At 68.7% G+C, this 54,799-nt stretch carries 55 protein-coding genes and 2 tRNA genes (1 of these 57 cut by a window edge); 23 read left to right on the plus strand and 34 right to left on the minus strand.

Annotated elements, in window-relative coordinates; all coding sequences use genetic code 11:
* The 3 genes from thrS to ACESMY_RS06485 all read left to right on the plus strand — a co-directional run.
* Positions 1–1,282 (plus strand): threonine--tRNA ligase (thrS, locus tag ACESMY_RS06475; protein ID WP_372783413.1); only part of this gene is annotated, 1,282 nt, incomplete at its 5' end.
* Positions 1,279–2,217: a glycosyltransferase family 2 protein gene (locus ACESMY_RS06480; RefSeq protein WP_372783415.1), complete on the plus strand. Its 939-nt coding sequence runs from the start codon at positions 1,279–1,281 to the stop codon at positions 2,215–2,217. The genes thrS and ACESMY_RS06480, both read left to right, overlap by 4 nt.
* 22 nt (positions 2,218–2,239) lie before the next feature.
* The gene (locus ACESMY_RS06485) at positions 2,240–3,064 is read left to right on the plus strand and encodes a class I SAM-dependent methyltransferase (RefSeq protein ID WP_372783417.1); all 825 of its coding nucleotides are present in this window, start codon (positions 2,240–2,242) and stop codon (positions 3,062–3,064) included.
* On the opposite strand, the gene ACESMY_RS06490 is transcribed toward ACESMY_RS06485, so the two are convergent.
* Positions 3,061–3,966, minus strand: a complete 906-nt coding sequence (locus ACESMY_RS06490) for a hydroxymethylglutaryl-CoA lyase (protein ID WP_372783419.1) — start codon at positions 3,964–3,966, stop codon at positions 3,061–3,063. The genes ACESMY_RS06485 and ACESMY_RS06490 overlap by 4 nt on opposite strands.
* On the minus strand, positions 3,963–5,645 hold the full coding sequence (locus tag ACESMY_RS06495; protein WP_372784047.1) for an ArnT family glycosyltransferase: 1,683 nt from the start codon (positions 5,643–5,645) through the stop codon (positions 3,963–3,965). The genes ACESMY_RS06490 and ACESMY_RS06495 overlap by 4 nt, the downstream gene beginning before the upstream one ends.
* Positions 5,646–5,701: 56 nt before the next feature.
* Here ACESMY_RS06495 and ACESMY_RS06500 point away from each other — a divergent pair, with 56 nt between their 5' ends.
* Positions 5,702–6,442, plus strand: coding sequence for a glycosyltransferase (locus ACESMY_RS06500; protein WP_372783421.1), 741 nt, complete (start codon positions 5,702–5,704; stop codon positions 6,440–6,442).
* A gap of 134 nt (positions 6,443–6,576) precedes the next feature.
* A complete protein-coding gene (locus ACESMY_RS06505; RefSeq protein WP_372783423.1) occupies positions 6,577–6,891 on the plus strand; it encodes a DNA-binding protein in 315 nt (104 codons plus the stop codon).
* Here ACESMY_RS06505 and ACESMY_RS06510 read toward each other — a convergent pair.
* Both ACESMY_RS06510 and phaR read right to left on the minus strand, forming a co-directional pair.
* Positions 6,888–7,217, minus strand: coding sequence for a hypothetical protein (locus ACESMY_RS06510; protein WP_372783425.1), 330 nt, complete (start codon positions 7,215–7,217; stop codon positions 6,888–6,890). The genes ACESMY_RS06505 and ACESMY_RS06510 overlap by 4 nt on opposite strands.
* Before the next feature lie 46 nt (positions 7,218–7,263).
* Entirely contained in the window at positions 7,264–7,884 is a 621-nt protein-coding gene (gene phaR, locus ACESMY_RS06515) for a polyhydroxyalkanoate synthesis repressor PhaR (RefSeq protein ID WP_372783427.1), read from the minus strand.
* A 186-nt stretch (positions 7,885–8,070) separates the two neighbouring features.
* On the opposite strand from phaR, the gene ACESMY_RS06520 reads away from it, so the two are divergent.
* From ACESMY_RS06520 to ACESMY_RS06530, 3 genes are read left to right on the plus strand one after another with little or no spacing between them, the layout of a single operon-like run.
* A complete protein-coding gene (locus ACESMY_RS06520) occupies positions 8,071–9,246 on the plus strand; it encodes an acetyl-CoA C-acetyltransferase (protein WP_372783429.1) in 1,176 nt (391 codons plus the stop codon).
* Positions 9,247–9,301: 55 nt separating this feature from the next.
* Positions 9,302–10,027, plus strand: coding sequence for an acetoacetyl-CoA reductase (gene phbB / locus ACESMY_RS06525; RefSeq protein WP_372783431.1), 726 nt, complete (start codon positions 9,302–9,304; stop codon positions 10,025–10,027).
* Between the two features lie 58 nt (positions 10,028–10,085).
* Positions 10,086–10,883: a DUF4908 domain-containing protein gene (locus tag ACESMY_RS06530; protein WP_372783433.1), complete on the plus strand. Its 798-nt coding sequence runs from the start codon at positions 10,086–10,088 to the stop codon at positions 10,881–10,883.
* A 10-nt stretch (positions 10,884–10,893) separates the two neighbouring features.
* On the opposite strand, the gene gloB is transcribed toward ACESMY_RS06530, so the two are convergent.
* The gene (gene gloB / locus ACESMY_RS06535) at positions 10,894–11,655 is read right to left on the minus strand and encodes a hydroxyacylglutathione hydrolase (RefSeq protein ID WP_372783435.1); all 762 of its coding nucleotides are present in this window, start codon (positions 11,653–11,655) and stop codon (positions 10,894–10,896) included.
* 85 nt (positions 11,656–11,740) lie between these two features.
* Here gloB and ACESMY_RS06540 point away from each other — a divergent pair, with 85 nt between their 5' ends.
* Both ACESMY_RS06540 and ACESMY_RS06545 read left to right on the plus strand, forming a co-directional pair.
* Positions 11,741–12,553: a class I SAM-dependent methyltransferase gene (locus ACESMY_RS06540; protein ID WP_372783437.1), complete on the plus strand. Its 813-nt coding sequence runs from the start codon at positions 11,741–11,743 to the stop codon at positions 12,551–12,553.
* Positions 12,550–12,894 carry a P-II family nitrogen regulator gene (locus ACESMY_RS06545; RefSeq protein ID WP_372783439.1) on the plus strand — a complete coding sequence of 115 codons (345 nt, stop codon included), beginning with the start codon at positions 12,550–12,552 and terminating at the stop codon, positions 12,892–12,894. The genes ACESMY_RS06540 and ACESMY_RS06545 overlap by 4 nt, the downstream gene beginning before the upstream one ends.
* On the opposite strand, the gene metW is transcribed toward ACESMY_RS06545, so the two are convergent.
* Positions 12,891–13,595 carry a methionine biosynthesis protein MetW gene (metW, locus tag ACESMY_RS06550; RefSeq protein WP_372783441.1) on the minus strand — a complete coding sequence of 235 codons (705 nt, stop codon included), beginning with the start codon at positions 13,593–13,595 and terminating at the stop codon, positions 12,891–12,893. The genes ACESMY_RS06545 and metW overlap by 4 nt on opposite strands.
* Positions 13,595–14,749, minus strand: coding sequence for a homoserine O-acetyltransferase (locus ACESMY_RS06555; protein WP_372783443.1), 1,155 nt, complete (start codon positions 14,747–14,749; stop codon positions 13,595–13,597). Before ACESMY_RS06555 ends, metW begins: the two co-directional genes overlap by 1 nt.
* A 104-nt stretch (positions 14,750–14,853) precedes the next feature.
* Between ACESMY_RS06555 and ACESMY_RS06560 the strand changes: the two genes are divergently transcribed.
* The 4 genes from ACESMY_RS06560 to ACESMY_RS06575 all read left to right on the plus strand — a co-directional run bounded on the left by ACESMY_RS06560 (position 14,854) and on the right by ACESMY_RS06575 (position 18,307).
* The gene (locus ACESMY_RS06560; protein WP_372783445.1) at positions 14,854–15,351 is read left to right on the plus strand and encodes a histidine phosphatase family protein; all 498 of its coding nucleotides are present in this window, start codon (positions 14,854–14,856) and stop codon (positions 15,349–15,351) included.
* A complete protein-coding gene (locus ACESMY_RS06565) occupies positions 15,348–15,689 on the plus strand; it encodes a DUF952 domain-containing protein (protein WP_372783449.1) in 342 nt (113 codons plus the stop codon). The genes ACESMY_RS06560 and ACESMY_RS06565 overlap by 4 nt, the downstream gene beginning before the upstream one ends.
* On the plus strand, positions 15,686–16,729 hold the full coding sequence (locus ACESMY_RS06570; RefSeq protein ID WP_372783451.1) for a quinone-dependent dihydroorotate dehydrogenase: 1,044 nt from the start codon (positions 15,686–15,688) through the stop codon (positions 16,727–16,729). Before ACESMY_RS06565 ends, ACESMY_RS06570 begins: the two co-directional genes overlap by 4 nt.
* 78 nt (positions 16,730–16,807) lie before the next feature.
* Positions 16,808–18,307, plus strand: coding sequence for a sensor histidine kinase (locus ACESMY_RS06575; protein WP_372783453.1), 1,500 nt, complete (start codon positions 16,808–16,810; stop codon positions 18,305–18,307).
* Between the two features lie 56 nt (positions 18,308–18,363).
* On the opposite strand, the gene ACESMY_RS06580 is transcribed toward ACESMY_RS06575, so the two are convergent.
* Together ACESMY_RS06580 and ggt are read right to left on the minus strand one after the other, a co-directional pair.
* Positions 18,364–18,534, minus strand: coding sequence for a hypothetical protein (locus ACESMY_RS06580; RefSeq protein WP_372783455.1), 171 nt, complete (start codon positions 18,532–18,534; stop codon positions 18,364–18,366).
* Positions 18,535–18,637: 103 nt separating this feature from the next.
* On the minus strand, positions 18,638–20,353 hold the full coding sequence (ggt, locus tag ACESMY_RS06585) for a gamma-glutamyltransferase (protein WP_372783457.1): 1,716 nt from the start codon (positions 20,351–20,353) through the stop codon (positions 18,638–18,640).
* 83 nt (positions 20,354–20,436) lie between these two features.
* Here ggt and ACESMY_RS06590 point away from each other — a divergent pair, with 83 nt between their 5' ends.
* From ACESMY_RS06590 to ACESMY_RS06610, 5 genes are all read left to right on the plus strand, one after another.
* On the plus strand, positions 20,437–21,468 hold the full coding sequence (locus ACESMY_RS06590; protein WP_372783459.1) for a P1 family peptidase: 1,032 nt from the start codon (positions 20,437–20,439) through the stop codon (positions 21,466–21,468).
* A 75-nt stretch (positions 21,469–21,543) separates the two neighbouring features.
* Positions 21,544–23,787 (plus strand): hypothetical protein, encoded by a 2,244-nt coding sequence (locus ACESMY_RS06595; RefSeq protein WP_372783461.1) that lies wholly within the window; start codon positions 21,544–21,546, stop codon positions 23,785–23,787.
* 100 nt (positions 23,788–23,887) lie between these two features.
* Positions 23,888–24,670, plus strand: coding sequence for a class I SAM-dependent methyltransferase (locus tag ACESMY_RS06600; protein ID WP_372783463.1), 783 nt, complete (start codon positions 23,888–23,890; stop codon positions 24,668–24,670).
* A 74-nt stretch (positions 24,671–24,744) separates the two neighbouring features.
* Positions 24,745–24,821: transfer RNA gene (locus ACESMY_RS06605), tRNA-Arg, on the plus strand.
* Between the two features lie 86 nt (positions 24,822–24,907).
* The gene (locus tag ACESMY_RS06610) at positions 24,908–25,648 is read left to right on the plus strand and encodes a TIGR02391 family protein (protein WP_372783465.1); all 741 of its coding nucleotides are present in this window, start codon (positions 24,908–24,910) and stop codon (positions 25,646–25,648) included.
* Here the strand turns inward: ACESMY_RS06610 and ACESMY_RS06615 are convergent.
* The 13 genes from ACESMY_RS06615 to ACESMY_RS06675 form a co-directional block, all read right to left on the minus strand.
* Positions 25,641–26,324 carry a hypothetical protein gene (locus tag ACESMY_RS06615; RefSeq protein WP_372783467.1) on the minus strand — a complete coding sequence of 228 codons (684 nt, stop codon included), beginning with the start codon at positions 26,322–26,324 and terminating at the stop codon, positions 25,641–25,643. The genes ACESMY_RS06610 and ACESMY_RS06615 overlap by 8 nt on opposite strands.
* A gap of 61 nt (positions 26,325–26,385) precedes the next feature.
* On the minus strand, positions 26,386–27,102 hold the full coding sequence (locus ACESMY_RS06620) for a hypothetical protein (RefSeq protein ID WP_372783469.1): 717 nt from the start codon (positions 27,100–27,102) through the stop codon (positions 26,386–26,388).
* 495 nt (positions 27,103–27,597) lie between these two features.
* Positions 27,598–27,918, minus strand: a complete 321-nt coding sequence (locus tag ACESMY_RS06625; RefSeq protein ID WP_372783471.1) for a hypothetical protein — start codon at positions 27,916–27,918, stop codon at positions 27,598–27,600.
* Complete coding sequence (locus ACESMY_RS06630; protein ID WP_372783473.1) at positions 27,918–28,211, minus strand: hypothetical protein; 294 nt, start codon at positions 28,209–28,211, stop codon at positions 27,918–27,920. The genes ACESMY_RS06625 and ACESMY_RS06630 overlap by 1 nt, the downstream gene beginning before the upstream one ends.
* Positions 28,195–28,530 (minus strand): hypothetical protein, encoded by a 336-nt coding sequence (locus ACESMY_RS06635; RefSeq protein ID WP_372783475.1) that lies wholly within the window; start codon positions 28,528–28,530, stop codon positions 28,195–28,197. Before ACESMY_RS06635 ends, ACESMY_RS06630 begins: the two co-directional genes overlap by 17 nt.
* Positions 28,518–30,029 (minus strand): hypothetical protein, encoded by a 1,512-nt coding sequence (locus ACESMY_RS06640; protein ID WP_372783477.1) that lies wholly within the window; start codon positions 30,027–30,029, stop codon positions 28,518–28,520. Before ACESMY_RS06640 ends, ACESMY_RS06635 begins: the two co-directional genes overlap by 13 nt.
* Positions 30,026–30,424: a hypothetical protein gene (locus ACESMY_RS06645; protein ID WP_372783479.1), complete on the minus strand. Its 399-nt coding sequence runs from the start codon at positions 30,422–30,424 to the stop codon at positions 30,026–30,028. Before ACESMY_RS06645 ends, ACESMY_RS06640 begins: the two co-directional genes overlap by 4 nt.
* Before the next feature lie 183 nt (positions 30,425–30,607).
* Positions 30,608–31,183 (minus strand): hypothetical protein, encoded by a 576-nt coding sequence (locus ACESMY_RS06650; RefSeq protein WP_372783481.1) that lies wholly within the window; start codon positions 31,181–31,183, stop codon positions 30,608–30,610.
* Entirely contained in the window at positions 31,183–31,863 is a 681-nt protein-coding gene (locus ACESMY_RS06655; RefSeq protein ID WP_372783483.1) for a hypothetical protein, read from the minus strand. The genes ACESMY_RS06650 and ACESMY_RS06655 overlap by 1 nt, the downstream gene beginning before the upstream one ends.
* A 68-nt stretch (positions 31,864–31,931) precedes the next feature.
* Positions 31,932–32,264 (minus strand): hypothetical protein, encoded by a 333-nt coding sequence (locus ACESMY_RS06660; RefSeq protein ID WP_372783485.1) that lies wholly within the window; start codon positions 32,262–32,264, stop codon positions 31,932–31,934.
* A 12-nt stretch (positions 32,265–32,276) separates the two neighbouring features.
* On the minus strand, positions 32,277–32,480 hold the full coding sequence (locus ACESMY_RS06665; protein WP_372783487.1) for a helix-turn-helix transcriptional regulator: 204 nt from the start codon (positions 32,478–32,480) through the stop codon (positions 32,277–32,279).
* A gap of 46 nt (positions 32,481–32,526) precedes the next feature.
* A complete protein-coding gene (locus tag ACESMY_RS06670) occupies positions 32,527–33,186 on the minus strand; it encodes a hypothetical protein (protein ID WP_372783489.1) in 660 nt (219 codons plus the stop codon).
* Between the two features lie 8 nt (positions 33,187–33,194).
* Complete coding sequence (locus ACESMY_RS06675; RefSeq protein WP_372783491.1) at positions 33,195–34,649, minus strand: tyrosine-type recombinase/integrase; 1,455 nt, start codon at positions 34,647–34,649, stop codon at positions 33,195–33,197.
* Positions 34,650–34,804: 155 nt separating this feature from the next.
* Between ACESMY_RS06675 and ACESMY_RS06680 the strand changes: the two genes are divergently transcribed.
* Positions 34,805–34,877 (plus strand) — tRNA-Arg (locus ACESMY_RS06680).
* A gap of 255 nt (positions 34,878–35,132) precedes the next feature.
* Here the strand turns inward: ACESMY_RS06680 and ACESMY_RS06685 are convergent.
* From ACESMY_RS06685 to ACESMY_RS06725, 9 genes are all read right to left on the minus strand, one after another.
* Positions 35,133–35,447 carry a hypothetical protein gene (locus tag ACESMY_RS06685; protein ID WP_372783493.1) on the minus strand — a complete coding sequence of 105 codons (315 nt, stop codon included), beginning with the start codon at positions 35,445–35,447 and terminating at the stop codon, positions 35,133–35,135.
* Between the two features lie 125 nt (positions 35,448–35,572).
* On the minus strand, positions 35,573–36,172 hold the full coding sequence (locus ACESMY_RS06690; RefSeq protein WP_372783495.1) for a heme-copper oxidase subunit III: 600 nt from the start codon (positions 36,170–36,172) through the stop codon (positions 35,573–35,575).
* Positions 36,165–38,093, minus strand: a complete 1,929-nt coding sequence (gene ctaD, locus ACESMY_RS06695) for a cytochrome c oxidase subunit I (RefSeq protein WP_372783497.1) — start codon at positions 38,091–38,093, stop codon at positions 36,165–36,167. The genes ACESMY_RS06690 and ctaD overlap by 8 nt, the downstream gene beginning before the upstream one ends.
* A gap of 12 nt (positions 38,094–38,105) precedes the next feature.
* Entirely contained in the window at positions 38,106–39,068 is a 963-nt protein-coding gene (gene coxB, locus ACESMY_RS06700; RefSeq protein ID WP_372783499.1) for a cytochrome c oxidase subunit II, read from the minus strand.
* Positions 39,065–39,634: a cytochrome c gene (locus ACESMY_RS06705; RefSeq protein ID WP_372783500.1), complete on the minus strand. Its 570-nt coding sequence runs from the start codon at positions 39,632–39,634 to the stop codon at positions 39,065–39,067. The genes coxB and ACESMY_RS06705 overlap by 4 nt, the downstream gene beginning before the upstream one ends.
* A 10-nt stretch (positions 39,635–39,644) precedes the next feature.
* A complete protein-coding gene (locus tag ACESMY_RS06710) occupies positions 39,645–41,513 on the minus strand; it encodes a PQQ-dependent dehydrogenase, methanol/ethanol family (protein WP_372783502.1) in 1,869 nt (622 codons plus the stop codon).
* Positions 41,514–41,523: 10 nt separating this feature from the next.
* Complete coding sequence (locus ACESMY_RS06715) at positions 41,524–42,351, minus strand: cytochrome c oxidase assembly protein (RefSeq protein WP_372783504.1); 828 nt, start codon at positions 42,349–42,351, stop codon at positions 41,524–41,526.
* Between the two features lie 182 nt (positions 42,352–42,533).
* Complete coding sequence (locus tag ACESMY_RS06720; protein ID WP_372783505.1) at positions 42,534–43,868, minus strand: carbohydrate porin; 1,335 nt, start codon at positions 43,866–43,868, stop codon at positions 42,534–42,536.
* A gap of 242 nt (positions 43,869–44,110) precedes the next feature.
* Positions 44,111–44,539 (minus strand): MarR family winged helix-turn-helix transcriptional regulator, encoded by a 429-nt coding sequence (locus ACESMY_RS06725; protein WP_372783506.1) that lies wholly within the window; start codon positions 44,537–44,539, stop codon positions 44,111–44,113.
* An 813-nt stretch (positions 44,540–45,352) separates the two neighbouring features.
* Between ACESMY_RS06725 and ACESMY_RS06730 the strand changes: the two genes are divergently transcribed.
* Positions 45,353–46,627, plus strand: a complete 1,275-nt coding sequence (locus tag ACESMY_RS06730) for an MFS transporter (protein WP_372783508.1) — start codon at positions 45,353–45,355, stop codon at positions 46,625–46,627.
* Between the two features lie 9 nt (positions 46,628–46,636).
* On the opposite strand, the gene rhaI is transcribed toward ACESMY_RS06730, so the two are convergent.
* Both rhaI and ACESMY_RS06740 read right to left on the minus strand, forming a co-directional pair.
* Positions 46,637–47,929 carry an L-rhamnose catabolism isomerase gene (rhaI, locus tag ACESMY_RS06735; protein WP_372783510.1) on the minus strand — a complete coding sequence of 431 codons (1,293 nt, stop codon included), beginning with the start codon at positions 47,927–47,929 and terminating at the stop codon, positions 46,637–46,639.
* A gap of 54 nt (positions 47,930–47,983) precedes the next feature.
* Positions 47,984–50,101 (minus strand): bifunctional rhamnulose-1-phosphate aldolase/short-chain dehydrogenase, encoded by a 2,118-nt coding sequence (locus ACESMY_RS06740; RefSeq protein WP_372783512.1) that lies wholly within the window; start codon positions 50,099–50,101, stop codon positions 47,984–47,986.
* A 100-nt stretch (positions 50,102–50,201) separates the two neighbouring features.
* Between ACESMY_RS06740 and ACESMY_RS06745 the strand changes: the two genes are divergently transcribed.
* A complete protein-coding gene (locus ACESMY_RS06745; protein WP_372783514.1) occupies positions 50,202–51,635 on the plus strand; it encodes an FGGY-family carbohydrate kinase in 1,434 nt (477 codons plus the stop codon).
* A gap of 65 nt (positions 51,636–51,700) precedes the next feature.
* A complete protein-coding gene (locus ACESMY_RS06750; RefSeq protein WP_372783516.1) occupies positions 51,701–52,489 on the plus strand; it encodes a DeoR/GlpR family DNA-binding transcription regulator in 789 nt (262 codons plus the stop codon).
* Positions 52,490–52,494: 5 nt separating this feature from the next.
* Here ACESMY_RS06750 and ACESMY_RS06755 read toward each other — a convergent pair whose 3' ends face one another.
* On the minus strand, positions 52,495–54,799 hold the 3' portion of the coding sequence (locus tag ACESMY_RS06755; protein ID WP_372783518.1) for a glycosyl hydrolase. Its footprint extends 1,082 nt past the window's final position; 2,305 of the gene's 3,387 nt are visible here — the last part of the coding sequence; its start codon lies beyond the right edge, outside the window — the gene reads right to left on this strand; it ends in the stop codon at positions 52,495–52,497.

Genomic DNA, 54,799 nt, shown 5'->3' on the forward strand with positions numbered 1-54,799 from the left:
CCACCGCCTGGAGGAGGCCGAGAAGCGCGACCACCGCAAGATCGGCCGGGCCATGAACCTCTTCCACCTGCAGGAAGAGGCCAAGGGGATGATCTTCTGGCACCCCAACGGCTGGACGCTCTACCGCACGGTCGAGGCCTATATGCGCCGCCGCCTGGACGCCGACGGCTACGTCGAGGTCAAGGCGCCGCAGATCATGGACCGCGAGCTGTGGGAAAAGTCCGGCCACTGGCAGAAGTTCGGCCAGAGCATGTTCACCTGCGAGACCACGGAAGGCGAAGTCCTGGCCGTGAAGCCGATGAACTGCCCGGGCCACGTGCAGATCTTCAACTACGGCCAGAAGAGCTACCGCGACCTGCCGCTCCGGATGGCCGAGTTCGGCGCCTGCCACCGCTACGAGCCCTCGGGCGCACTGCACGGCATCTTCCGCCTGCGGGCCTTCACCCAGGACGACGCGCACATCTTCTGCCGCGAGGACCAGATCGAGGAAGAGTCGACGAAGTTCGTCCACCTGCTGGAGAGCGTCTATCGCGACTGCGGACTGACGCTGGATTCGGTGAAGCTGGCTCTCAGACCGGACCTCAGGTTCGGCACGGACGAGGTCTGGGACATCGCCGAGCAGAAGCTGGAGCGCGCGGCGATCGCCGCCGGCTGCCAGGTGGAGATGTTGCCGGGGGAGGGCGCCTTCTATGGCCCGAAGCTGGAGTTCCACCTGAAGGACGCCATCGGCCGCACCTGGCAGTGCGGGACGCTGCAGCTCGACTATGTGCTGCCCGAACGCCTCGACGCCGAGTACGTCGCCGAGGATGGCTCCAAGCAGCGCCCGGTGATGCTGCACCGGGCGATCTGCGGCTCGATGGAGCGCTTCCTGGGCGTAATGATCGAAAACTTCGCGGGCGCGTTCCCACTCTGGTTAGCTCCTGTTCAGGTTGTCGTCGCCACGATCACTTCGGACGCGGACGACTATGCGCGTCGGGTTGTGGCGGAGCTGAAGGCCAAGGGGCTGCGGGTGGACCTCGATCTGCGGAACGAAAAGATCAACTACAAGGTGCGCGAGCACAGCCTGGCCAAGGTCCCGGTGCTGGCCGTCGTGGGCCGGCGCGAGGCCGAGCTCGGCCAGGTCGCGCTGCGGCGCTTCGGGTCCGACGGACAGGAGATTCTGGAGCTCTCGGCAGCGGCGAACGCACTTGCCTTACAGGCGACTCCGCCTGATGTTGCGCGTGATGCAGGGGGAATTGAATCGCCGCCCCTGCGCACGGTCGGCGCCATGGAGGCTGGATGAACGGCATCGCCGCACCGATCGTCGCCGTTGAATCCGCTCCCAATCCGGATTTCCTCGGCGCTCGGCGCACAGTTTCCGTGGTCATGGTCGTCTACATGACCGGCGCCGCGCTCGATGAGAGCGTGGACCGGGTGCTGAAGGACGAACTGATCGACGAGTTCGTGATCGTCGACAACGGCTCGTCCGGCGCCGACGCCGCGGGCCTGCGCGCGCTCGCCGAGCGCGACCCGCGGGTGGTTCTGTTGAGCGGCCACGGCAACATCGGCTTCGCGCGCGGCGCCAACCTGGGCGCGCGCAAGGCCACCGGCGACGTCCTGGTGTTCCTCAATCCCGACGCCTTCCTGCAGCCGCGCTGCATCGCCGAGCTGGTGCGCGAGATCGAGGGCCGGCCCGTGCCCTGCATCGTCGGCGGCCGGGTGCTGAACGCCGACCTCACCGAACAGCGCGGCGCGCGGCGCGGCGACATCACGCTGGTGGCCGCGCTCCTGTCGCTCAGCCGTCTGGCCGAGAAGGTGCCGGCCTGGAAGCATCACGACGTCCACTGGGAGGGCCAGCCGACGCCCGATCAGGTCGCCGCCGTGCCGACCATCTCAGGGGCCTGCTTCTGCATGCGCCGCGAGGATTTCGACTGCGTGCAGGGCTTCGACGAGAAGTACTTCCTGCACGTCGAGGACGTCGACCTCTGCTGGCGGGTGCGCCAGATGGGCGGCCGGGTGCTGTTTCATCCCAAGGCCGAGGTGATCCACCTGGGCCACACCAGCCTGACCAGCCCGCTGCGCGTCGAATTCCACAAGGGCGTCGGCCTGGCGCGCTACTTCCGCAAGCGGGCGGTGGGCGTCACCCAACAGCTGATCGCCTGGATCCTGTCGCCGGTGGTGGTGGGCGCAGCGGTGGTGCGGCCGATGATGTGGCGGCTGCGAGGCCGCGCCGGCTAGGCCAGGGGCGCGGGAGAGACCGATGGCTCCGCGCTTTCTTCGAAGGATCGCCGGCTATGCGCCGCCCGGCCTGCGCCGCGCGGCGGCCGGGGCGCTGCTCGACCTGCAGAGCCTGCCGGCGCGCCTGGCCGACCCCGCGCGGCGGGCCGAGCCCTGGGCCTTCATCCACAATGTCGGCGACGGCGACTTCATCGCGGTGGGCGCGCAGCTGCTGCGCAACCTGCGCGACCACGCGGGCCTGAAGCCCTCCGACCGGGTGCTCGACATCGGCTGCGGCAATGGCCGGGTGGCCGAGCAGCTCGCGCCCTTCCTGAGCGACGGCGGCGGCTACGTGGGGTTCGATATCTCGCGTTCGGGCATCCAGGCCTGCCGGCGGCGGTTCGCGGACGCGCCGCACCTGCGCTTCGAGCACCTCGACGTCTGGAACGGCGAATACAACGCCGCCGGCAAGGTCGCCGAGCTCGACACGGTGTTTCCGGCGGCGGACGGATCCATCGACGTGGCCTTCGCCACCTCGGTCTTCACCCACATGCGGATGGCGGGGCTTCGCCGTTACCTCGCCGAGAGCGCGCGGGTGCTGAGGCCGGGCGGACGACTGGCCTTCACCGCCTTCGCCCTGGAGCCGGGCCGCGACCGCTCCGAGGTGTTCGAGTTCCAGCCGTTCGAGGAAGCCTCGGCGGTGATCGACCAGCGCTATCCCGAGCGCGCCATCGGCCATCGCCGCGATGTCCTGGAGGCGGCGGTCGCGCAGGCCGGGCTGAAGGTCGTGGCCCTGTTGCGCGGCGCGTGGCATCCGCCCGCGGAATATGACGGCGGCCAGGACCTGTTCGTCGTGGTGAAGCCCTAGGCGGGCATCGGGAAAACGCCCGCTCGGCTGACCGAGGCCGCCGGCGGCTTGCCGAGGATGCCGGCCATCCACTTGGCCGTGGAAATCAGGCCCGGCAGGTCGTAGCCGGTCTCGATGCCGGCGCGCTCCAGCATATAGACCAGGTCTTCGGTGCCGATGTTGCCGGTGGCGTCCGGCGCGAAGGGGCAGCCGCCCAGGCCGCCGCAGCTGGCGTCGAGCACATGCACGCCCGCCTCGACCGAGGCATAGGCGTTGGCGAGGCCGGTGTTGCGGGTGTCGTGGAAGTGCATGCGCAGGCGCTGGTCGGGCGCCGCCTTGCGGGTCGCCTCGACACGCTTGCGGACCAGCCACGGATCGGCGACTCCGATGGTGTCGGCGAGCGCGATCTCCGCCACGCCGGCCTCGGCGGCGGCGCGCACGATACGCAGGACCTGTTCCTCGGAGACCTCGCCGTCGAAGGGGCAGCCGAAGGCGACCGAGACGGTCACCGTGATCGGCGGACCGCCCTCGGCCTTCTGGCGCGCGGCGATGGCCTGCATGGCGATGGTCTGTTCCTCGGCCGAGGCGCCCTGGTTGCGGATGCCGAAGCCGTCGGTGGCGCAGACCACGACGTTGGCCTCGTCGCAAGCTGCGGCGACGCAGCGGTCCCAGCCGCGTTCGTTCAGCACCAGGCCGATGCGCGAGCGCCCGGGCTGATGCGGCAGGGCGGCGGAGATCTCCTCGGCGCCGGCCATCTGCGGCACGCGCTTGGGATTGACGAAGGAGACGGTCTCCATCCGGCGCGCGCCCGCGGCCTCCAGGCGGTGGATGAACTCGAGCTTCTGGTCGACCTCGAGCAGGGCCTTTTCGTTCTGCAGGCCGTCGCGGGGGCCGACCTCGACGATTTCGATGGTGCGGCTCATGGGGCTGCTCCGGGCTTCGGCGCGGCCGCCGCCTCATAGATGCGCAGGGTCATTGTCTTGCCGTCCGAATAGTCGAGGCCCTTCACCGTGGCCACCAGATGGGCCTGCGCACGATAGAGCGAAAGGGCCTTGCGGAAATCGGCCTCCTCGCGCTGTTCGACGACCGCCGGGCGGTGTTCGGAGATCGCCTGGGCCGCGTCCTCGGGCCCGGCGAGCTCGGTGGGCGTGCCGAGCGCGAAGACCAGGCTGGGCTCGGCGTAGCCGGCCACGGTGACCGGGGCGTCGGCGATCCCTTGCTCGGGCAGCAGCTTGGCCTTCTCCATCGCCCGCTCCGTCCGCGCCGACAGCCACAGCGGCGTCAGGCGCGGCGCGAGGCCCGCCGCCAGCGCCGCGTGGCCGGCGAGGCCCAGGGCCAGCGCCCCGGCCACCGCGGCCTGCGGCGTGCGGCGGACCAGCAGGTAGCCGCCGAGGAGGCCCGCGCCGGCCAGCAGCAGGGCCGTGAGGATCGCCGCCGGGAGGTCGGAGCCGTCGCCGTAGAGCTTGACCAGGTAGAAGGTCGCCGCGGCCAGCACCACGCCGAAGAACCCGCCGAGCACCGCGCCGGCCCAGCGGGGCCTGGGGCCGATCGCCTGGGTGAGGGCCGCGGCCGCCAGCCAGGCGATCGCGCCATAGGTGGGCAGGGTGTAGTGGACGAGCTTGGTCGGCAGGGCCTCGAAGACGATCCAGGACGGGAGCAGCCAGCAGAGCGCGAACCGCACCCCGGGCTCGCGCCAGCGGTGGACGGCGGCGACCACGGCGGCCGGCAGCAGCAGCGTCATCGGGAAGATCAGCAGCGGCGCCAGCAGGGTGTGGTAGCCGGGCGGCGCGCCATGCGTTTCCTGGCCGCCGGCCAGCTTGGGCGCGAGGTCGCCGGAGAGCGCGGCGCTCCAGAACCCGCCATCGGTGGCGACGGTGACCGCGCCCGCCCAGGGTCCGACGATGGCGGCCAGGATGATCAGGCCCCAGATCCAGTTGAGGCGGGCGAGCCAGGCGGGCCTTCGGTCGACGGCGATCAGGGCGATGATCGTCAGCGCCGCGACCATCGGCGCGATCGGGCCCTTCACCAGGATTCCGAGCGATAGGCCGAGCCAGAACAGGAGCCAGGCGCGCCGGCCCGCGGGCGGTCCGTCGCGCGCCTCGGCGTAGAGGCGGGCGAGCGCGGCCAGGGCCAGCGTCGTGCAGCCGCAGAGCATGGCGTCGGTCTTGGCGATCAGCGCCTCGGTGGAGAGCAGGAAGGTGGTCCCCAGCATGGCCCCGGCGAGCAGGCCCGCGGGCGCGCCGAAGAAGGCCGAGGCGCCCCAGGCGCAGGCCGCTGCCGCCAGCATGGCGCCGAGCAGGCTCGGGATGCGGTAGGCCCAGATCTCGCGGGCCTCGGGGCGGGAGAGCAGGGAGACGGTGGCGGCCTGCAGCCAGTGGATGCCGACCGGCTTCTTGAAGCGCGGCTCCTCCTGGTAGCGGATCACCACGAAGTCGCGGCTCTCCAGCATCTGGGCGGTGGCCTGGGCGAAGCGCGATTCGTCGCGGTCGAGCGGCGGGACGGCCAGCAAGCCGGGCAGGCCGGCCAGGAAGGCGACCAGCGCCGCCATGGCGGGTCCGCGCCAGCCACGGCTGAGGCGCGCCAATTCACCGTCGAGCTTCATCATGGCGGTGATAGCACGATCCTTCCCAACGCCGCCTTTTCCGCTATGGGAGGCCCATGGCCCGCAAGCCCGCCCCTTCGACGCCCGATATCTCCGTGGTGGTTCCCGTGTTCGACGAGGAAGGCGCCGCGCCGGCGCTCGCCCGCGAGATCGCGACCGCCTTCAAGGGCCGGAACTACGAGATGGTGTTCGTCGATGACGCCAGCCGCGACGGCACCCGCGCGGCGCTGAAGGCGCTGTCGGGCGAGATCCCGCAGCTGCGCGTGCTGGCGCACAGCAGGAACTCAGGCCAGAGCCGGGCGGTGCGCTCCGGCATCCTGGGCGCGCGGGGCGGCGTCATCGTCACCCTGGACGGCGACGGCCAGAACGATCCGGCCGATGCGCCCCGGCTGGTGGACGCGCTGACCGCCGGACCGCCGGAGCTGGCCCTGGTCGGCGGCGAGCGGGTCAAGCGGCAGGACAGCTATGCCAAGAAGCTCGCCTCGCGGATCGGCAACGGGGTCAGGAAGCGGCTGCTGAACGACACCGCCAACGACACCGGCTGCGGCCTGAAGGCCTTCCGGCGCGAGGCCTTCCTGCGGCTCCCCTACTTCGACCACATCCACCGCTACCTGCCGGCGCTGATGCAGCGGGAAGGCTATCTGACCGCCTTCCTGCCGGTGAACCACCGCCACCGCCAGACGGGCGCGTCGAAATACACCAACCTCGGCCGGCTCTGGGCGTCGCTGTCGGACCTCTATGGCGTGATCTGGCTGCAGTCGCGGGCCCGCAATCCGGGCGCCGTCGACGAGGTCTAGGTCAGGGCTGACAGGATCAGGACCACGACCGAGATATCGACGAAGCGGAAGACGACTTGCAGCATGAGCGCGGTCCGTGATCGATGGTTTCGAACACGGTTAAGCAAGACCGGCGCCAGCTTGCGGCGGACCCCATGGCCCTATTCTTCGACGCGGAATGGTTCGATGCGCGCCTCGGCGAGCGCGGGCTTTCGCGCGGGGTGCTGGCCGCGGCGGCCGCGATGAGCGCGGCGGACCTGGCGCTGGCCTTCAAGGACCAGAGGGAGCTTTCGGCCGGGGAGGTGGCGGCTTTTGCCGAGCTGCTCGGCGTCGAGGCCGGCGAGGTGGCGTCGCGGGCGGGCGTCTCGACGCCACTGCCCGGCCAGTCGGGCGCGGACACGCGGATCGCCGCCCTGGAGCGGCGAGTGGCGGCGCTGGAGGCGGAAGTCGCGCGGCTGCGCGGAGGCTAGATCTTGGTCTTCGCCGCCCGGCCCTTCGGCGCGCGGCGGTCCTTGGAGCCGGACCATTCGGTGCGGTTGTAGCTGACCTTGGCCTGGTCGATCACCGAGGCGCCGGCCTTCAGGCCGCGGCGCTCGCCCAGCAGCTGGGCCTCGATCTGCGCGGCGCTGGCGACTGGCGTCTTCGGCGGGATCGTGCGCGCCCGCGACACCGGAATGGGCAGGTTGGGCGCTTCGGCCTCGGCCTTGCCCTCGAGCTCCTCGATGATGTCCGCCGCCGAGGCCTTCGAGCGGCGGGTGGGCGGGGACCGGCGGGTCGGGTCGATGGGCGAGGTCATGACGCCAGTATGATCGCGGGTCCGGGTTAAGGAAATCGAGCGGCCGTCAGGACTTGCCGGCCAGCTTCTCGATCTGGGCCTGCATCTCCTCCATCTGCTTGCGAAGCGCGACCAGGGCGTCGTCAGCCGGCGGCGGCGCGGCCGGCGAGGCCGGTTCGGCGCGGGGCGCGGCCGGCGCGGCGTCCTCGGCCTTGGCGTAGGCGAAAGGCGAGAACATCTTCATCGCCCGGTCGAAGAGCGCCAGGTTCTGACGAACCTGCTCGTCGAACACGCTGCCGCCCGGCGCGTGGCCGAGCGAGGTGAACTGGGTCCGCATCCGCTCCTGCTGCTGGGTGAAGCTGGCCAGCGACAGTTCCAGGTAGCTCGGCAGGAAGGCCTGCATCGAATTGCCGTAGAAGCCGATCAGCTGCCGCAGAAACTGGATCGGCAACAGGCTCTGCCCCTGCTGGCTTTCCTCCTCGAAGATGATCTGGGTCAGGACCGAGCGGGTGATGTCCTCGTTGGTCTTGGCGTCGTAGACCACGAAATCGATGTTCTGCTTCACCATCTCGGAGAGGTGTTCGAGGGTGACGTAGCTGGAGGAGGCGGTGTTGTAGAGCCGCCGATTGGCGTATTTCTTGATGACGACGCGCTCGCCCTGGGCGGCGGTCTCCTGGCTGTCGGCCATCCCAAATCCTTTGCCGGGTGCGGACCTTAAGAACGTCGGGCCGCCAACCCACTGTTTCTGCACTGCAGTATCGCGGATGCGAGCGGAATGGCAATCGGCGGGAATGATGCGCGGGCTTGCGGAAACCTCAAGCCGTCCCAATAGATGACGGAAAGGGCCGCCTCCTACGCCGTCAAGGAACTCGTCATGAGCGACATCGTCATCGTTTCCGCCGCCCGGACCGCGGTCGGCTCGTTCAACGGGGCGCTTTCCAGCCTGCCCGCCCACGAACTCGGCAGGGTCGCCATCCTGGCCGCCATCGAGCGCGCCGGCATCAAGGCCTCGGACGTCGATGAGGTGATCATGGGCCAGGTGCTGCAGGCCGGCGCCGGCCAGGGCCCCGCCCGCCAGGCCTCGGTCAACGCCGGCATCCCGGTGGAGAGCCCCGCCTGGAGCCTGAACCAGCTCTGCGGCTCAGGCCTGCGGGCCGTGGCGCTCGGCGCCCAGCAGATCCAGGACGGCTCGGCCGACATCGTGATCGCCGGCGGCCAGGAGAGCATGAGCCAGTCGCCACACGCCCAGAACCTGCGCAACGGCCAGAAGATGGGCGACCTCTCCTTCGTCGACACCATGATCAAGGACGGCCTGTGGGACGCCTTCCACGGCTATCACATGGGCCAGACCGCGGAGAACATCGCCGCCCGCTGGCAGATCACCCGCGAGGACCAGGACCGGTTCGCCGTGGGCTCGCAGAACAAGGCCGAGGCCGCCCAGAAGGCCGGCAAGTTCGCGGGCGAGATCGCTCCGGTGACGATCAAGGGGCGCAAGGGCGACACCATCGTCGACCAGGACGAATTCATCCGGCCGGGAACGACGCTGGAGAGCATCTCCGGCCTCAGGCCCGCCTTCACCAAGGACGGCACGGTCACCGCCGCCAACGCCTCCGGCCTCAACGACGGCGCCGCGGCCCTGGTGCTGATGACCGCCGACGAGGCCAAGAAGCGCGGCTTGAAGCCCTTGGCGCGCATCGCCTCCTGGGCCCACGCCGGCGTCGACCCGGAGATCATGGGCACCGGCCCGATCCCGGCCAGCCGCAAGGCGCTGGAAAAGGCCGGCTGGGCGGTCGGGGACCTCGACCTGGTGGAATCCAACGAGGCCTTCGCGGCGCAGTCGATCTGCGTGGTCCGCGACCTGGGCCTGGATCCGGCGAAGGTGAACGTTAACGGCGGGGCCATCGCCATCGGTCATCCGATCGGCGCGTCGGGCGCGCGGATTCTCACCACCCTGCTGCACGAGATGAACCGCACGGACGCATCCAAAGGCCTCGCCACGCTTTGCGTCGGCGGCGGCATGGGCGTGGCCATGTGCGTCGAAAAAGTCTGAGATCATCGACCAGAGCGCCGGATCAACCGGCGACGGTCCTAGGGAGACGAACGGCATGGCCAGGGTGGCGCTGGTCACGGGTGGAACCCGTGGCATCGGACGGGCGATCGTGGAGCGGCTGACGGAGGACGGGTTCAAGGTCGCGGCCGGCTATTCCGGCAATGACGCGGCGGCCGAGGCGCTGAAGCGCGAGACCGGCGCCATGGTCATCAAGGGCAATGTCGGCAATTTCGCGGACTGCCAGCACGCGGTGGCCGCGGTGACCGCCGAACTCGGCCCGATCGACATCCTGGTGAACAACGCCGGCATCACCCGCGACGGCGTCTTCCACCGCATGCAATCTGAGCAGTGGAGCGAGGTGATCCGGGTGAACATGGATTCGCTCTTCAACATGACCCGTCAGGTGATCGAGGGCATGCGGGAGCGCGAATGGGGCCGGATCATCAACATCTCCTCGATCAACGGCCAGAAGGGCCAGGTCGGCCAGACCAACTATTCCGCCGCCAAGGCCGGGATGATCGGCTTCACCAAGGCGCTGGCCCTGGAGAACGCCAAGAAGGGCGTGACGGTGAACTGCATCGCGCCGGGCTACATCGACACCGAGATGGTGCAGGCGGTGCCCGCGAAGGTGCTGGAGGGCATTATCGGGCAGATTCCGGTGGGCCGTCTGGGCCGTGGCGACGAGATCGCCGACATGGTGGCCTTCCTGGCCGGCGAGCGGGCCGGATATGTGACCGGAACGACACTATCGCTCAATGGCGGCCAGTACCTGGTCGGTTAAGGCTGTTCCGTCGGGTGAAGGCCCCACCCCGGTCCAAAAAGCGCCCCAGTCGCCGCCCATGCCCTTGCACGTCATGACGGGTGAGCCACTGGCTTCTTCAAGGACGGGTTCAGCGGCGGTCAGCGCCGCGATCCTGTGCATAGCCCTTGGAATCGCCCATCCGGCGGCGGCCGGGCCGGTCGAGAGCCTGCGCCAGGGCCTGTTCGGGTCGCGCCCCTCGGACGGCCGCCAGTTCGCCGCCCCGCCGGTGGCGCGCTACGTCTCGGAGGATGGCGACGTCTTCACGCTCGACAAGACCCAACCCAAGCCGCTGCTGAAGTTCGAGAACAGCTTCGAGGTCTGGGCGCTCCAGCCGCAGGCCGCCCCGCGCGGCGACACCATCTACAAGAACGACCTGGGCGAGCCGGTGCTGCGCGCCACGCGCCTGGGCGGCGTCACCATCTTCACCGACCAGCGGCCGGGCGGCTCGGCCGCGGCGCTGGCGGGCGTCGGCACGCCGCTGCGGCTGGCGATCATGGGGCCCCAGGCGCTCCTCGAGCGGCTGGCGCAGGCCAGCGCGCGGGCCAGCCGCGCGGCGCGCCGGCTGATCCCCTTCGAAGCCGAGGCGACGCCGACGTCCTCCGCCCTGATCGCCGATTCCGCCATGGTGACCAGCGAGGCCGTGGTGCGGATGACCAAGCGCACGGATTCACGACGGCTGCTGGACCGCATCCTGAAGGTGCGGCTGGTGGAAGGCCGCAAGTCGGCGGCCCAGATCTATGAGGGCGTGCTGCAGGTGACGGTCGCGCCGCCCCAGGGCGTGGCCGGGCGGCCCTCCTCGGACCTGATCGTCCAGGTGTGCGAGACGATCCACTAGGCGCGGAAGCCTAGCCCTTGAAGTTGTCCTTGGCCGCGCGCACGGCGCCGAAGGCCATGTAGTCCGGCTCGCCGCCCGCCCCGACCCGGTCCGCCAGCTTGGGCGCCCGGAGGAACGGGTTGGTGGCCTTCTCAAGCGCGATGGTCGTCGGCACCGTTGGCTCGCCGCGCTCGCGCATGGCGAAGATCTTTTCGGCCCGGGCCTTCAGCGCCGGGGCGTCGTCGACCGACAGCGCGAAGCGGGCGTTGGAGGCGGTGTATTCATGGGCGCAGTAGACGGTGGTCTCGTCGGGCAGGGCGGCGAGCCGCTGCAGGCTGGTCCACATCTGCTCGGCCGTCCCCTCGAAGAGCCGCCCGCAACCGAGCGCGAAGAGGGTGTCGCCTACGAAGGCGATGCGGTCGGCGGGGTCGAAATAGGCGATATGGCCCAGCGTATGGCCGCCGGTCTCGATGACCTCGAACCGCGTCTCGCCCAGCATTACCACATCGCCGCCCTTCACCTCGCGGTCGATGGGGGTGAGCTTGGTCACCTCGGCGGGCCCGACCACGGTCGCGCCGGTGGCGGTCACGATCTCGGCGTTGCCGCCGGCGTGGTCGGGGTGCCAGTGGGTGTTGAGGATCAGGTCGAGCGTCCAGCCCTGGGCCTTGAGCGCCGCCAGGATCGGCGCGACCTCCGGGGTGTCGATACAGGCCGTCTTCCCGGTCGCCTCGTCGTGGGCGAGGAAGCCGTAGTTGTCCGAAAGGCAGGGGAACTGGTGGACGGTAAGCGGCATCGGGGAGCCTCCAGACTGGCAGGACGAACTCAAGCGACGCGATTTAGGTTGGCGCAAGGCCTTAGTCGAGCCTAGCCATGGGCTCATGCGCCGCGATGTCCTCGAGCTTCGGCAGTTCTACGCCTCCGACCTCGGCCGCGCCGCGCGCGCCATGGTCGGGCGCAAGGTGCTCGAAACCTGGGGCGACGCCCGCGGCCTGGACGTGCTGGCGCTGGGCTATGCGACGCCCTTCGTGGCGACCGCCCGCCACGCCGCGCGCCGCGTGGTGGGCGCCATGCCGGCCCAGCAGGGCGTCGAGATATGGCCGGCCGGCGAGCGCAACCTGACGACCCTGGTGGGCGAGGACAGCCTGCCCTTCGCCAACGCGCTCTTCGACCGCATCCTGGTGGTCCACGGCATCGAGGAAAGCCCCGACCCGATCGGCCTCTTGCGCGAGGTCTGGCGGGTGCTCGCTCCGTCCGGCCGGGTCGTGGTCGCCGTGGCGGCGCGCAATGGGCTTTGGGCCAACACCGAGAAGACCCCGTTCGGTCATGGCCGGCCCTACAGCCGCAGCCAGCTCGCCGAACTGCTGCGCGAGGCCGAGCTCGAGCCCTCCGGCTGGACCCGGGCGCTCTATGTGCCGCCGGTGAACTGGCTGGCCGGCTGGGCGGAGGGCTTCGAGCAGACCGGCTCGCGGCTATGGCCGGGATTCGCCGGGCTGCTGCTCATGGAGGCCGTGAAACAGACCTTCGCGGTGAAGCCACGCGGCCTTGGCGCGCGGGTGCGCCGGACCCGGCCCCTGCTCGCGCCGGCGCCCATTTCCAAGGCGCCGGGCCCGCAGACTCGGCGCGGCCTCTTGGAGGCGGGCGGGGAAAGCCTTAGCCTCGCGGGGAAGTCCAACCGAAAGGCCGCGCCATGAAGATGATCATCGCGATCATCAAGCCGAGCCGCCTCGACGCCGTGCTCGAGGCGGTCACCGAGGCCGGCGCCTCGGGGCTGACCGTCACCGAGGTGCGAGGCTATGGCCGGCAACGCGGCAAGACCGAAGTCTACCGGGGCGCGGAGTACGAGGTGAAGCTGCTGCCGAAGGTGAGGCTGGAGATCGCCGTCCCCTCCGACATCGTCGACGCGGTGATCGAGGCCGTGGCGCGCACCGCCAACACCGGCAAGATCGGCGACGGCAAGGTCTTCGTCATCGACCTGGAGCAGGCCCTGCGCATCCGCACAGGCGACCGCGACGCCGCCGCCATCGCGGGCTAATCCTTCGCCCGCCGCCGCGGCTTCGGAGCCGCCGGCTTCGGCGCCTCGACCTCGCCGAACAGGTTCTGCGCGGCGGCGACCGGGGCGGCTTCGGCGCGGCGGCTGAGCAGGAAGAGCGCGGTCTCCGAGCGCCAGTTCTCCAGGAGGCCGTCCGGCCGGATCGATCGCGCCCGCTTGCCGCTGGAGAGCGCCGCGCAGGCGTCCACCCGCAAGCCGAGCTCGCGGCAGAGATCGGTGAAGTCGCGAAGGGTGCAGAGGTGGATGTTCGGCGTCGACCACCAGGGGTCGGGCAGGGCGCGGGTCTCCGGCATGCGCCCGCGCGCCATCAGCGACACCCGCATCCGCCAATGGCCGAAGTTCGGCACCGAGACGATCGCCTGGTCGGCGATGCGCAACAGCTCGGAGAGCACGTGCCTGGGCTCACGCATCTGCTGCAGGGTCTTCGACAGGATCGCGTAGTCGAAGGCCTTGGTCGGGAAGTGGTCGAGGTCGCGGTCGCCGTCGCCCTGCACCACGGCCAGGCCCTTGGCGAGGCAGGCGGAGACGCCGGCCGGGCTGATCTCCAGCCCCTGGCCGTCGACGCGCTTCTCGCGGGTGAGCAGCTCGAGCAGTTCGCCGTCCTCGCAGCCGACGTCCAGCACCCGCGCGCCGGGACGCACCAGCCGCAGGATCTCGGCGAAGTCCTCGCGGATGGCCGGCACTAGAGGCCCCGCGCCTGGGCGGTGGAGGCGAAGAAGCCGCGCAGGGTCGCGTCGAACTGCGGCTCGTCGAGGAAGAAGGCGTCGTGGCCCTTGTCGGTCTCGATCTCGGCGAAACTGGCTCGACAACCCGCGGCGTTGAGCGCGCGGACGATGTCGCGGCTCTCGGCGGTCGGATAGAGCCAGTCGGATGAGAACGACAGCACACAGAAGCGCACGCCACGGGCCTTGCGGAACGCCTCGGCCAGCACCCCGCCGTGCTGGGCGGCGAGGTCGAAGTAATCGAGCGCGCGGGTGATGTAGAGGTAGGAGTTGGCGTCGAAGCGGTCGACGAAACTGGTCCCCTGGTGGCGCAGATAGCTCTCCACCTGGAAATCGGCGTCGAAGCCCCAGGAGAGTCCGTCGCGCTGCAGCTCGCGGCCGAACTTCCGCTGCAGGGCGGGCTCGGACAGGTAGGTGATGTGGGCGGCCATGCGCGCGACGGCTAGGCCCTTCTCCGGCCTGACGCCGGCGGCCTCATAGGCCCCGCCGCGCCAGTCGGGGTCGGCCATGATCGCCTGGCGGCCGACCTCGTGGAAGGCGATGTTCTGGGCCGAATGGCGGGGCGCTGCGGCGACGCAGACCGCGCTGAACAGCTTCTCCGGATAGTCCGCCGCCCACTGCAGCACCTGCATGCCGCCCATGGAGCCGCCGACCACGGCCAGCAGGCTCTCGATGCCCAGCGCCTCGATCAGCATGGCCTGGGCGCGCACCATGTCGGCGATGGTGATCACCGGGAAGGTGAGGCCATAGGGCGCGCCGGTCTTCGGGTTGACCGAGCTCGGCCCGGTCGAGCCCATGCAGCCGCCCACCACATTGGTGGCGATCACGAAGTAGCGGTCCGGATCGAGCGGCAGGCCGGCTCCGATCACGCGGTCCCACCAGCCGGGACGGCCGGTGATCGGGTTCACCGATCCGGCGTGCTGGTCGCCGGTCAGCGCGTGGCAGACCAGGACGGCGTTGGACTTGGCCTCGTTCAGGCGGCCATAGGTCTTGTAGGCGACCTCGAGAGGCTCGAGCCTGGCTCCGGAATCCAGGCGCAGGGCCTTGCCGGCCGGGAACCGCATGGTCCCGCCGTCCATCGCACGCGCAGGGCTGGTCTTGGCTGCGGCGGTCATGCGGGCCTTAGGACCGCCAAGCCCTTTCGCTGTCAATGGCCGCGAGGCGGCTTCGCAGCCGGCGCGGGGGCGGCTATGAGGGCTCTGTCAGGGGTGGAGTGTGCATGGACCGGCTGATCCTTTTCCGGCACGGCAAGGCTGAGCCGGAATCCGCCAGCGGCGAGGACTTCGACCGCCGGCTCGCCGGCCGCGGGGTCCGCGAATCGGCGGCCATGGCCGCCAAACTGGCCGATCTGGGCTTTGCGCCGGACGTGGCGCTGGTCTCGCCCGCCGCGCGGACCCGGGAGACCTGGGCGGCCGCCGAGGCGCATTTCCCCAAGGCCCGGGCGCAGTTCGACGGCGAGCTCTATCACGCTGATTCCGGCGCCATCCGGCGCGAGGCCGAACGGGCGGGCGAGCGGGCCGGCACGGTGATGGTCGTGGGCCACAATCCGGGGATCCAGGAGTTGACGGTGCGTCTCCTGATGGAGGGCTCCTCGCCGGCCACCCTGATCGAGCGGGCGCGGCGGCAGTTCCCCACGGCCGCCGCCGCGGTGTTCCTGTTCGACGACAACGGCCGTCCGTCCTTCGACGGCCTGTTCTTCCCGGATCGCGGCGATTGAGCCGCATCTACAAGATCCTCCCGCGCGAGGCGTGGGAGGCGGCGCTGGCCCAGCGCCGCTTCGACGGCTCGCCGGTCGACCTGCAGGACGGCTTCATCCACTTCTCGACCGCCGAACAGGCCCAGGAGACCGCGCGCCGGCATTTCGCCGGCCAGCAGGACCTGGTGGTGCTGGCCGTGGAGGCCGACGACCTGGGCTCGGCCCTGCGCTGGGAGGCGTCGCGCGGCGGGGCGCTCTTCCCGCACCTCTACGCCCGGCTCGAGACGGCGCTGGTCCGCGCCGTGACGGAGGCTCCGCTGGGCGCCGACGGCGCGCCACAGGTCGAGATTTCCGAGTGAGCGGCCTGCATGGCCTCGCGACCCAGGCCCTGCGGGCGCTCGACCCGGAGGACGCCCACCGCGCGGCGATCCTCGGCCTGAAGGTGGGACTGGGACCGGTCGGCGACCGCGACGATCCGATCCTGGCGACGTCGCTGGCGGGCCTGCCGCTGTCGAACGCCGTGGGTCTGGCGCCTGGCTTCGACAAGGACGCCGAGGTCTTCGCGCCGATGCTGCGCGCCGGCTTCGGCTTCGTGGAGTGCGGGACGGTGACCCCGAAGCCCCAGGCCGGCAATCCGCGGCCCAGGCTCTTCCGGCTGAGCGAGGACCGGGCGGTGATCAACCGCATGGGCTTCAACAACCGCGGCCTGGAGGCTTTCGCCGGCCGGCTCGCACGCCGGGGCCCGGGCGTCGTCGGCGCCAACATCGGGGCCAACAAGGACTCCGAGGACCGCATCGGCGACTACGTCACCGGTCTCAAGCGGCTCTGGGGCCTGGCGTCCTATTTCACGATCAATGTCTCCTCGCCCAACACCCCCGGTCTCAGGGCGCTGCAGACCAAGGCCGCGCTCGACGAGCTGCTGGGCCGCCTGGCTGAGGCGCGCGGCGTCCTGCCGGCGGCGGCCGGCGGGCCGATGTTCCTGAAGGTCGCGCCGGACCTGGAGCCCGGCGAGGTGGAGACCATTGTCGGCGCCTGCCTGGGCTACGGCGTGACCGGGATCATGGTCTCCAACACCACCGTGTCGCGGCCCGCGCTCGGGTCGCGGTTCGCCGGCGAAACCGGCGGGCTTTCCGGGGCGCCGCTGAAGGCGCTCTCCACCCGCGTGCTGGACGAGTTCGCGCAGATCGCAGCAGGGCGCCTGGTCCTGGTCGGCGTTGGTGGAATCGGTTCGGGCGGCGACGCCTACGCCAAGATCCGGGCCGGGGCCTGCGCGGTCCAGCTCTATTCGGCCCTGGTGTTCGAGGGGCCGGACCTGGTCATGCGGATCAAGCGCGACCTGGCGGCGCGGCTGCGCGCCGACGGCTTTACTGCGATAAGCGAGGCTGTGGGCGCACAATAGGCGTTCAGGAGGCCCAGGGCTTGCAGGCCCCAGGCCCGCGTTGCCGAAGCGGCCGCGCTGCATTAACTCGGAAGGATCATGGCGGACGCCGCCCCCACGCCACAGGAGCTGACACGGCCCAAGAGGCCCCGCTTCTTCTGGCCGGGCGGCCTCTCCGCGCGCCTGCTCACTCTCACCATCCTGTTCGTGGCCTCGGCCGGGGCCTTCGCCCTGCCGCCGGCGCTGGCGTCCTTCGAGGAGAAGTGGCTGCTGGACCGCATCCGGGCGGCCGAACTTGCCTCGCTGGCGCCGGACGCCACGCCGGACCGCAAGGTCTCCCAGCAGATCGCCGCCCAGCTTCTCGAGGGCGCGGGCGTGGTGCGGGTGGCGATCCAGGCTGACGGCGTGCGCCGCCTGGTGCTGGGCGGGCCGTCGCTGAAGCGCGCGCCCTATCTCGTCGACCTGCGGGCCCAGGCGCCGACCTCCTGGCTCGTGGCGCCCTTCCAGACCCTGTTTGCCGGCCATGGCGGCTATGTGCGGGTGGTGGCGAGCCCGACCTTCCTGCGCCGCGTCGACTTCATCGAGATCGTAGCCCCTGACGCGGACCTGAGGCGCGGGCTGGTCTCCTACCTGTGGAAGCTGATCCTGGTGGCGGCCTTCGTCTCCACCGTGGCCGGCGTGCTGGTCTATCTGACGCTGAACTTCTTCCTGGTCCGGCCGATGCAGCGGATCACCAAGGCCATGGAGCGGTTCCGGGCCGATCCCGAGGACGCCGAGGCGCGGGTGCAGCTTTCCGGCCGCCGCGACGAGATCGGCCGCGCCGAGGCAGAGCTCGACCGTATGCAGGCCGATCTACGCACGGCCCTGAACTCCCGGGCGCGGCTGGCGGCGCTGGGCGAGGCGGTGGCCAAGATCAACCACGACCTGAAGAACATGCTGACCAGCGCCCAGATCGCCTCGGAGCGGCTGGCGGCCCTGAAGGACCCCAAGGTCAGCCAGGCGCTGCCCAGGCTCGAACGCGCGCTCGACCGGGCCGTGAAACTAGCCTCCGGCGTGCTGGCCTACGGCAAGACCCAGGAGGCGGCGCCCGAAGTCCATCCCGTGCCGCTGGCCGCCGCCATCGAGAGCGCGGCGGAGGAGGCCCGGCTCACCGAGCGGAACGTCGCGCTCACCTGCAATATCGGCGCGGCCGAGCAGGTCAGCGCCGATCCCGACCAGTTGCACCGGATCCTGGCCAACCTGCTGCGCAACGCCCGCGAGGCCATCGAGCACCAGGAGCGGCGCAGGGCGCCGGGTCGTATCTCGGTGACCTTGTCACGCAGCGCCGAGGCCAGCCTCGTGCGGGTGACGGACAATGGGCCGGGCGTGCCGGATCGGGTGCAGGAGCGGCTGTTCCAGCCCTTCGCGGGGTCCGGGCGGCCTGACGGCGCGGGCCTCGGCCTCGCCATCGCCCGCGAACTCGCCCAGGGCCACGGCGGAGACCTCACCCTGGCCGCGACCGGGCCGAAGGGCTCGACCTTCGAGCTTCGCCTGCCGGGCGTTCCCCCGCCGGCTGCGACGCCCGCACGCCGCCGCGCGACGAAGAGCGGGGCTGCCTAGTCGCCCTCCCCACCAACTCCGGCCGCTACGCCACCAACCGAGAAGCCTTGGGAGGATCAGGAGCCTTCGGAGGCCTGACGAGCGGCAATTTCCTCGGCTGCGGTCGCTTCCAAGTCCCATTCCTCGGCGATCTTGGCGATGCTCTCCTGATCGGCGACGTTGCCGATAGAAGCGCCGAGCCGCTTGGCCTGGTCGGCGCGGGCGCGGAGGCGTTTGGCGTCTTCCATCGATCAGGATGCCGCTCAATTGTCTGGTGGCGCAAACTGTATGTAGGAATCCGGACCTAGCGGCCCGGGCGGTGGCGACCTCGGAAGTTTCAGGCGGGGCCGGCTAGTAGCCCTTGGCGACGCCTTCGCGGCGTGGGTCGGCGCCACCGCGAAGGCCGTTCGGCGTGACCTCGATCCCCTGCAGGCCGGAGCCCTCGCCGAAGGCGCCGCCTTGCAGTTTCACCCCCTTGGCCGCCAGGGCGTCGACCACGCCGGGCGGATATTTCGCGGGCTCCGAGGCGTAGAAGGTTCCGGCCCCGATCAGGTTGGGCAGGCTGATCGCCTCCTGCATGGGCAGCTTCCAGTCGAGCGTGCCGACCAACCCCTTCAGGTTGAAGGCGATGATCGAGGGGCCGCCAGGAGAGCCCAGCGCCTCGACGAACCGGCCTTGCTTGTCGAGCACGATGGCGGCCGCCATCGACGAGCGGGGCCGCTTGCCGGGCGCGACCGCATTGGCGGCCGGCGCGCCGTCGGACTCCTTCGGCTCGAAGGAGAAGTCGGTCAGCTGGTTGTTGAGGAAGAAGCCGCCGACCATCCGGCCGTCACCGAAGATGCTCTCGACGGTGGTGGTCATGGACAGCACGTTGCCGTCCTTGTCGACGATCACGAAATGGGTGGTGCCGCCGGGCTCCTTGGTGCGGTCAGGCGCGCGGACGCCGGCCCCCCTGGGCTTGCCGGGCTGCGGCGGCGGGCCGGCGGTCGCCGGGTTGATCAACTTGGCGCGGCTATCGAGATAGGCCGGCTCCAGCAGGCCCTCCATCGGCACGTCCACGAAGTCCGGATCGCCGTAGTAGCGGTCGCGGTCGGCGTACATCAGCCGGCTCGCCTGGCTGAACAGGTACCAGCCCTGGGCGTCGTTGCGGTGCGCCCCGATGTCGGTGCGCTCGAGGATGCCGAGGCCTTCCAGGACGGCCGGACCGCCGGAGGGCGCGGGCGGCACGCAGACCACATAGACCCGGTAGGGGCGGCAGACCGCCGGCGTCGCCTTGGGCTTGTAGCTGGCCAGGTCCTTCAGCGTCATGGTCCCGGGCATCGGGCTCTGGTGAAGCTTGTCGACGATGGCCTGGGCGATCGGACCTTCCAGCAGGGCCTTTGGCCCTTGGGCCGCGATCTTGCGCAGGGTTTCGGCGTAGGCCGGGTTCTTCATGATGTCGCCGGTCTTGACCTTGGTCCCATCCGGCTTGGTGAAATAGGCGACGGCGTCGGGCTGGGAGGCCTGGGGCGCGCGCGAACTGGCGGCCGCCGCCATCCGCGCCGGCACCGCGAAACCGTCGGCCGCCATCCGCTCGGCGTCGCCGAACAGGTTGGCCCAAGCGAGCTTGCCGTGTTGGCTCTGCGCCAGGTGGAGCATGGCGATGGCGCCCGGCACGCCGGCCGAGCGGCCGCCGATGATCGCCTGTCCCTTGGGCAGAGCTCGGCCGTCCGGGCCGTAGAACATCTCGGGCGTCGCGCCGGCCGGCGCGGTCTCGCGGCCGTTGTAGGCGGTCACCTGGCGGGTCTTGGCGTCGTAGAAGACCATGAACGATCCGCCGCCGAGGCCGGAGCTCTGCGGCTCGATCAGGCCCAGAACCGCCTGGACGGCGACCGCGGCGTCGATCGCCGAGCCGCCGGCCTTCAGCACCTTGAGCCCGGCGTCGACGGCGGCCGGCTCGGCCGCGGCGATCATCACCGAGGGGCCCTTCGGGACGGCGGCGGGCGCGCCCTGGCTCGGGACGGCGACGGCGGAACTGGCGAGCAAGGCGGCGAGGCCGACGGACAGGAGTCGCTTAGCGAGGGTCACGTGACTGAAAGCTCCGGAGGCGATGGGGCGCCACGATATTGCGGCGCGTAGACAATGATGCTTGGGCTGTGCGAGGTCCGCCAATGGCCATGCCTTCGCATGCCCGCCCGGGCGCCCGCAACCTGATCACCGATATCCTGGGTCTGAAAGTCGGCCAGGCCCAGCAGATGGACCGGCGCACGGGGGTGACCGTGATCCTTCCGGACGAGCGCGCGGTCTGCGCCTGCGACGTGCGCGGCGGCGCGCCGGGCACGCGGGAGGCCGATGCGCTCAGCCCCGAGAACCTGGTCGAGGCGGTAGACGCCGTGGTGCTGTCCGGCGGGTCGGTCTACGGCCTCGCCGCAGCCGACGGGGTGGCGGCCTGGCTGGGCGCGCGTGGACGCGGCTATGGCCTGGCGAACGCGCCCGGCGTGCCGGTCTCGCCGGTGATCCCCGCGGCCATACTGTTCGACCTCGCCAACGGCGGCGACAAGGCCTGGGGCGAGGACCCACCCTATCGCGCGCTTGGCCTAGCCGCCGTGGCCTCCGCCGCGGAGACCTTCGACCTGGGGACCGCCGGCGCGGGCTGCGGGGCCATGGCGGGCTCGCTGAAGGGCGGCGTCGGCTCGGCCTCCATCGTCGCCGCCGACGGGATCGCGGTCGGCGCCCTCGTGGCGGTGAACAGCTGGGGCTCGGTGACCGCGCCGGGCGGACGAACCTTCTGGGCCGCGCCCTACGAGATCGACGGCGAGTTCGGCGGCCTGGGCTCCGCCGGCCTGGCGGCCGCCCCGGAGGACTGGGGGCGCGCCAAGACGGCGGGTGACGCCCGCAACACCACCGTCGCTTGCGTGGCCACCGACGTGGCCCTGACGCCCGCCCAGGCCAAACGGGTGGCGATCATGGCGCAGGACGGCCTGGCGCGCGCCATCCGGCCGATCCACGCGCCCTTCGACGGCGACGTGGTGTTCGCGATCTCCACCAGCCGGCGGCCGATGCCGGAGGCGGCGGACTACACGGTGGCCCGGATCGGCGCGCTCGCCGCCGACACCCTGGCCCGCGCCGTCGCCCGCGCGGTGTTTGAGGCGACGCCCTGGCCCAGCGCCGAGGCGCCCTGCTGGCGCGACCTGCGGGCTTAGGAAAACGCCCGCGCCCGCGTCGCTTGAAGCCGTGGCGATGTCTGCCTATGCAGGGCGCCTCCCGGCCGACGCCGCATGCCCGCGGCCGAGGCGGCCGGTCTGGAAGGCGGTTGGCGTTTCGTGAGCCTTGGCGATCTCGTCCGACGCGACGTCGCGACCCGCTTCGGCCCCATCGCGCTGTGGAGTCGTCCCGGCGTGTTCGCGCCGTCCGCCAAGCCCATGGTGCTGGCGATCGGCGGGACCTTCTCACCCGTCGAGGACCTCAAGAACCTTCCCAATGCGCTGAGCGTCCTGGCCGACGCCTGCATCATGCGCATGCCAGGCGCGGATGCCCCGCCGCTGACCTCGTTCGCCGTTTCGGATATCGCGCTCGCGGTCGGCGAGTTCATCGAGGCCGTGTTCCCGAGACGCCCGGTGATGCTGCTGGGGGTCTCGCTGGGCGCCGTAGTGGCCCTGGGCGTGCGCGCCCGCAACCTGGTCCGGGTGGTCGCGATCGAGCCGCCGCTGATCACCGGCGGGCTCTGGCCCATCGTCGGGCCGCTGCGCGAGGTCCTCGGCCGCACGACCGACCTTGCCGCCGGCGACATGGTCTTCGAGGCCTTCGGCGTCAGCGCGCACGAGACGGCGGACCGGAATTACCTCTCGCTGCTGGACGGGTTGCGCGCGCCCGCCGACGTGATCCTGGGCGGCGAGCCGCTGGAGCCTGAGCGCCCGGTGAAGCGCTTTCCAAGCCTGGTGACCGCCGCCGCGCGCCGGCGTCTCGCGCAGGATCCGCGGGTGCGGCTGCACCTGATCCCCGAGGCCGGCCACAATCTTCTCGGACAGGCCGCCGGGCCGACGCAGGACATCATCCTGGAAGCTTGCCGCCGCGCCTCGGCGGTGAACCCCTTCGACGCGGCTGAACTCGACGAGCCGCTGCTGGAATCGACGCCGCTCACGGCGCGGCGCCTGCTCTACTGGGGCGCGCACGGTGAGACCTTCCGCGCCGCCATGGCCCCGACCAATCCCACCGCCGAGATCGTTGTGCTCGCAGAGGGCGAGACCGACCTGCCGGGGGAGGGCGGGTTCGACGCCATCGTCGCGGCCGCCGCGCCGCCGGCCCCGATGCTGGCGCGGTTCGCCGCAGCCCTGCGGCCGGGCGGCCATCTGGTGGCCCGCTGGACCGAACCCCGGCAGGACGTCGCCGGGCAATTGGCTCCGCACGGTCTGAAGTTGCGCGAGCCCGTCGACGAGGCCGGCACGGGGGTGATCCGCGCCCAGAAGCGCGAGGGCCGCCCCGAGCCGGCGCTGCATCTGAAGACCGTGGTCTATGCGGGTCTCCTGATGGACATCCGCACGCGCCTGCCGGCCCGCGCCTTGCGATCCGATCCTGAGCTGCAGGTCGCCTATGAGACCCCGCCGACCAGGCTGCCGACGCTTTCCCCCGACACGCCCAAGGTGGTCATCCTCCAGCGCAGCGCCGAACTCGACGCCGAGCGCTGGCGACCGCTGCTGGCGACGGCGATCCAGGCCGGCTGGATCGTGGTGAAGGAATATGACGACCACCCCCGGCTGATCGCCGAGCTACAGGGACGGCCCGCGTCGGAGGCCGACATGCTGCGGTTCGGCTTCGCGCACGCCGTGCAGACCTCGACGCCGCAGCTCGTCGAGGCCTTCCGGCCCTACAATCCCGAGGTCGTCATGTTCCCCAACTCGGCGTTCGATCTCGCACCGTTCATCGAGGGCGACCGGCCGCCGCGGGTGTTTTACGGCGGGATGATCCGCGGCGACTATGCGGTCGACGTCGCCCGCTCGCTGAGGCCGGTGGTCGCGGAACACCCGGAAACCGAGTTCGTGGTGATCGGCGACCAGCGGTTCTTCGAGGCCCTGCCGACCGAGCGGAAGCACTACCACGGCTATATGAGCTTCGAGGGCTACCTGCGGCTGATGAGCGAGTGCGCGATCTCGCTGTCGCCCATCGCGCCCCTGCCCCTGCGGGAGACCAAGAGCGACGCCAAGTTCATCGACGGGTCGCGGTCCGGCGCCCTGACCATCGCCTCGCCGACCATCTACGGCCGGGTGATCGAGCATGGGGTGAACGGCCTCCTGGCGCCGGAGATCGCCGACTGGGCGCCGCTGCTCAGCCAGGCCCTCGGCGACCAGGATCTGCGCAGCCGGCTGGCGCGCCGGGCCTGGGACTATGTCCGCGAGGAGCGGATGTTCGCGGGCCAGATCGCCCGGCGCCGCGCCTGGTACCGCGACCTCTGGTCCCGCCGCGAGGCGCTGAACGAGGCGCTGATGCAGCGGGTGCCGGGCCTGCGCGAGATGGTCGCGGGTTAGAGCCGCCCACCGACCGGATAGAGAACGCCCTTGAACCTTCAAGCGCGACAAGGAATGAAGCGCGGCGTTAAATTCCCCGCCCTGACATGGACCCTTACCGATGAGCGAAACCACCGAACCGGGCGTCCCTCCGCCGGCCAGGGCCGTTGAGGTGTTGCGGCGCAAGGCGCTGCGCGGCCCGGCCTACCGCGAGTTCGTGCGCGACATCGTCCGGCTGAAGCATGCGCGCAGCTATCTCGAAGTGGGCGTGCAGAGCGGCTCGACGCTCGCCCTGATCGACTGCCCGAGCATCGGCGTAGACCCCAACTTCATCTTCGACCGAAATCCGGCGGGCAAGAAATCGGTGCTCCACCTCTACCAGATGGGCAGCGATGAGTTTTTCCGCGACCACGATCCGCGCGCCATTTTCGGCGGGCCGGTCGACGTCGCCTTCCTCGATGGCCTGCACCAGTTCGAATATCTGCTGCGCGACTTCATCAACACCGAGAAGGTCTGCGGCCCGGCCTCGGTGATCCTGCTGGACGACTGCCTGCCGATCAATCTGGAGATGACCGAGCGCAAGCACCGGCCGGAGCTGCGCAAGGACAAGGCCATCGCCGGCTGGTGGACCGGCGACGTCTGGAAAGTGGTCGAGATCCTCCGGGAATACCGGCCCGACCTGCGCATCACCCCGGTCGACGTCGTGCCGACCGGCAGCATTGTGGTCAGCAACCTCGATCCCGGCTCCACGCGCCTGAGCGACGCCTATTTCGAGATCATCGACCGGTTCGCCGCCGTCGAGCTCGACGCCAAGAGCTTCGAGACCTACTGGAAGGCCAATGCGCCGGTCGCGGCGGCCACGCTCACCGAGGATTTCAGCCTCTCCCTGCGCACGCGAGCTTGAAGTCGCCAAGTCGCGTTGGGGGTTGAACCGCCGAGATCGGGCGGCTAGAGAACCGCCTCGCCGTCAGGCGGCGCGCGCCCGTAGCTCAGCTGGATAGAGCATCAGACTACGAATCTGAGGGTCGGACGTTCGAATCGTTCCGGGCGCGCCAATTTCTTCAAAGACTTAGACAGAAGTCGAAAATCGCAGCGGAGCCTGTGGGTAACGCTACGGGTAACGGGAGCACCAGGGCGGTCCATGGCCAGCCTCCGCGAAATCCTTCCCGACCCGAAAGACCTCCTGGCCTTGGAGCCCGAGGAACTCGCCGGCATCCTCCTCGAGCTTCTCCCTGGGATGGACCGAAACGGGTCTGGCACCACCTTCATCGACATAGAAATTCGGCTCTTTCCCCAGATCTTCGTCGCTGCACCTGACCAGGGCTATCCGAACGACGCCCGCGACGATGTGGGCATGGCCCTCGCCGAGGCGCTGTCGTGGCTTGAGACGCAAGGGCTCATCGTCCGAAACCCCGGCCAGGCCGGTGCCCACTATGTTGTTACCCGGCGCGGTGCGAAGGCCATGGGTCGGTCGAACTTCGACGCCTACAGGCTGGGGCGAACCCTCCCCGTCGAACTGCTTCAGGATGACCTCGCCGAAAAGGTGCACCACCTCTATCTCCGGGGCGACTACGAGGTCGCCGTGTTCCAGGCCTTCAAGATGGTGGAGGTCGCGGTGCGGCGTGCGGGGGGCTTCGCCCCAGACGATGTAGGCATGAAACTGATGCGAGCGGCGTTCAGGCCCGAGGCGGGACCGCTGACCGACAAGAGCGCTCCACCCGGCGAACAGGAAGCGTTGATGGAGCTATTCGCGGGCGCGATGGGCTACGCCAAGAACCCGCCAGGGCATCGCGATGTCGCCCACAACCGGCAGTCCGCCGCCCGCCTGATCATCTTCGCCAGTGAGCTTCTGGAGATCGCGCTGATCCGTGAGTTTATCTAACCCGCGGGCCCTCAATGGGCAGCTTGTCGGCGGGCGCTGGCTCCGGTTTCGGCATCGCTGAAAATTCGACCTCCAGCCTGCCCTCGAAAAGCTCGGCGAGCTGCTGCAGCACATCCAGGGCGTGCCCTGTGTCGCTGGAGAGGTATTCGCGCATGTCGTGGACGATGCCGGCCAGCCCGATCGATTTGGGGCGTAGAGGGAGTGGCACATCGGCAAGGCCATGATCGCCATCCATGAAATCGGGCGTCAAAGCGTCGACTAGCTGGTCGCGCTTTTCACCATAGAACCGAAAAGTGCCGAACGTCGCGTTGTGCTTCTCGTCCATCGAGAGCAGCGCATCGAGGGTCTTAGTGGCCTTCAATTCCAGCACCAAAGCGATTTCCTCCACGGAGAAAAACACGTCCGCCGGCGAGCCGGTCATACCCTGCAGAATGGCCCATGGCAGAGCCATTTGCTGGGCTGAGGCGCCTTTCAGCGCCTCTTCAAAGTGGAGATTCAGGCCGCGCAAATGGCGGTAAATCTGGCGGACCTTGAAGAGCAGGGAATAGGCTAGGCCACGGTTTCGTTGACGCGTCTCGTGCTTGATCGTCTGCCATTGGAGGATGGCGGTGATCCCCCCACCCGCGAGGGCGCCGACGATGGCGCCGGCAATGGCTGCCCAGAACTCGCTGCTCATTGGCATTCCTCTTCGGCTGTGAAGCTTCCTAAGCTGGCATCCTGGAACTCAGTGGGTTCATCTAATCCGCAAGCCGCGCATCCTCGGGGAACGTCGCTCTGATCATCGCGGTCATGCGCGTGGCGGCGTCGCTGAGGGCCTCAGGGTCCCAAACGATAGTCGTCAGGTGGTTGGTGTCGAAATGGGGATGCTCCGTCTCCCACTGATCCTTGCGGCAGGTGTAGATCACCGGCTTGCCGGCCCCCTCGGCGAAGCCGGCTTCCCAATATGCGCCGCGGCTCGCGTGGGTGAGGTCTGAGACCGCGAAACGGGCGTTGCGAAGGCCGACGCGCATCTGGTCATCGATCAGGCCGGCCGGCTGATCGTCGGCGACGCTCTTCAGCACGAATCCGGCCGCCAGCGCGGCCGGCCTGAAGCAGGTCGCCAGCACGTGCGCCATCTGGTCGTCGGCGAACTTCATGGCCATAAACGCCGTCATGGAGACGGATGCTGCTCGGCTCAGTTCCTGGAATCTGCGCCACCCGGCCATAGTCAGGCGCCGCTCCCCGTCGTGACGCCGCTCAACTAGCCCAGATGTCTCCTCTTCGTTGAGAAGCCACGATAGGGGCCGATCCGGGGACTCGTAGGAAACGGGGGCGCCGATCCACGCCGCCACCTCGGCCATAGGGATGATTAGCGGTGTGGCATAGTCCGGCTGCCGCTCGGCACACCAGACGACCAGATTGTCGATCAATTCAGCCGGCGTGGGCAGGGGATCGTCGAGTATCTGGGCATCCAACTTCCGGGTTTCCAGCGTAACGCGGCCAGCCGCCGCTCGCTGTTGCCGGCGCACGATATGACTAAGGCGCGCGCGCCGATGAGGACTGTCTACGTCGCCCGGCGAAACGAGGTCTCTGATGCGGACGTGATTGTCGTCCGCCGCTATCCACGGCCCACATCGGGGGCAATCGAAACCGCCGTCAGGGTTCTGCTGGACGGAGGTACGGCAAATCCGGCAGTTCTGGTCGGGCACCGGGGCAGGCTCCCTTTCAGCGCAGCTGCAGGCTAGCAGATGACGTGTTGCCGATCCTCCCTCGACTGGGCGAGCGAGCCAGGGCCGATGGCGGCCGACGTGGAGCTACTCACGCCGACCGCCGAGATGCCCACCGGTGGCGGGAGATGCGCCCTCGGCGGCGGTCGCTGTTGTTTCGGACACCTGCGACTGGTCCGTCTCCCGGGCGATCAAGGGGCCGGGAGATTCACCCACCCGGGCGAGAGGGAAGGCTGAGCAGAGCTAGATCAGGTTGGCGCCTAGGGCCGGCCCCATCTCGACGCAGAGCCGATCAAAGGCCTTTTCGAAGGTGCAACCCTCGGCCTTGGCCTTCGCCTTGGCCAAGGCGTCAACCGCTTCTCGGGTGGCCGCCTTGCGGGCTGCGAAATCGACCACGGGTTCGGGCTCGGCGATGACGGAGGGGTCATCTGCGCGCCCGCCTCCCCGCTTCATGATAACGGCCCGAGCGCCCTCCTGCGCAGGCGTATCCACGCCGCTCAGTTCGTGGATCCTGAAGCGCGTCATGACGCCCGAGATCGGCGTGGCCTTGTCGAAGGTGACCATCAGCTTGCTCCGCTCGCGCCAGGAAGGTCGCCGATCCCATAGCGTTTCAGGATGGCGGTCTTCTCCAGCTGGTAGCGGTCGCCCAAGGCGGGGTTCTCCAGCATCACCCGGTCGAAGGCCTTGGCGTGGCTCTCGCCGGGAGCGCGGTTCTTCTCCACGAAGTCGGTCAGCGTGGAATCCATGGCCTGCGTCTCGGCCATCGCCTTGCCGACCGGCGTGTCCGGCGCGGGCGCCGCGGCTGGCTTGGCCACGCCAAGGGCGTTTGCGATCTGCGCGTCATTGAGCTTCGGCATGAGGTTCCTCCCGTCTGAGCCCGAGCAGCACTCGGGCGCCGTGTGAAAAGCTGATCCGGGCGCCTGCGACGACGTGCGCCATGCTGATGAAGTTGTTGAGGCCTGCCGCGGCGAAGGCTCGGTCGACGGCGGCCCGGTGAAGCTGGCGCAGCCGCTGCTGCTCCCTGCCGTGTCCCGAGACCGCTATCAGCGCAGAACGCCTTCGTTGGAGCGCGTCGGCGAGGGCTTCGGCCAAGGCGTCGCAGTCCTCGCAGACCTCCATCAGGGCGGTCTCTGGGTCCGTAGCCTGGACCTCGCGGTTTCGCTTCATCCCCAGCATGCGCCAGCCTCCAGTTCGCGTGGGTCCTCGGTCGCCCATTCGTCGTCGAACTCCGCCTGGGCGATCAGTTCACAGCCCTCGATGGGAAGGATGATCTCCAGCGGCTCGCGGCGAGGGAACACGCTACGCATGCAACCGAAAACCGCGTTGGCGTAGTCGTCGTGCTGCCCGGCGCCGGTCGGGTGATCCACCGCGTCCTTGCCCTGGCGGCTCGTGCGGCGCTCCAGCAGCCGGATTTCGCGGATCAGCACCGGGTGGTTCGGGAGTGAGACGCCGCGCCGCATGAACCGCGAGACCCCTTCGAGGTAGAGGCCTGACTTGGGGAGGTCGGAGCGTCGGTATTCCAGGCCGGCGGCGCGGAAGGCCTGGGCCGTCCATTCGCCGGCGTAGTTGTCGCCATCGACGCGCGCGCAGCGGTAGGTCTTGGCCAGGTCGGCGAATTCAGCGGCCACCTCGCCGGGGTTGAACGGCGCCTTGCGGCCGCGGACCACGTCCGCCACGAACCGATCATCCTGGCGATGCCCGATGCAGAGGGTGAACGCGTCGGCCCGCCCCGCCGAGGCATCGGTGAACGCCCGGTAGGTCAGGTGAGCTTCTGGCGGCAGCTCCAGCGGTCTTTCGAGGTCGATGGCGTCGTCGATCACCTCGTCGGACAGCAAGCTGCTGATGTCCTCGCGGAATTCTCCGTCCCATTCGGCCACGGCCGCAGACGGATCATTCGCCCTCGCCCTGGCGATCACTTGCCGGTCGATCGAGGGATTGAAGGTCTCGGTCGCGCCCTGCACCACGAGGATGTCGTGCAGATCGACCCCGAAGTGGTCGCGGTGCTTCGCGTGCAGCAGCCCGGTCTTCCGATAGGGGCTGGAGATACCGATCAGCATTCCGCCAGTCGTGGCCATCGCCGGCAGCACCGCGCGGTAGACCTCGAGATCGGGATTGGCGCTCGTTTCGTCGGCCCAATAGGCGACCTCGTCGAAGATCGCGGCCAGGAGCGTCGAGCCCCGCACGGTTCGGAAGCTGTTGGTCGACACGCGGATGACGATGTTGCCGACCAGCCTGACCTCATCGGTGGTCGAGCCGACGATCAACCCACTCAGGGCCGGAGAAGCTTCCAGGAAGCCCAGGACGTAGTTCAGGACCGAAGCCGCCTGTTGCTTGCTCGCGGCGATCACAGCGACCACACCGACCTCGCCTGGAGCCAGATGACCCGAGTGGTCGACGAAGCCCGCGATGAACGCCGCGATGGCCGCCGCTGTCCGGGTCTTGCCCGCCCGCCGGCCGATCACCGCCCACAGTTCAGCGACACGTCGAGCCGGAGGCCTGCGCTCACCCGCCACCTTGGCGAAGAGCCGGCGCTCAGTCCGGTTCAGGCCCAGGGCGAACGCCGCCTGGAGGACCACCAACCACGTCGACCACGGCGCAAGGTCGCCTAGCGCCGCGCCCAGCAGATGGGGATCGCGGATGGCTGTGGCGATGTCCTCGCGCGGCGCCTCGGTCATGCCACCGGGTCTCCGTGCTTGGTCTTCAGGTAGCTGTCCAAGGCCTCACGCCCAGTCAGTAGCCCCTTGGGTGACCGCTTGGCCTTCAGAGCCGTCAGGGCGCGCGCCGCGGCGTTGGTGACCCGCACCAACACGTCTGCGTCGATGGCCTGACCACGCTGCTGGCGACGCTGGAGATTCTCGGACTCCAAGATCAGCGAGGCGGTGTTCGCGACCGTCATGCGCTCGGCGGCGCTCAGGGCTGCGTTGCTGCCCAGGTCCGCCGTCAGTTCGGCTTGGATCGCGTTGAACCTGCGGGCCGCCACGGTGCGTCCATCGACGCCTGATCGCACCGAAGGCTTTGCGCCAGCATCGGCCTGATTGGCGGGCCGGATCGTAGGAGCATCTGCTGACATCGTTGCGCTACCCGTGCGTTACCCGAGAGGGCATCTGAGGACGAGGCGTAGGCAAAAACCGCTGATTCGCCTAGAGAGAGGCAATGTCGGGCATCTGATCAGTTATCTGATGCCCAAGTCGATGATGCCGACAAAATCACATCGACACTCGATCCGTCGATGGTGGTGTTCTCGCGTTCCAGATCAGGAGGAGCGGGGAATGATGCTGGCGATGAAGCCGACGATCCCGGCGATGACGCCGCCGATCAGGGCTTTGTCCGCTTCCCACTGGAGCACGACCTTGAGCAAGGTGAAGACGCCGCCCAAGGCGGGGATCGCGACTCGCAGCGCCTTGATCGCGGGCTGGGCCCAGACCACCAGAAGCATGCGCGCAAAAGCGAACCGCTGGGATGTAGTACCTGCCCTAGAGAGCCGCTTACCCTTCTTCGTCAGGTGGAACTTCGGCAGGTCCAAAAGGCGGAACTTCAGGCTGCGGGTATACGCACCGTCCCGAGGCGGGACCGAGATCGCGGACAGCACCTTGAAGTGGGTGAAGAGGCCAAGCTCGAAGTCGAGGGCGCGCCTCGCCTTGTCATCGTCGTCGACGTTCTTGGGGTCCAGACGGACGCCATCCAACTCGCCATCGAGCTCGAACCACACCGTGGTGCACTCGTCGAAGAAGAAGCCGTCAGGGTGCTCAGCGAGCGTGTTTATGAAGACCGCGAACCACTCGACCTGCGACTTGGCGCTTGGCCAGACGTGATTGAGCTTCAGCCTCATTAGATCACGTCCTCGTCCAAGATCGCGGCGTGCTGCTCGGCCTGCGGGATTGAATCTGCATCACTTGCAGCGTGGCTATGGAGCGGGTCAATCGGTGGTGCACCCTCCCCAAGATATAGAAGGTGCCTCTCAATTGTCGGGTCAGCCGCACTTTCATTTGAGAGGCGAGGAGGTGGATCGCCCCGAGGGGGGACGCCCGCCGGCTGCCTATCATCTGCGAGGCGCTTTTCGCTCAATTGAGAGGTTGGCTGCGATTTCTTTCGAACGTGTGCAGCGACCTCCGCCTTGAGCCACTTCCGAGCCGCGATCACGTTGCCGACGCCGAGCTTCTCAAGCCCCTTGATGATGTCGTCCCAGTCTTGGGTCGGCGGAGCCTCGTCTGACGAGCCCGAGCGGGTCGGCAGCCAAGTCAGGGCATAGCGGGAGGGCTCACCCCCGCCGGCCTGACGCATGCCGCGGCTGGTGACCCGCACGAAGCCGGTGGCGGTGAGCTCCGCCAGGCCTTTGCGCACGTCCGCAGCAGTCACGCCCCACGCCTCCAGTTGGCGATAAGACGCGGCCAGGTTCCCGTTCTCCCTGCCGGCATGCTGGAGGTGCTCGTACATCAAGAAGTCGAGGATTCGGCGGGCGTTGATGCCGAGAGCCTTGAACGTGATCGCGCCCAGGTGGGTGCGTGTCATCCAAATCCACGCGTGACCCTCTGGCGGGCCCAGGCCAAGCGTGCGGCCTGGCCTGGAGCGCAACCGGCTCAATCAGCGCTGTCCGGTGTGCAGGGCTGCCGCGCCAGGACCTCCCTGAGCGCGTCGATCAGAGGCGCCATGTGTTCGGTGCCGATGGCGAAGCCGCGGCTGGTCGGGACGCGCCGGCCATCGGTGCGAACGCGCCAGCGACGAAGGTCGATCACAACTCCCTCCGCGCTCTCGATCACCTCGATCACCACGAGCCAGTCGGCGCGCGTGGGGATGGCGCGGGAGAACGTGACCTTGCGCGGGTCGGCCTCGGGGTTACTGTGCTGGCGTTCGCTTCCTTGCTGAACACCAACACGGCCACCCCCGCGTTCACGAGGCGCGGGGGTTTCCATGTGAGACACCGGTCAGGCGGCCGGTTTGCCTGCGGCGCGCGAGCGTTCCCATTGCTCGATCTCCTGCAAGCTCCAGTACCGGCGGCGATTGATCACGAGCGGCTGGGGGAAGTTCAGGGCATCGTCTTGCAGCCAGCGATCCACGGTTCGGTCAGAGACGCCGAAGCGTTCCATGAGGGCCTTCGTGGGTAGCCGGGTGTCGGTGGTCGTGTTCATTCGGTTCTCCTGTCGGCGACAACTGCCGACAGGAATCAGCGGTGATTCACTCTGAAGGCTGGTCCCGAGACCCTCTGCCGTCATCCGCAGAGACTTCGTACCGTGCCCAGCCCTTTGCCGCTTCGCGAGAGCCTTCGAGCCCGTTGAGGCAAGCCGTCCAAAGGTCACCCTTACGCTTGCCGGTCGTGACCTCCTCGTGGCCAGTCGCTACCTCGTAGAGGACCCCAGCAAGCTTGTGGTACGGGCCACCGCGAGTGCCCGTCGCGGGCCGGCGCCCGAACCTCTGGAGCAGCTGAAACGACGACGCCGCAGCTTTGCTGGTCGCGAAATCGGGGCGGGGGCCCGGCTTTCCAATTGCGCGTCTGGCCAACGCCTCGGCGTCACGGCGCCACGCGGATAGCTGGGACCGGAAAAGCTCTACTTGGTCCCCCCAGAAACGTTGAGTGGCAGGTGGAAGAGGGCGATCGAGGGTCGCGATGGTCGGGAAGACCGCGCCGCCCAGATCGACCAATGCCGCGTCCACTTCGGAGAGCGCCCTGGCTAACCTCTCCAAGCGGACCTTCGCCTCAGCGACCGGCATGGAATGCAGTTGCGCCATCATGGAGGTGCCGTGCTGAATGCTTGCGACCTCCAGACGGAACGCCTCTTTGAAGGCGACCATCCTGTCCGGCGTCACCCCGGCGATCTTCGCAGCATGCTCGGCCAAGTCCTCACTCACCGCCGTTTACCCGCGATCTCGATGACGTTCCCCGAGGGTGTGGCGGACGTCAGGCGCTCGACGTAGGCGCCCCAGGCGGCGAGCGCGGCCCGCTTCTCGTCAGCGTAGTCGTACCGATTGTAGACAGCCGCCACGCCGCTAATGGTCCCGGTCTTGTGGTTCAGGACTGCCTCGGTGACATGAACCGGAATCTTCAGCCGGGCGAGGCCGGTGGCGAAGGTGCGACGGAGGTCGTGGAACCGCCACGGCTCCAGGGCCTGCATCCCTTGAGGGTCTTCCTGGGCTTTGGTCGCGTCCTCGCGCTGCAGCTTGAGGATTTCACTGTCCAGCCGGGCCTTGGCCTTGCTGAAGCCGGAAATCGGCGCGAGGGCCCGCTGGTTGACTTTGCCGTCCTTCACGGCGCGCTCGCCGCTGGTGAACACGAAATCCGGCTTGCCTGCGATCTTCTCGGCGGCTGCCAGCGCCGCGGCTGCCTGATCGGACAGCGGGACTTGATGAGGCCTGCTGTTCTTCACTCGGGCGCCGGGGAGGCTCCAGAGCGCCGCCTTGTAGTCTATCTCGCCCCACCGCATTTCAGCGACTTCATCGCGCCGTTGGCCCGTCAGGATCAGCACCTGGACGAAGGGGCCGAAGGGGTAGCCGAGCCGTGCCGCGGCGCGCCAGACGAGGGCAAGTTCCTCGTCATCCAGCACCCGGTCGCGCTTGATCTCCCCGCCCCAAGGCTCGATGCCGGCACAGGGCGAGGTGGTCAGCACGTCGCGCGCGACCAGCCGGGTGAAGAGGGTCTTCAGCAGCGCCAGCACGCGGTTCGCGGAGTAGGGGGCACCGCCAGCCCGGATCGCGTCCAGCAGCTTGATCACCTCAGCCTTGGTAATGTCGTGCACCGGTCGACCGGCCCAATGCTTCACGACACCGCCAAACACACCCTCGGGGGCCGCCCTGCGCACCAACTCAGTCGGGTTTTGATCGTCCGGGCGGAAGCCGAGTAGCCGGGCTGTCTCGCGCCAAGAGGCCTCCCGGTTCTCGACCTTGGCGTACCTCTCAATGAACTCGACCGCGACGACCTCGAAGACGGATGCGGCCCGCAGCCGATCCTCGGCTTCTGCCGCCCGCTTCCTGGCTTTCTTCAGTTCGCCAGGGTCCTGCCGACCGGCCACCAGGGCTCTCTGATCGGCGGCGAGCCGATGAGCCTGCGCAAGCGTCAGGGGGGCGCCAATCTCCGGCGGGTTGATGGGTTCCTGCTCGCCCTTCTGTAGGTCGCGCACCGGGCCGAGGGCGAGCTTGGCCGGTTTCCCGTCACCTGGCCTGCGATAGCGCAACGCCCAGCTTCTCGCGCCGCTCGGCTGGACCACCAGATAGAGCCCCCGGCACCCGTCGTCGGGGATTTCGCGTCGCTTGCTGGGGTCGGGTTTGACGTCCCGGACGACAACCGCTGTCAACTTGCTTGCCATGTAAAACCCCTTGCAGAGCCGATGCAGGCGGGTAACGGAAGGGTAATCAAATCCGCCTGTCTGGCCGGTTAGCCCAATGTCGGCGACATTACCGAACAAGCCTCCTAAGTCGATGGCGTGGAAGGGGAATTCCTGTGGATTAGTGCGGGCGTTTGGCGGGTTCTGTCGTCGCTGGGCGCCAAACTACGAATCTGAGGGTCGGACGTTCGAATCGTTCCGGGCGCGCCAATTTTTCAGATAATTCAATCTGATACCCGGCGTGCTCGCTTGTGCGAGTTTACAAATACTGATCGCATGACGCGATCGTGCAATAGCCACTGCACTGATATTCCTGGGGTTTTCGCGCGAATTGCAGTCTGAGGCTCATTCGATGGTCCGCGCGGCCAGAGGTTGGCTGTAGTGCCGGGGGCCCCCTCGACGGCTCCTAGGTCGGCGCGTGACTCGCCACTGAGCTTCGGAAGGTCCCATACGGAACCACGGGGCTCAGCAAGCCGGCACGAAGAGCACCGCCGGGATTGAGAACAGCGTTCCAATGAAGAACCCTGCGCTGGTCAACAGGCCGGCGAGGGCCATAAACCGGGACCGGCCTTCGCCGATTGAGAGCAGTGCGTGGGGGCCGCCGGCCTGCTCATTCCTCGTTGCGCGCCAAGCGCCAAGGGCAATCATCGCGGCGCTGGCGCTGACCAGGAGAGAGACGACGAGCACGACGACATGAATGCTGTGCAGGTTTGCGATGGCGGGCGTCGCCAGGGGCTCGGTCCCGGGGGAGCAGGCCTCCTGCGCCAGGGTCGCGTTCACAAGTTCCCCCACCGCCCATGCGACCGGCGCGGCCACGAGACCGTAGAGCAGGGCGCCCAGCCCGGACTTGGCGCGATGAGGCGACGGGTGGTCTGCGGGGTCGGGTTCAGTCGCTGTCACGGAGCTCACCCTAGCCTGGGCGTGAGGAAGAACGTGGTGAACACCACCAGCCACACCGCGTCCACGAAGTGCCAATAGAGGACGCCGACCGTCACGTGCAGGTGGCGTCGTGCGCTGAACCGGCCCAGCGCCGCCCAGAGGATCAGGCAAGCCAGGATGAAGAGCCCGACGGCCACGTGGGCGATATGCACGCCGGTGATGGTGTAGAACAGCGAGCCGTAGGCGTCCGTCGCCGGATTGAACGGCTTGTGCATCCAGTCATGGACCTGAACACCGGCGAACACTGCGCCGAGGACCAGGGACAGCGAAAGGCCCGCGATCAGCCGGCCGGAGGAGCCCTTCTCGATGCCGCGCTGCGCCCAGACGGCGGTGACGCTGGACGCCAGCAGGATGGCCGTGTTGACCGCCGCCGACAGGATCGGGGGCGCTCCGGAGGGCGGCCAGGGCCCAGGGGCCTGGGAGGCCAAGAAGAAATAGCTGAACAGCAGGTAGATGAAGAGCGCGGCCTCGGTCGCGACCAGAAAGACGAGGCCATACCATCCCGAGGCGCGCGAGCCTTGCGGCGCCACCGGCAGGGCGGTGGGAGGAACCAGGACATCAGCCACGGGCGGTCTCCTCTGCCGGCACGGGCGGCGGGCTGGGCGCCAGCCAGATCGCGGCGGCCAGGGCGCTGAGCACGCCTCCCGCGCCGGCCAGCCACCAGAGGTGGCCGAGCAGTCCCGCGAAACCGATCGTGAGGGTCACAGCGAGGAGCAAAGGCGCCAGGCTGTCGTCCGGCATGCGCAGGATCGCGTCGGCCTCGGCGTCGAGCGTCGTGGTCGCCAGGGTCTCGCGCCCATGCTGGAGCGCGATGTCAGTCTCCAGCACCGAACGCCCGGTTCCATGGTCCAGGCGGCCTTCCCACAGCGGGTGGCGGCTGGCGATGATCGGGATGCGACGGAAGTTGTAGGCCGGCGGCGGCGAGGACACCGACCACTCCAGCGTCGCCGCGTCCCAGGGGTTGGCGCCGGCTGGGGCGCCGCGAACCCGGCTGACCGCCAGGTTGTAGAGGGTGATCAGCACGCCCACCGCAAACACCGCCGAGCCGATCGAGGTGACCATGTTGGCGCCGTCCCAGCCCATGTCGGCGGGATAGGTGTAGATGCGCCGCGGCATGCCCCGAAGCCCGCTCAGGTGCATCGGGAAGAAGGCCAGGTTGAAGCCGATGAACGAGACCCAGAATCCCCAGCGGCCCAGGCGCTCGCTGGTCATCCGGCCGGTGATCTTGGGGAACCAGTAGTAGAGGCCGCCGATCACAGGAAAGACGTTGATGCCGAGAAGCACGTAGTGCAGGTGGGCGACGACGAAATAGGTGTCGGTGAGCTGCCAGTCGAGGGGCACGGCGGCGGTCATGAAGCCTGACACGCCGCCGATCACGAACAGCAGGATGAAGCCGGCGAAATAGAGGAACGGCGTCTTGAACACTGGGCGGCCGGTGGCGATGGTGCCGAGCCAGGCGAAGACCGAGACCGCGCTCGGAATGGCGATGATCATGCTGGCCGCCCCGAAGAACGACAGCGCCAGGCCCGGCAGGCCGGTGGCGAACATGTGGTGCACCCAGACGCCAAAGCCCACGACCATGGTGGTCACCGTCGCCAGCGCCACGGCCGTGTAGCCCACGAGCGGCCGGCGGCAGAAGGTCGGCAGGGCGTCGGAGACAATCCCCATCGCCGGCAGCACCAGCGCATAGACCCAGGGGTGGCCGAACACCCAGAAGAGATGCTGCCAGAGCAGCGGCTGGCCGCCGGCGTGCGGATCGTAGAAGTGCATACCGAACGTGCGGTCGAGCCACAGGAGCAGGCACGCCGCGCTCAGCGCCGGCACCGCGAACAGGTTGGCCACCGAGGCGGTCAGCGTCCCCCAGACCAGGATCGGCATGCGGTTGATCGACATGCCGGGCGCGCGGGTGCGCATCAGCGAGACGATGAAATTGATCGCGCCCACCGTCGTCGAAATGCCCAGGAAGATCAGTCCCAGGGCATAGACGTCGATGTTCAGGCCGGGATCGTATTCCTTGCCGGCCAGCGGCACATAGTTGAACCAGCCGGCGTTGGGCGCCTGGCCGATCAGGAAGGTCGAATAGATGAACAGCCCCGACGCCAGGAAGACCCAATAGGAGAACGCGTTGAGGCGCGGGAACGCCATGTCGCGCGACCCGAGCAGCAGCGGCCACAGGTAGTTGGAGAACCCCGAGAGCATCGGAAGCGCGTAGAGGAACACCATGGTCACGCCGTGCATGGTGAAGAGCTGGTTGTACTCGGCGGGCGTCAGCAGTGTCTGGTTGGGCCGCGCCAGCTGCGCGCGCATGATCAGGGCCTCGACCCCGCCGATCGCCAGGAAGGCGAAGGCGGTGATCAAGTAGCGCTTGCCGATCTCCTTGTGGTCGACGCTGGAAAGCCAGCCGATGAAGCCCGGTCGCGTCTCCCACGTCGCCGTTAGGCCTGGATCCTCCGTGGGCGGATTACGATCGAGTGTGGTGTCAGCCATGTCTCGCGCCCCTCACGTCAACGACTGCAGATAGGCCACGACCTGCGCGCGCTCGGCGGCCGTCATGGGAACCTTGGGCATCAGGACGCCGGGCTTGACCGCGGCCGGATCAGCGATCCAGGCGTTGAGGTGCTGGGTGTCATTGGGGATCGTTCCGGCGGCGAGGGTCTCGCGGCTCGCCAGATGGCTGAGTTCGGGCCCCACGATGCCGCCGGCAGGCGTGCCGCTGACCGTATGGCAGCTCGCGCACCGCGCCGCGAACAGCGCCGAGCCTTGCGCGACCTCGGGGTTGGCCGACGCCGGCGGCGGCGGGGCCAGCTGACCCTCGCGCCAGGTATTGAAGGCCGCGGGGCTGTCGGCAGTGACGAAGAAGGCCATGCGGGCATGCTGCAGCCCGCAGAACTCGGCGCACTGCCCCCGGTAGCGACCCGGCGTGGCGGCCTGCATCCAGGTGACATTGGTGATCCCGGGAATGACGTCCATCTTGCCGGCCAGCTTCGGCACCCAGAAGGAGTGGATGACGTCGGGCGAGGAGAGGACCACCCGCACGGGCTCGCCGACCGGGATGTGGATTTCGTTGGCGGTGGTGAACACCCGGCCCGCCACCGGATCGAGATAGCGGACCTCCCACCACCACTGGTGCGCCGTGACCTGCAAGGTCAGATGCGGCTTGCTGGCCGGGTGCATGACCTCGCCCAGCACGAACAGCGTCCAGACCGTGCAGGCCGCCAGGACGGGCACGGAGATGCCGAGCCCCACGTAGATCCAGGCCATGCCGGCGCCCGGCGGGCCGCCGGCTTCGAGGCCGGACCCACCCGCCGGCGGCGCGGGGCGGCGCCGCCAGATGCCCCAGACCAGGGCGATGGCCACGATCACGCTGACCGCCACCGATATCCCGCCCAGGCCCCAGGCAAGCTGGGTCAGCGGCGCCGCCGCAGGACCCGCCGAACTGAGGTAGGAAAGGGGCGTCGTCATGGGTTGGGCGACTGCGCAGCCGGCGCCGAGGCGCCCTTGGCCCCACTTTGCGCGCCGGTCCCGGCGCCCTTGCCGGTCGCCTTGGCGGCGTAGTCACCCTGCAGCGCGCCCTGGTAGTCGGCAGGCGGGGTCGCGCCACCGAACGACTGGATATAGGCCACGACCTTCCAGATCTGGTCCGGGGGCAGTGCGCGGCGCCAGGCCGGCATGCCTTGGGGATGTCCGTCGGCGATGCTGCGGTAGATCGCGCCCGGTGAACCGCCGTAGCGCCAATATTTGTCGGTGAGGTTCGGACCCATCGAGCCGCCCAGGTCGTAGCCATGGCAACCGGCGCAATTCATCTGGACGAAGAGCTGCTTGCCGGCGGCGATGGCTTCGGGTTGGCCCTCCAGCGGATTGCGGATGCTGGCCCCGATGCTCGATTGGACCCCGCCGGCGAGGTCGCCGCCCGGCAGGGCTTCAATGGCCCGTTCGGTCGGCGTCATCCCGCTCGATGTTGGAACGACCCGCTGGCCGCAGGCCGCCAGGAGGAGTGTCGTGGCCGCCAGGGTGAGGGTAAGGCGCATGCGGCTCTCCTCACTGACCGGGCTTGGCGCCGGGCGCGTCGGTGACCTGCATGCCCGGACGGGGCTGCTGGGCGGCCTGTCCGAGCGCGAAGACGTAGAGGGTGTTGCCGCGCGCGGGGAACCCCGCCTGCTTGCTCTCCACCATCGCCGCCCCGCCGACGCCGGTGTAGACCGCGACGTACTGCTGCCCATCGGGACCGGTGTAGGTCATCGGCTGGGAGACGATCCCCGATCCCAGCTTCTGCGACCAGAGAACCTTGCCGGTCCGCGCATCGACCGCCCGGAACCAGCCGTCCACCGTGCCGTAGAACACCAGGTCGCTGGCGGTCGTCAGCGCCCCGCTCATCACGAGGAACTTCTCCGGGATCTCCCAGACCTTCTTCCCGCGCACCGGATCCCAGGCGATGAAGGCGCCCCAGTTGCCGCCGGGGCCGGGATGGCGGGTCATCTCCATGCCGTCGTAGGGCGTGCCCGCGATGTAGGACTGCGGGTGGTCGGTCACGTCCATGCAGACGTTGAACATGGCCGTGTAGAGCAGGCCGGTGCGCGGCGAGAAGGCCGAGGGCTGCCAGTCCTTCACCCCGATGTCGGTCGGGCAGGCGTTGGCGAGCTTGACGTTGGGCTTGGGCTGCATGGCCGGGTTGACGATCGGCTGGCCGGTCTTCATGTCGATCCCGGTCGCCCAGTTGAGGTTGCCAAACGGCTGGGCGACCAGCACCTCGCCGGTCTGGCGGTCGATGGTGTAGGCGAAGCCGTTTCGGTTGAACTGCACCATCGCCTTGCGGGTCTTGCCCTGCCAGGGGATGTCGATGAGCACGTTCTCGTTGACGCCGTCGTAGTCCCACTGGTCGTGCGGCGTGAACTGGAAGGCCCACTTCGCCATGCCGGTGTCGGCGTCCCGCGCCCAGACCGCGGCGCTGAACAGGTTGAGACCCGGCCGCTGCGCCGGGACCCGCGGGCTGGGGTTGGCGGTCCCGTAGTAGATCAGATTGAGCTCCGGATCGAAACTCACCCAGCCCCAGGACGCGGAGCCGCCGTGCACCGCCATGCCCTTGGGCCAGGTCGTCTCGCCGAGATCCTTGCCTTTCAGCCATGAGTAGAAGGGCTTGTAGTCGGCGCCGATCTTCACCTGGTCGTCGGGGCCGGTGTTGTAGGCCCGCCAGAGTTCCTTGCCGGTCTTGACGTCGAGCGCCGCCAGCCAGCCGTGGACGCCCATCTCGCCGCCCGAATTGCCGACGTAGACCTTGTCGCCATAGACGGTGGCGGCCATGGTCATGGTCGCCCCGTTCTCGACGTTGTCCATCTTGGTGCGCCAGACCTCCTTGCCGGTCTTGACGTCGACGGCGACGGTGTGGGCGTCGAGCAGGTTGTAGATCAGCTTGCCGTCGGCGAGCGCCCAGCCCCTCAGGACGGCGTCGCAGCAGGCCTTTCCGATCGCCATCGGCGAGGGGTTCGGGGCAAAGCTCCACTTGATCGGCGCGCCCGGCTTGGTGAGATCGAGGGCGTAGGCGATGTTCGGATAGGGCGTCACCACGTACATGGTGTTGTCGGCGACCAGGGGCGCGCCTTCGTGGCCGTACTGGGCTCCGTCCGAGAACGTCCAGGCGATCTTCAGCTGGGCGACATTGGCGGCGTTGATCTGGGTGAGCGGGCTATAGCGGGTGTTGGCGTCGTCGCGCCCTTCGCTGCGCCATTCGCCCGGCGGCGTGTTGGGGGCGAGGTTGGCCGTGGCCCCGGTCCAGCCGGCGACGTGCTCCACCGGGACCGCCAGGCCCTGTTTGGGATTGGCGGGCTTTTGGCATCCGGCCGCCAGAACCGCGACCGCTGCAAGTGCGCAGACGGCAGGTGCGAGCCGAAACGGCGGAGGGGTTCGCGGCATCTCAGCTCCGTCAGGCTAGGGCGTCGGGGTGTGCGCGCTCGCTCATCGCCCTGCCCAGGGTGAGAAGCGTGACCGCGAGGAAAATGCTGCAGCCGGGAACCCACATGATGAGGCCGCCTAACTGCTGGTCGCTGCCCTGTGTCATGCCCCAGGCGTAGGGTGTCAGCACGTGCGGCGCGTAGAGCAGGCGGGGGGTCAGGGTGATGATGGCGCCGAGGAACGTCATCTGCAGCGTCGAGGCGGCGCCGACCGTCAGGGCCGGGACGGCGCTGGCGGCGCGCGCCTCAAGCAGGACGTTCCAGACCATGAGGGCGGTGGCGAATACCGTCAGATGCATCAGCCAGTAGACGAGGGGGCTGGCGAAGGTGGCGTCATAGGGCCCAGGCGCGTGCCAGAACCAAAGAGCGAGGGCGAAGGCCGTCGCCGAGCCGGCCGCGCCGCGGATAATCGCCAGCGGCCGACTGGCGGCCAGCTGGCGCGCTGCTGCGGGCCAAAGTCCGCTGAGCGCCAAGCCCGGTCGTCCGAGCATCACCAGCGGCGCGGCGACCAGGCTCAGGATCATGTGCTGCCCGACGCGGGCGCTGAACAGGGACACCGAAAGCGCACAGAGCGGCGAGACCAGCGCCGCCGCCGCGATCGTCCAGCCGGCGACGAAGGCCGTGCGGCGCCAGCCGGCGATGGTCCTGCCTTCCGGATGCAGCAAGCCAATACGGTAGAGCGCGAGCGCCGCCAGGAGTCCGGCGATCAGGATCGGATCTAGATTCAATCGCGCCCACAGCGCGTCGGGCGCGGGCGGGGCGCCGCAATAGGGTATCGCCGCGGACACCAAGCCCAGCATGTCGCGCCTCGTTCCTCCCGCCTTTTGCCGGTGCTCGACCGGATTTACCTCGTGACACGAGGTATTTTCTGTTCAACACGCGGACTTGCAGACGGTTCCCGCTGACGCATGGAAATCTCAGATCGGCCCGCCCGGCGCCGCTGACGCGATACTGCTACCGGGGTCCCAAATGGCCCTCGACCTCAGAAGTCGGCCTTCAACTGCAAGCCGACAACCGTGGCGTTCGGGTAGGTCCGTGCCGCACCCGGGCGGATGATGTATTGGATGTCCGGCGTGAGTGTCAGCCCCTTGCCGAGCGCGATCTCGTAGCGGGCCTCAGCGATGGTTTCCCGGGATTGCACCCCGACCGCATCGTTGGCGAGAGGCAGGCCCGCCGCGGCCTGCAAGGCCTGAGTCTCGGTGAGCGGATCGCTGATCTTCGCCCAGGCCATGACGGCTCCGATGTTGTCGTGGGGCCGGCCGGCGAGCGGGGATGGCGCGATCGCCCCCAGGAAGGCGAACCGCGAGAACTGCGAGGTGTCGCGGTCGGACCGCACGTACCCGCCGAGCAGGATCAGGCCATCGGTCGGTCCCTTACCGGAGCGATGCACCATCTGATCGGCCAGCAGATAGGCGGAGTTGCGCCCTCCGTGCTGTGCAGGCGGGGCGCCCGTCAGCACGAACGGGAGGCCGGACGCGTCGCGCAGGACATCGGGATAGTCGGAGGTATCGTGGGCGAACCCTAGCTTGTAGTGGCCAGGCAGCTCGGCGGCGCCCAAGACCGGCTCGTAGCCGACCTCCAGGGGAAAGTAGGTTCCGGTGGTCCCCGACCATCCCCAGTCAAACCCCGCGCGCCCGCCGAACTGCGGGCGGACCTGATAGGCGCCGCCCTGTATGTAGAGATGCGCCACCGGTGCGATCCGAACGCGCGCGCCCCACGTCGAGTTGGGAAACGCCGTGAACCCGACCTTCGCCGGGAGCGAATGCGGATAGCCGCAGACCGCGGTGTTCAGGAAATCGCAGTAGAGCGGCGACGTCGCGAAATCCTCGCCCACCGGCAGGCGTCCGGCGGCGATGTCGACGCGACCGTCGGCGAGCTTCTCCTCGCCATAGGCCTCCACAAGGTGGATGAGGACGTTCCCGGCGCCGCCATAAACCGACTGGGGTTGGAACGGGTTGTCGCCAACATAGTCGGTCCCCAGGTTGCGGCCCGCGCGATTGACCGCGATCACATGGGTCGAAAAGCCCTTGGCCCCAGCCAGGACGCCCCAGTCCACATCGGCCTTGAACTGGAGTTGCTGGGCATAGTCGACGCCGGTTCTCTTCCCGCCGGCGACGTTGGCCCCGACCTGGCCGGTATAGTCGAAAGTAAGGTCGACACCGTCGTCGTGCAGATCGCTGCGTAGGCCGCCCCAGTCGCCAAGGATGTGCTGGTCCGCGGGCGCATCGTTCTTTGGCGCCGCCGGCTTGGCGTCGCTCTGCGCCTGCGCGCCCGAACTCAGAAATGCAGCGAAGGCCAGGGCCGCGACCGGCGCCATCCTGAATCGCCACGCCAGAGGCCCCTTTGGCACGAAGTCTTTTCGAAGCATGCCCTACCTCCGCCAGCCTCGCCAAGCGCAGCCAAACTAGATCGTAATACGATATATTCCTGCGCGGATCGAACGCCAGGGAGGCCTTAAGGTTGCACGTCGTGAGAGCGCTCTGTTTTCGGATGCCGCTCGTCGGCGACGTCGTGGCGAGCGGGAACCTGCGCTGTCGGTCCTGAGCTTGACGCCGGAGCTCAGGACTCGGACTGCTCGAGCTCCGCGACGAGTCGGAGCATGGCTTCTGCGGCCGTCGCGAGTTCCTCAATGCTGGCCTTGGACAATTCCGCCAGCATCTCTTCGCCCTTGGCAGTTATCCGCACACAGACCGTGCGACGGTCTTCGCGCGAGGGCTCCCGCGTCACGAGCCCGGCCTTGACCAGCCGGCCTACCAATTCGACGGCGCTGTGATTTTTGATCAGAAGGTGTTCCGCAAGGTCGCCGATCGAGATGATTTCCCGACCCGGGTAGCCTCCTTTGATCGATAGCAGCGCCTGGTGCTGTTGCGGGGTAAGTCCGACGCTTCGGGCGTTCACCTCGGTCTTGGCTAGGAACTCACGCAGAGAAAGGCGGAAGGCGGCGAGGCGATGGTAGTCGGTTGGCCTCAGTCGGGAACGTCTCGCCATGTCAAACTCCCGTGTCGGCGTCCCTACCATCGCCGCCCAGCGATCGGCGCACACCTAGCAGACGCAGACAGCAGCGGGAAACATCGTGTCACGAGGGTTTCAAGTCGATTTTGAGGCGCCCATATAGTCGCGGATGAGCGGCACGGTGCCCACGCGCTTGGGCGCCGTTGGATTGTCCGATCCGTCCGACGTGTGGGTCGTGGGCGGCCGCTCATCCCATGGCTTATATCGGCACTCCTGACCACAACTCCGCAGTCCCGGATTGAGCACGAACTTGAGCAACTGGACGTCATCACCCTGAGTGAAGCGCAGGCTCGCGCGTGCGCTTCACTCAGGGCTTTTCCACAAGATTTTGGCGCATCTGATGAGGACGATCCAATCCTCGAAGAGCGGCTGGCAGAAGTCAGCGGTACACAGACGATTTCAGCCATCCATGAGGTTCTTGGGCTGGACGGCTTCATGGCGTATTGAGCAGGGCGGAGTTTACTTTCGGTCGAACTAATCCCCAGAAAACATAGAGCTTTTCCCGCGACTACGAATCTGAGGGCTGACCGTTCGGATCGTTCCGGCCGCGCCAATTTTTCCGAGACTTGGCTGGCGGCGTCACCGGGCGCGGCGGGCCGGCCGGTCGATCCTTACATTTCGCCTACGCTGCCGCCGCGATCGACGGCGCGACCGGGCCGAAGCGGCGCCGGGGCGCGATTTGCGTCAAGATCGCGTCTATCTGGTCAACATCAATCATGTTCGCTACAGCTGTGAGGCAGGTTCCGTAGGGAGCCAAGGCGCCCGAGAGCGCCGTAGGGGAGGCAACACATGGCTTCGGCGCCCGCGCAGGCCACCGGCGAGCTGGGCTCGACCCGTGAGGACTGGAAGAACACCATCCTCGCAGGGCTCGCGAACTACATCGACGCGGGCTCCATCGTGTCCGGCTCGGCCGCGCTCGCGCTCTGGGCCACGGCCCACCACCTGAGCACCAGCTTCATCGGCCTCCTGGGGGCCTTCAGCGCCAACGCGATCTCCGCCGGCGTCGGCGCGCTGATCGGCGGGCGGCTCTGCGACCTCTACGGCCGCAAGAAGATCTACCAGTACGACATGCTGTTCTACGCCTTCGGCATGCTGTGGCTGGTGTTCGCCGTGCAGCCCTGGATGATCGTCGTGGGCTTCGTGCTCGTGGGCTTGGCGGTGGGCGCCGACATCCCGGCTTCGTGGTCGCTGATCGCCGAGATGGCGCCCTCCGGCAAGCGGGGCCAGCACAGCGGGGTCGCCCAGGTGCTCTGGTACCTCGGACCTGTGGTGGTGCTGGGCCTGTTCCTGGTCCTGGCGCCGCTGGGCGTGCTCGGCGCTCGCATCGTCTTCGCCCACCTCGCCATCACCGCGATCGTGCTGACTCTGCTGCGGTCGCGGATGAAGGAATCCGTTTTGTGGGAAGAGGCCAAGGCGGATCGGCTGGCCGGGCGGAAGACCGGCGACGGCGGCTTCCGCGCGCTGCTGAAGCCCAGGCACCTGAAGTCGATGGCCTTCCTGATCGGGATGTACGGTGTCTGGAACCTGTGGGCCGGCACCAACGGGTTCTTCTTCCCCTACATCCTGCGCACGGTCGGGGCCCAGAGCCAGGCGTCCAGCGTGGCGATGCAGGCGGCCGGGTTCTTCGTGGCCATGCTGTCGATCAGCCTGGTGTTCATGCGCCTTTCCGACAAGGTCAATCAGCGCCTGCTGTTCGCCATCTCCGCGGTCGTCCAGGTGGTCGGCATGTCGCTGCTGGCGGTCTTCCCGCTGACCACGTCCGTCGCCCTGGCCTACCTGGTGCTGGTCTGGCTGGGCTCCGGCTTCGGGGCGCAATCCTTCTTCCAGTTGTGGAGCGCGGAGCTCTTCCCGACGCTCATTCGCAGCACCGCCCAGGGCGTCACCTTCGCGATCGTGCGGATCGGGCTGGGCGTCTGGAGCTTCTTCGTTCCCGCCCTGACCGCCGCGGGCTTCACGCGGCTGGCCTGGATCCTGACGGGCTTCCTGGTGGTCAGCGGACTGATCGGCACGATCTGGGCGCCGCGCAATGAAGGCAAGTCGCTGGAGGAGACCTCGGCGGCCTGACCGCGCGGCCTAGACGATGCCCGCGCCTAGCCCCACCGGCTTGCGCTCCTGCGCTTTGCGCTCGCGCCAGCCTGAATCGCGGTAGGCGGCCAGGACGTCGATCGCCCCGCCGGCCTCGGCGCGCGCCATCGCCAGGATCGGGGTGACGTCGGTCCGGTAGGCCTTCCGAAGCGCCTGGAAGGCCATCATCACGTCGTTGGCTTCCTGCGCCGCGTGCAGCGCCTGGCGGTCGACCAGCAGGGCCTTGGCGTAGGCCCCGCCGATGGCCTCGGCCGAGGCCAGCATGCTCTCGATGGGGTCGGTGACGTTGTGCGACTGGTCGATCATATAGGCCGGGTCGAAGCCGTCGCGCGGCTTACGTTCCGCCTCGACCAATTCGTTGAACACCAGGAACAACTGGTGCGGATTGATCGAGCCGGAGTCGAGGTCGTCGTCGCCATATTTGCTGTCGTTGAAGTGAAAGCCGCCGAGCTTTCCGAAGCGGTGCAGGCGGGCCACGATCTGCTCGATGTTGACGTTCGGCGCGTGGTGGCCGAGGTCGACCAGGCACTGGGCCTTGGGCCCGAGCTGCTGGGCCGCCAGGATGCTGGAGCCCCAGTCCTGGATCACCGTCGAATAGAAGGCCGGCTCGTACATCTTGTGCTCGAGCAGCATGCGCCAGCCGTCGGGCAGGGCCGCATAGATCGCCGCGGCGCTCTCGAGGTAGCGGTCGAGCGAGGCGCCCAGGTCCTGCTGGCCCGGAAAATTGGTCCCGTCGCCGATCCAGACGGTCAGCGCCTTGGAGCCCAGCTTGCGGCCGATCTCGATGCACTCGACGTTGTGGGCCACGGCCTGGGCGCGAACGCCGGGGTCGGTCGCCGTCAGGCTGCCGCTCCGGTAGGAGAGCGCCTGGCCCGGCTGATCCTGGAAGGTGTTGGAATTGACCGCATCGAAGCCGAGGCCGAGGTCGGCGGCCTCTTCGCGCAAGGCCTCATAGTCATCGACGAAATCCCACGGGAAGTGGGGCGAGACCCGCGGCGTGGCCCGGGAGAGCTGATTCACGACGGCGCAGTCCGCCAGCTTCTCGTGGATGGTGGTCGGCTCGCCGGGGATCGGGAACTTGGCGAAGCGCGTGCCGCCGCGGCCGCTGCCCCAGGACGGAACGGCGACCGAAAAGCCGGCGACCTTCGCCTTGATCGCGTCGATCGCGATCCCGCGCCGCTCCAGGGCGCGGCCCAGGCTCTCATAGTCATCCTGCAGATCGGCGCGCTGATCGTCGTTGCGGCTCTGGATCGCGTCCTGCGAAAGGGGAAGCCCGCTCATGATCGTCTCGTCCCGATTGGTCATTGTGGCGCGCCGCGCGCAGTGGTCGCGCGATCAGCGGGTGAAGGCCTGGGCGTTGCCGGAGTCCACATTGATGATGTTGCCCGTCGACTTGGCCGAGACGTCTGAAGCGAAGAAGGCGACAGCCTCGGCGACGTCCTCGGGCAGGACGGCGCGTTTGAGCATCGAGCGGTTCTTGTAGAACTCCTCCAGCTCTTCGCCGGCGTCGATCCCGTAGGCGCCGGCCCGTTCCTGCCGCCACTCGCCGTCCCAGATCCGCGAGCCGCGGATCACGGCGTCCGGGTTGACCACATTGACCCGGATACCGTCGGGCGCCCCTTCCAGGGCCAGGCAGCGCGCCAGGTGCAGGGAAGCGGCCTTCGCCGAGGCGTAGGCCGAGGCGTTGGGCGTCGCGGCGAGCGCGTTCTTCGAGCCGATGAAGATGATCGATCCGCCCTGCTGGAGCTTCAGCAGCGGGAAGGCGGAGCGAGCGGCGAGGAAATAGCCCTCGGCCAGCACGTCGTAGTTCTTCCGCCACAGAGCGACCGTGGTCTCCTCGATCGGCGCGGAGGAGGCGATGCCGGCGTTGGCGACCAGGATGTCCAGGCCGCCGAATTCCCGGGCGCAGAGATCGAAGGCCGATTGGACCTGCGCCTCATCGGTGACGTCGCAGACCGCCGCGCGGACCAGGTCGCGACCGAACTTCTGGACGAGCGATTGCTTCGCGGTTTCCACGGCCTCGCCGTTGAGGTCCAACAGCATCACGCAGGCGCCCTCGGCGAGCAGGCGCGCGGCGGTGGCCTGGCCGATACCGCCGCCGGCGCCGGTGATCAGGGCGATCTTTCCGACCAGCGGCCTGGGCTTGGGCATGCGCCGCAGCTTGGCTTCCTCGAGCGCCCAATATTCGATGTCGAACGCCTCCTGCTCAGGCAGGCCGACGTAGCCGCCGATGGCCTCGGCGCCGCGCATCACATTGATGGCGTTGCCGTAGAACTCGCCGGCGAGCCGGGCGGTGGTCTTGTCCGCCGCGAAGGTGAACCGACCAAGGCCCGGGACCAGGATCACGATCGGATTGGGGTCGCGCATCTGTGGATCCTCCGGACCCGCGCACCGCCGATAGTAGCCGGCGTAGGCCTGGCGATAGGCCTCGAAGCGCTCGGCGAGATAGGCGTCATCATCGAGCCGGCCCGGGTCGAGGGTGAGGGGCGCGATCTTGGTGCGCAGGAAGTGGTCGGGGCAGGAGGTGCCGATCGCCGCCAGCCGCTCGAAGTCCTTCGCGCCCACGAATTCCAGGGCCTCGGCGTCGTCCGAGAAGTGGCCCACCTTGAAGCGCTCGCCCGGCATGTTCGCCCGCAGCCGGGGCGCCAGCTTCGCCGCGGCCGCCGCCCGCTGCTCCGGTGGCAGCGCCGGTGTGCCCTCGCCACCGAACGCCGGGCGTCCCGCCATGCGCGCGTTGAGGTAGTTCGCTGCGTCGGCGATCAGCTCGACGGTGTTCTCGTAGCAGGCCTCGGCGCTGTCGCCCCAGCAGATGATCCCGTGTCCGGCGAGCATGACCCCGCGCAGGCCCGGATGGGCCGTGACATGGTCGCGGAGCTGGACGCCGAGCTCGAACCCAGGCCGCTTCCAGGGCAGCCAGCCTATGGCGCCCTTCCAGATTTCCAGCGTCGCCGCCTCGCCGCCGGAAGAGGCGGCCAGCGCGATGATCGCGTCGGGGTGGACATGGTCGATATGTGCGAAGGACAGGAGCCCGTGCAGCGGCGTGTCGATCGAGGCTGCGCGCGGATTGAGGTTGAACGTGCAGTGCGGCAGGTAGCCGACCATCTCGTCTTCGAATTCGACGCCGCGATAGAGCCTCTCCGTCGCCCGGAACTTGTCGAGATAGAGCGTCGAGAAGCCGTCGAGCGTCATCGAGCCGATGTCGCCGCCGGAGCCCTTGACCCAGAGGACCTCCACCGGCGCACCGGTCAGCGGGTCGGCCTCCATGAGTTTCGCCGAGGTGTTCCCGCCGCCGAAGTTGGTGACGGTGAGGTCCGATCCGAGAAGGTTCGACCGATAGAGCAGCACCGCCTCGGGCGTCTTGCCGGCGGCCTCGGTCCGGCTCCAGCGGCTCTCCGGAACGGCGAACGGAAGCGCGACAGGAAGGTCGGCGATCGGGCCGGCTTCATTCTTCATGGATCGGGGTCCTACCGAGGATCGGGATCGTTGTGCATGTGGCTGGCCTCATACGCTCATCTTCGATAACTATCAATCAAACGGTTGCGGGAGAGGCGCCTTGGAAGACGGCCTGACAGTTGTCCTGGACGTCGGCAAGACCCTGGCAAAGCTGAGCCTATGGGACCAGTCGGGAACCGTCATCGCGCGGGAAACGCGGCCCAACAAGCCGTTCGACGCCGGGGCCTATGCGGCGCTCGACGCGGCCGGGATCGAGGCGTGGGCGGCGGAGGTCTTGAGGGACTTCGCCGGCCGGGGTCCGGTGACGGCGATCGTGCCGGTGGCGCACGGCGCCGCCCTGGCGGTGCTGCGCGACGGGCGGCTGGCGTGTCCGCCGCCGGACTACGAGGAGCCGGTCCCCGAAGCCGTGCGCGACCGCTACGAACTGGACCGTGACGCCTTCGATCTGACCGGCTCGCCCCGCCTGCCGCTCGGCTTGAACCTCGGCGTGCAGCTGGCCTGGCTGGAGGTCCTCTACCCGGGGCTGCTCGATCCCGGGGCGACCGTCGTGACCTGGGCTCAATATTGGGCGTGGGTGTTCTCAGGCGTGGCCGCGACGGAGGTCACCAGCCTGGGCTGCCACACCGACCTGTGGCGGCCCCGCGACGCCGTCTTCAGCGCGATGGCGGTGCGTCGGGGATGGGCCGAACGGCTGGCGCCCCTGAGGCGCGCGGACGAAGCGCTGGGGCAGCTTCGCCCGGACTGGGTCGCGCGGACGGGGCTTTCGGCGGAAACCAAGGTCTATTGCGGCCTCCACGACTCCAATGCCGCGCTGCTCGCCGCCCGCGGCTTCGCGGAGATCTCGAACCAGGAATCCACCGTGCTCTCCACCGGCACCTGGTTCGTGGCCATGCGCTCGCCGGCGCGCCCGTCCGATGTGGACATCTCCGCCCTGGCCGAAACCCGCGACTGTCTGGTGAACGTCGACGCTTACGGCGCACCGATCCCGTCGGCGCGCTTCATGGGCGGGCGCGAGGTGGAGATCTTGTCCGGCATCGACACGCGGCGCATCGACATCAAGCTCGACCAGGCCCGCCTCCTGGCCGCAGTCCCGGCGGTCCTGGCCGATGGGGCGCGGGCCCTGCCCACCTTTACGCCCGGCGTCGGTCCCTTCCCGCAGGGCGCCGGCCGCTGGATCGACATGCCGACGGATCCCATAGCCCGGCGGGCCGGCGTCGCCCTCTACGCCGCGCTGGTCGCCGACGCCTCGCTCGACCTGATCGGGGCCTGCGAGCGGATCGTCATCGAAGGGCGTTTCGCCGAAGCCGAGGTGTTCGTTCGCGCCCTGGCGTCGTTGCGGCCGCGAGATCGGATCTACGTCTCCAACGCCGAGCACGACGTGTCCTGTGGCGCGCTGCGTCTGCTGACCCCCAGCCTGAGGGCGCTCTCCTCGCTCACGCCGGTCGAGCCGCTTGCGCAGGACCTGCAAGCCTACGCCGGCCAGTGGCGCCGAGACGCGGCCCGGATCGAGGCGGCGGGCGCGACCGGCATTTGAGCGAAAATGCTTGATCGGTTTTCGGCGGGCCCGGACAATGGCCCCCGGCAAGGGCGAATATCCGAATGCATGCGAACGAGCGCGAAAGACTGATCTCCGAGCTGCTCGACGGTCGGGGATTCGTGTCCTTCCAGGAACTCGATCGCCAGCTGGACGCCTCGCCGGCGACCATTCGGCGCGATCTTGAGCGGATGGCGCGGCGCGGGGACCTGAAGCGCGTGCGCGGCGGCGCGGAGCTGGTTCGCGGCGCGCCGAAGCCGGCGCCGCAGATGCCGCTGCACCTGAGCGGCGCGCCTTTTCACGAGAACATCGCGCGCAACACCGCGCAGAAAGAAGCCATCGGCCGGGCCGCCGCCGCGCTTTGCCGCGAAGGCGAGGGCGTGATGATCGACGGGGGGTCGACCACGCTGCAGATGTGTCCGCACCTGCCCGGCCTCAATCTGCAGGTGCTGACCAACTCCCTTCATATCGTCAGCGCGCTGCTGTCTCAGCCCAGCACCCGGATCCTCGTCCCCGCGGGTTCGGTCTTCCGCGAACAGAACATCATCCTGTCGGCGGCGGGCGAGGAGAGCATGCCGCGCTTCCACGCGCCGCGGCTTTTCATGGGCGCGGCGGCGCTGGGGCCCCAGGGGCTGATGCAGGCTGACGTGGTGCTGGTGGCGGCCGAGCGCCGCCTGATCGAGAAGGCGGACGAGATCATCGTCCTGGTGGACTCCTCGAAGTTCACCGGACCTTCGGGCCACGTGGTCTGCGAACTCGCAGAGATCGACACGGTGATCACCGACGCCGGCGTGAAGGACGTCCACCGGCTGATGCTCGAGGCCGCCGGCGTGCACGTGATCATCGCAGCCTAGTTCGGCTAGGGCGTCGTCAGCAGGGTCACCGGCCCGATCAGGCCGGACGGCCGCAAGGGCGCGTCGGCGTTGTAGGTCGGGGCCGTCGTGAAGGTGATCTTCTTGGCGCCGGGCTGCTTGTCGCCGATCAGGCGATTGACCCAGAGATCGGCGACCTTCACCTCGACCCTGTTCTCTCCCGGCCGAAGCGCCTTGCTCACGTCGATGCGATAGGGCGCCTGCCAGGCCGTTCCGAGCGGCAGGCCATTGACCGACACCTCGGCGATGTCGCCGATCGCCCCCAGGTCGAGCAGGGTCTTGCGGCCCGCCGAACCCGCGTCCACGCGGAAGGTCTTCCGATAGGTGGCGACGCCCGAGAAGTACTTGATCCCCGGATCGGCGTTTTCGCTGAGGGACGCCAGGCTTGCCAGGCGCGCGGACGCCGGGGCGCCGCGGCCCGGCTGGAAGGTCACGTCCCAGCCGCCCTCCAGGGTTTGTGTCGGGCGCCACGACGGTTGGCGCACGACCTGGGCGGGCTTTGCGGCCGGCTTGCGGAACACGACATAGAAGGCGTCGTAGGGCCGCATCACCAGCGAGACGCGGGTCTGCCCGCCTTCGCTGCGGTAGCTGACCGGCTCCGCGGCGCCGGTGTCCGCGCGCCAGATCTCCGGCGTCTTGCCGCTCACCCTGAAACGGGCGTCGAAGCGCTCGGCGCGATCCTTCCGGTTGTCGACGAAGTAGACGTCGCCGTCCTTGAGGCGGCGGTGCAGGAACAGCACCTCACGGCCGTCCTTGGCGTCGCCGGCGCTGAAGTCTGGCGCCACGCCGATCCCCCGCAGGGCGGCTTCCGGATCGGCGCCGGCGATCACGCGACCTGCGCCAACCTTGGTGACCGGCTGGCCGCTCCACAGGCGATGGATCATGTCTGAGACCGCCTTGGGATCGTCCGACAGGCTGGGACTCCCGGCCGGCGCCTTGCCGACGATGGTGGCGCCGGCCTCAGCCAGCGCCGCCAGCCGCTGCAGCACCGGCAGGGTCATCCGCTGGCTGTCGCCGCCCAGGTAGAGGATGCGGTAGCGCGCCCCGCTGTGCGCGGTCAGGTCGCCGCCTTGCACCGTCAGCTGGTTGATCAGGATGTCGCCGTTGACGAAATCGTAGGCGTAGCCGCGCGGCAGGTCGCCGAGCGCGTTGTCGGTATAGAGCTGGGTGATCGGCCGTTCCTCGCCGATGAAGTAGGCGACGTCGGCGAAGTTGCGGCCCTGCTGCAGCATGAAGCCGTTGCGGGCCATGTAGTCGACCCAGGGCTTCGCCATCTCCGCCCAGGTCTCGTGCCGGTTGAAATACTGGCCGAAGATGAACAGCGAGAACCCCGGCTGCTTGTCGTCGAGCGGCTGGTGGACCGAGGTGTGGATGACCGGGCGGTTCACGCCGGTGACGAACTCCAGGTCGATGAACTTCTTCAGGTCGTGGGGCGCGAAGGCCCAGGGCGAGAAGGCGGCCGTCATCGACTCGGCGGCGACGACGTTCTGGCCGTAGATGTGGGCGACGGAGGCCGCGCCTTTCATGTCGCCGATGAAGGTCGCGCGCGGGCCGGCGTCCTGCGGATAGGTCCAGAGCGCGGCCATCGGCACGTCGGTGTGGCTGCGCATGGTGAGGTCGTCGCCCAGCATCGGGCGCCGGTCCTCCAGCGCTTCGCCATAGAGCTTCAGCCCGTGCTCGTGGGCGACCTTCGCGGCGGTCCCATAGTGCTCGCTGGCCAGCAGGTCGGCCATGGTGCGTCGCCAGTCGTAGAGGAAGGCGTCGCTTTGCGCGCGGGAGCCGATCACCGCGCCGGTCATGGCCGGCAGCCACGGACGGGGGTCGTAGCCGCGCAGCCGCTGGAATTGCTCCAGGATCTGGGGCGACCAGTTGGCCGCGCCGACCTCGATGCTGTCGGTCAGCAGCGCCCGAACGCCGTGCTGGCCGATCATGTCCTTGCCCGCCGCGCCGGTGTAGTTGGCCAGGTAGGTCTCGAGATAGCGCCGCACGGCCGCGCCATCCATCTTGTCGACCTCGAGGCCGGAGGCCTCCTTGGTGGTCGGGTGGTTGGTGGTCCCGGTCAGGGAATAGCCCAGCCGCAGGATCTTCCAGCGGCCGGTCGGCGGCGTCCAGCCGAGCCGCCCGTCGGGCGTCATCCGTCCGGTGAGATCGACGACGGAGGTCACGGGAACCCCCGGCTCATCGCTCAGGCCCGGGTCCAGATCGTAGTATTGCGTGGCGACCCCGAAGCCGGCCTTGAGCTCGGCGCGATTGACCTGCGCTTGGCCTGAAAGCCGCAGCTCGCGGATTCCG

It is taken from the genome of Phenylobacterium sp. (genome assembly GCF_041691455.1).
GTDB lineage: Bacteria > Pseudomonadota > Alphaproteobacteria > Caulobacterales > Caulobacteraceae > Phenylobacterium.

What these genes read in the sequence shown, in the direction of transcription:
- ACESMY_RS06480 (WP_372783415.1), top strand. Translation starts at nt 1,279, where the DNA reads ATGAACGGCATCGCCGCACCGATCGTCGCCGTTGAATCCGCTCCCAAT.
- ACESMY_RS06485 (WP_372783417.1), top strand. Translation starts at nt 2,240, where the DNA reads ATGGCTCCGCGCTTTCTTCGAAGGATCGCCGGCTATGCGCCGCCCGGC.
- ACESMY_RS06490 (WP_372783419.1), bottom strand. Translation starts at nt 3,966, where the DNA reads ATGAGCCGCACCATCGAAATCGTCGAGGTCGGCCCCCGCGACGGCCTG.
- ACESMY_RS06495 (WP_372784047.1), bottom strand. Translation starts at nt 5,645, where the DNA reads ATGAAGCTCGACGGTGAATTGGCGCGCCTCAGCCGTGGCTGGCGCGGA.
- ACESMY_RS06500 (WP_372783421.1), top strand. Translation starts at nt 5,702, where the DNA reads ATGGCCCGCAAGCCCGCCCCTTCGACGCCCGATATCTCCGTGGTGGTT.
- ACESMY_RS06505 (WP_372783423.1), top strand. Translation starts at nt 6,577, where the DNA reads ATGGCCCTATTCTTCGACGCGGAATGGTTCGATGCGCGCCTCGGCGAG.
- ACESMY_RS06510 (WP_372783425.1), bottom strand. Translation starts at nt 7,217, where the DNA reads ATGACCTCGCCCATCGACCCGACCCGCCGGTCCCCGCCCACCCGCCGC.
- phaR (WP_372783427.1), bottom strand. Translation starts at nt 7,884, where the DNA reads ATGGCCGACAGCCAGGAGACCGCCGCCCAGGGCGAGCGCGTCGTCATC.
- ACESMY_RS06520 (WP_372783429.1), top strand. Translation starts at nt 8,071, where the DNA reads ATGAGCGACATCGTCATCGTTTCCGCCGCCCGGACCGCGGTCGGCTCG.
- phbB (WP_372783431.1), top strand. Translation starts at nt 9,302, where the DNA reads ATGGCCAGGGTGGCGCTGGTCACGGGTGGAACCCGTGGCATCGGACGG.
- ACESMY_RS06530 (WP_372783433.1), top strand. Translation starts at nt 10,086, where the DNA reads ATGCCCTTGCACGTCATGACGGGTGAGCCACTGGCTTCTTCAAGGACG.
- gloB (WP_372783435.1), bottom strand. Translation starts at nt 11,655, where the DNA reads ATGCCGCTTACCGTCCACCAGTTCCCCTGCCTTTCGGACAACTACGGC.
- ACESMY_RS06540 (WP_372783437.1), top strand. Translation starts at nt 11,741, where the DNA reads ATGCGCCGCGATGTCCTCGAGCTTCGGCAGTTCTACGCCTCCGACCTC.
- ACESMY_RS06545 (WP_372783439.1), top strand. Translation starts at nt 12,550, where the DNA reads ATGAAGATGATCATCGCGATCATCAAGCCGAGCCGCCTCGACGCCGTG.
- ACESMY_RS06555 (WP_372783443.1), bottom strand. Translation starts at nt 14,749, where the DNA reads ATGACCGCCGCAGCCAAGACCAGCCCTGCGCGTGCGATGGACGGCGGG.
- ACESMY_RS06560 (WP_372783445.1), top strand. Translation starts at nt 14,854, where the DNA reads ATGGACCGGCTGATCCTTTTCCGGCACGGCAAGGCTGAGCCGGAATCC.
- ACESMY_RS06575 (WP_372783453.1), top strand. Translation starts at nt 16,808, where the DNA reads ATGGCGGACGCCGCCCCCACGCCACAGGAGCTGACACGGCCCAAGAGG.
- ACESMY_RS06580 (WP_372783455.1), bottom strand. Translation starts at nt 18,534, where the DNA reads ATGGAAGACGCCAAACGCCTCCGCGCCCGCGCCGACCAGGCCAAGCGG.
- ACESMY_RS06590 (WP_372783459.1), top strand. Translation starts at nt 20,437, where the DNA reads ATGGCCATGCCTTCGCATGCCCGCCCGGGCGCCCGCAACCTGATCACC.
- ACESMY_RS06595 (WP_372783461.1), top strand. Translation starts at nt 21,544, where the DNA reads ATGCCCGCGGCCGAGGCGGCCGGTCTGGAAGGCGGTTGGCGTTTCGTG.
- ACESMY_RS06600 (WP_372783463.1), top strand. Translation starts at nt 23,888, where the DNA reads ATGAGCGAAACCACCGAACCGGGCGTCCCTCCGCCGGCCAGGGCCGTT.
- ACESMY_RS06610 (WP_372783465.1), top strand. Translation starts at nt 24,908, where the DNA reads ATGGCCAGCCTCCGCGAAATCCTTCCCGACCCGAAAGACCTCCTGGCC.
- ACESMY_RS06615 (WP_372783467.1), bottom strand. Translation starts at nt 26,324, where the DNA reads ATGAGCAGCGAGTTCTGGGCAGCCATTGCCGGCGCCATCGTCGGCGCC.
- ACESMY_RS06625 (WP_372783471.1), bottom strand. Translation starts at nt 27,918, where the DNA reads ATGGTCACCTTCGACAAGGCCACGCCGATCTCGGGCGTCATGACGCGC.
- ACESMY_RS06630 (WP_372783473.1), bottom strand. Translation starts at nt 28,211, where the DNA reads ATGCCGAAGCTCAATGACGCGCAGATCGCAAACGCCCTTGGCGTGGCC.
- ACESMY_RS06635 (WP_372783475.1), bottom strand. Translation starts at nt 28,530, where the DNA reads ATGCTGGGGATGAAGCGAAACCGCGAGGTCCAGGCTACGGACCCAGAG.
- ACESMY_RS06640 (WP_372783477.1), bottom strand. Translation starts at nt 30,029, where the DNA reads ATGACCGAGGCGCCGCGCGAGGACATCGCCACAGCCATCCGCGATCCC.
- ACESMY_RS06645 (WP_372783479.1), bottom strand. Translation starts at nt 30,424, where the DNA reads ATGTCAGCAGATGCTCCTACGATCCGGCCCGCCAATCAGGCCGATGCT.
- ACESMY_RS06650 (WP_372783481.1), bottom strand. Translation starts at nt 31,183, where the DNA reads ATGAGGCTGAAGCTCAATCACGTCTGGCCAAGCGCCAAGTCGCAGGTC.
- ACESMY_RS06655 (WP_372783483.1), bottom strand. Translation starts at nt 31,863, where the DNA reads ATGACACGCACCCACCTGGGCGCGATCACGTTCAAGGCTCTCGGCATC.
- ACESMY_RS06660 (WP_372783485.1), bottom strand. Translation starts at nt 32,264, where the DNA reads ATGGAAACCCCCGCGCCTCGTGAACGCGGGGGTGGCCGTGTTGGTGTT.
- ACESMY_RS06665 (WP_372783487.1), bottom strand. Translation starts at nt 32,480, where the DNA reads ATGAACACGACCACCGACACCCGGCTACCCACGAAGGCCCTCATGGAA.
- ACESMY_RS06675 (WP_372783491.1), bottom strand. Translation starts at nt 34,649, where the DNA reads ATGGCAAGCAAGTTGACAGCGGTTGTCGTCCGGGACGTCAAACCCGAC.
- ctaD (WP_372783497.1), bottom strand. Translation starts at nt 38,093, where the DNA reads ATGGCTGACACCACACTCGATCGTAATCCGCCCACGGAGGATCCAGGC.
- coxB (WP_372783499.1), bottom strand. Translation starts at nt 39,068, where the DNA reads ATGACGACGCCCCTTTCCTACCTCAGTTCGGCGGGTCCTGCGGCGGCG.
- ACESMY_RS06705 (WP_372783500.1), bottom strand. Translation starts at nt 39,634, where the DNA reads ATGCGCCTTACCCTCACCCTGGCGGCCACGACACTCCTCCTGGCGGCC.
- ACESMY_RS06710 (WP_372783502.1), bottom strand. Translation starts at nt 41,513, where the DNA reads ATGCCGCGAACCCCTCCGCCGTTTCGGCTCGCACCTGCCGTCTGCGCA.
- ACESMY_RS06715 (WP_372783504.1), bottom strand. Translation starts at nt 42,351, where the DNA reads ATGCTGGGCTTGGTGTCCGCGGCGATACCCTATTGCGGCGCCCCGCCC.
- ACESMY_RS06720 (WP_372783505.1), bottom strand. Translation starts at nt 43,868, where the DNA reads ATGGCGCCGGTCGCGGCCCTGGCCTTCGCTGCATTTCTGAGTTCGGGC.
- ACESMY_RS06725 (WP_372783506.1), bottom strand. Translation starts at nt 44,539, where the DNA reads ATGGCGAGACGTTCCCGACTGAGGCCAACCGACTACCATCGCCTCGCC.
- ACESMY_RS06730 (WP_372783508.1), top strand. Translation starts at nt 45,353, where the DNA reads ATGGCTTCGGCGCCCGCGCAGGCCACCGGCGAGCTGGGCTCGACCCGT.
- rhaI (WP_372783510.1), bottom strand. Translation starts at nt 47,929, where the DNA reads ATGAGCGGGCTTCCCCTTTCGCAGGACGCGATCCAGAGCCGCAACGAC.
- ACESMY_RS06740 (WP_372783512.1), bottom strand. Translation starts at nt 50,101, where the DNA reads ATGAAGAATGAAGCCGGCCCGATCGCCGACCTTCCTGTCGCGCTTCCG.
- ACESMY_RS06750 (WP_372783516.1), top strand. Translation starts at nt 51,701, where the DNA reads ATGCATGCGAACGAGCGCGAAAGACTGATCTCCGAGCTGCTCGACGGT.